We start from the raw sequence: 57,671 nt of genomic DNA, 5'->3' as shown, positions 1-57,671 counted from the left end.
TATCTGACTTTAGGTCAGTTTCACGTTTGATTAATTCAACCCATTCATAGCCGCGCATAGCATTCACCTCCAGTTCGATGTTCGATTCTGCTTTACATTTCTGTTTTTGTCCATGTAGCATCCGTTCGTACAGTGTAAACGGATCGTACAGGCTCTGGCATGACAAATAAAAAAAGGTTCCTTGATCTCTTCTTTTTCGTTTTAGCGCCGTCACTGGTCTATTTTGCACCCGTATCAATCGCCTCTCAGATCACTATCGTGATAATCATCACGTTATCGCTACTCTGGCTAGTACTTCGCGTCGCAGATTTCCATGATCGCCCTCGCCAGATTGGATCTATTGGTGAGGATCTCAAGTAATGGCCCGCCCGTACTGGCTCGATGAGCAAGGACGCCCAGTAGACGAGGGAATCCCTTTCTCTCAACACGTTCGGGATTACCATTTTTGGGTCAGCCTTGAGCGGATGCGTTCATTTCGCGCCGAATTGCACCATCACCAATGCCCCAAAGCCGCCAAACTGTGTCTTAGCTACGGCGGCTGCATTGCCCCCTGCGACCATTTCCGGAATGACTACCTTTCGCGTGTCGATGAGCTGGCAGCAATCAGCCAGCAATCTGATCGCGTCTTTAGCGAAATGCGGCAGCGTTTCGCAGTGGCGGCCCCTGTAACACCGCCACTTAGTCCCATGGGTGGGACTCACACCCAAAAAACCATTAAAAACGCCGCTGCTAATTGGTTGCAAAATCATGCTTCTTGATTGGGTCACTTGCCGCGTTCCCCTCGACCTTTGCAGCGACGAAGTACGCACCGCCGCACAGCTTTTGGGTGACCGTATTGCAAGATACAACCCCGTCACTGGTGAAATTCGCTATGAGACCCAAGCATGGGATTCAATCCGGTCTGATTCACATCAAATTTCGGTTCGCTGTTCCACCGACCTATGGATACAAGGCAGTCCAGCACGAATTATGGGCGATGGCTGCGCTGTCTTCGGCGCTGGCGCTTCTCACGCCTTAGACCTCATGGGCTGTGTTAAACGAATGATTGCGTTTGTCACGGATTATTTAGGCGCTGGCAGCTTGCCATCAGCAGAGCTATTTAAAGTCACTCGCGTTGATGTCACTGGAAATTTGCGCCTAGGCTCTCATGCTGAGGTCATTCAAGGGCTTTCAATTCTTCGCAACTGTGAAGGTGGTCGTTACCGTGTTTCTCAACAAAAAGGCGATACGGTCTATTGGTCGCACGGCTCAAAACTGAGAAGCGGCAAAGCCTATGCAAAAGGCCCGCACCTTCAACACATGATGAAAAAGCCGGAATACACCGGCAGGTATTACACCCCTGATGAAATTCAAAAAGCCATGCACTTACTTCGGCTTGAACTCTCTTTAAAGCGGGAATTCTTCTCTCGCAATGACTGGCGATTACTAACGCCTAAACAACTTACTGCTGAATGGGCAGATTACTTTGAACGAATGATAGGGGGCGCTGAAATGGCGAATGACTCCAGCTTACAAGCAAATATTTTAAATGCCGCGCCTACAGAAGGGCAGGGAAAAGCCGCCTATGGCTGCTGGGCAATGATTCAAAGCCAAGGCTGGGAAAAAGCCCGAGATTGTTACACCAAAACAACTTGGTATAGAAATTTAAAAATTTTGCGTTCTGCCGGTTTGGGTGACGCAGATATCAGCGCTGGCAAAGTTGTCGCGCTTCGTCAACGGATTATGGAAGCCCAAGCGGTTTCTACATGGTCCGAATTACTAGCAGCCTAAAGGGTAAATTTTATGAAACAGAAAATGTTAATTGCTGGCGTTTCCCGTCGCCAAGGTGTGAGCAAAAAAACCGGCAATCAATACGACGTTGCCATCGTAAATACGCTACAGCCACAAATCGGCACTGACGCAAATTACATCGCGTCCGGTTTTAAAGTTGTAGAAATGCAAGCGCCAGCTGCGCTAGTGGTACAAGCAATGAGCCAAAATTTTCCGTGCACATTTGATGTAGAAATGGGTATTCGTGGCGATGGCAAACTTGAAATACTCGCGATGAGCGCCGAACAAAAACCGGCAGCTCTCGTTAAGTAACCTAAACGTGTTGGTCTTCATTCAAAAGTGCCGCGCAGGCGACTTCGCCGCCGCAGGGGGTGGAGTCGCCGAAGGGGTGCGCATTCAATGTTAGAAGTAACCACAAACACAGATATTTTTAACCTGATCTATTACGGATTCTTATTCGTTGCTTGCGCGGCGGGTATGAGTAAAGGGGGCCAGCGATGACAGAAAGCGATTTTGCTTACTTCGCCGCGCAGATGTTCGGCGCCTATATGATCGGCTGGGGAACCGGCTTTTTGTGGAAATTTTTCCACCAACTTTCGGAGAAAATCTAATGAAAAAACTGAAATCGTTGTTCGCAAAAATGAGTAAATCGGTCTTATTGTCCGTTGCTCTTGTTGTCGGACTTGCTAGCACTGCACATGCCGAACTTCCTGCGGCTGCTACCGCTGGCTTAGCGTCGATTAACACTGGCATTGGTGATGCGGCTGACGCTGCTTGGCCGTTAATCACCGCTGCTCTCGTAGCTGGCGTATTGATCAAGCTCGTAAAACGCTTCACCAACAAAGTCTAATTTGTTCACGGAGCCGGCCCCTCCGGGGGCCAAACTTATGAAAAAACTGCTAATCATTTTTGTTCTTACCTTTTCTAATTTTTCCTTTGCTACTGATGGTTGGCTAGGCTCTAGGCCCGCAGCTGGTCCGGATACAGCTTGCATTTCATCAAAGTCGCTAGCGTGTGATTCGTGGCTATCCTTTAGCGGTACAGACAGGGGCGTTTGGTCAGGTGGTACTGATTCGTGCAAACTCGGAAGCGTTGCTAGCGGCAGTGCTTACGGCGGGTCAGCAAGGGTAACAATGCTTACCTGTACTCTTCCAGATCCTCCATCGTGCAGTGACCTACAAGGCCAGCTTGTTCCGGATCTTATAGTTCGCGCAGAGGGTGACGAGGGAGCAAATTCAAACGACTGCTATTACTCGTGCAAAGGTCACTATGATTTAGAAGGTGTATTTGGGTATCAATGCACCTATAGCGGCTTACCTGTTCTCGAAGATACCGAAGGTGATGACCCGTTACCTAACGAAGATACAGAAGCTCCAGAATACTGTAATAACAGCACGTACGACGGAACGCCTGAAGGCACGTGTATAGATTATGATCATCCAGACAATGAAGGTGGTTGCGGGCAGCACGGTAAACATTTCGGCACATTTGGCACTGAATTCGGAAGTATAACCGGATGTTTCGGCGGGGGAACAACTGGCTACGAACCCGACGGTGACGTAGACGGTGACGGAATCCCAAACGAGGGTGACGATGATATAGACGGTGACGGAATACTTAACGACGACGATCCCGACGAAAACGGCGATGGCATAAACGAGAAGAAAGACACAGACGGAGACGGCATACCAGATAGTAAAGATTCGGATATTGACGGCGACGGAATTCCCAACGGTGTTGATAATGATAAAGACGGCGATGGCATAGATAACGAAGATGACGCAACGCCTGACGGTGACGGAAAATCAGAAGGTCAAGCAAGTACATGCGGTAGAAAGCCTAACAGTCAAGGTGATGCGCAGCTCGCGGCTATTCATATGCAACTTTGGCTAAATCAATGCCAAGGCAATAAAAATCCCAATAAGGAAGTAGTCGATAAGCTCGATGAAATAAAAGACGAATTCGAAAATTTAACCGAAGAAGTCGAAAATGTAGACGCCGATAAATTTGGCTCTGATCTAGAAGACGAAGCAATCGGAGAAATGGATGGAATTCTCGATGATTATATCTCTGACATTGACGGTCAAAGTTCTGGCGGCGGGCCTATGGACGGTATCGCAAGTGGAAGTGGAATTGATGACGCTTTAACATCTTTTTTGCCTTCTGCTTCCGCCTGCACACCACTGCAATTAACGTTTGCAAGTAAATTTTCCGTCCCTATTCCGTGTGAGAAATTCATAGCGTTTAAGGAATGGTTCGGTTGGGCGCTATCGTATTACACGATATACGCAATCATTATGCTGGCACTCGCGCCGGTCCCAAGTAAGGTCTAAAACATGCCTATTCCAGTGCTCGCCGGTATACCTTGGCTTGCTGCCGTACTCGGCGGCATTTTCTCAAGCTTGTTCGCCTACTTTGCTAATTTTTTAACAAAGAGGCTTGCAATAACGGCTGCTGTTGTTGCTGTTATCGTCGCAGTCACCACGGCTTTTTTCGCAGCAATTTCGGCTCTAGTCGGGGGGATCTCCGCTGCTGCACCGCCAGAGGTCTCAATTGCAGCCGGTCTAGTGATTCCTAGCAATGCCACATTTTGCATATCGTCTTATATGTCTGCACTGCTGTTGCGCTGGGTTTATCAATGGCAAGTTAGAATTATTCAATACAAGCTATTCTAAAATGTCTGTCTACATCGTCACGGGAAAATTAGGCAATGGTAAAACACTGGTTAGCGTCGGTCGGCTTTACGACGCACTTGCAGCTGGTCGAAGAGTTGCTACAAATTTAGATCTAAATTTGGTTGCGATGGCTGGGCCAAACAATAAAAAAGTCGACGTAATACGCTTACCTGATAAACCCAATGTTGATGATCTAAACGCGCTCGGCCCTGCATACGAAGGCCCATACGACGAAAGCAAATTCGGTACTTTAGTTCTCGATGAATGTGGCACATGGTTCAACTCAAGAAATTGGCAAGACAAAAGCCGAAAAGCCGTTAATGATTGGTTTCTACACGCTCGCAAACTTCGCTGGGACGTCTATTTAATAATTCAGGACGTAAATATTCTTGATTCACAAGCTAGGGACGCACTCGCAGAATATACCGTTTTTTGCCGTCGCTTAGACAATATCCGCGTTCCGCTCCTCGGCCCAATATTTCAAAATGTACTAGGTATTCGACTCACACTGCCGCGTGTTCATAGAGCAAAAGTTGTTTATGGCATTAGCACTCAAGATATGATTTCGGACGTCTGGACGTATCGTGGAAATCATATGTTCGATTATTATCAAACTGATCAAGTTTTCTTAAATGATTATCCTCACGGCATTTACTCGATGCTGACACCTTGGCACACAAAAGGCCGCTATATGGTCGCCAGAAATAAGGAGTTCTACATGCGAATGACAAAAATATATTTCAAACGATTTAAGGCCCCAGTAGCGTTAGCGGTTGGCTGCTTACTCGGTGTCTCTATGGCCGCAGCTGGTGTGCTGGGGTATAAGCATTCGCAATATCAAGCCAAAATGAACGAGCTTCAATCGCTGGCCGACACACTCACTAAATCAGTACAAACGGACAATGAAGAAACTGTCGATCGCTACAATAGACTCGCCGGCTTAGAAAGGTCTTCAATTGCCAACTATCTTCACATCGGGCAAAAGCAAACCGTTTCGATCATGGTTGCCGATAGTGACGGTGTAGAAAATGAACTGGATATAAGTGAGCTTTCAAGAATGGGGGTCAAAGTCAAAGCATTCGGCAAGTGCGACGTTGAGCTTACATATCAAGGTCAGAAAATATATCCGACCTGTTCTAATTACTAAAGCTACCTACTGTAGTGGCATTCGGTAAGTTTAAGATCACTGAAGCGACGCTTATCATCACGCAATTGTTCAATAGACCTATTACCTTTGCCGGTTCTGATCTCTTTTTTAACGCGATCAAGACCGGCTTTTGCGTATCTACACTTAGCACTTTCCGTACGATCATGAATGACGACATTTTTCTTATATTGAGCTGGGCTTTGTCGTACTGGTCTTTCAGGTTCAGTAATGAGTAACGGGGGTAGATCACTAGTGCGAAGTTTAAGCGCTGGTGTGTTCGATACAGGGGCCGTATCTGAGTAAACGATCTTTCCGTTGTCGTCGTAGTACTTGTAGATTTCGCCACTAATTGCGGGTGAGATAAACGAAAATAATAATATCAATCCTTTGATCATGCGTGTTCCTTGCCTGCTGAATATCAGCTAGAAGTGACGAAGATCAAAATTCTAAACCAAGATTACCCGATAAAAAAGCCAATACTGAATGCGCTCAAAATTGCGACAGCACTAAAAATAGCGATTTTCGCGTTTTTCCATGGGCTGTTTTTTGTTGGTTTCGATGTGAAATCTAGCAATAGCTGTATGTAAGCGGGTATATGAGGGATTTTTTTAGCCAATCGTTTTGCTTGGCGTGGTAGTTCTAATGCCAGTTGATAGATGTGCTCTAAAGCTAGTTCGAGCTGCTCGGTCATTTGCTTTACCCCACATGCTTTTGAGGAGCCCCCGGGAGTGTAGAGGGTGGAACCCTTTACAGCGGATTTAGCGTGAATGTTTTGAATATTTGATGTCTTCATAGCGCAGCTCCATAAATTTTATGCTTCCGTGTCACCCCAAGATCAGAAAAATGACATTACAGAGCTATTTTCAAGGTCGCGTTTTTTAGCGCTCCGTATAACCTTGAAAATAGCTCTGTAATGTCATCTGATCGGCTTTTGGGGTGCGCGGTAGCAGAAAATTTGTGGACAAGCGGCGTCAAATATTCAATTCACGCTGAACCGTGCCTTTGACGTTAGAGTAGCTTCCGGCTGCTAGCCGGTTCACCGCGAATAGCGGCCTGCGGAGCATTCCCATATTTTGAATTACATATTATTCTTCGTTGTTTTTAAGGGTATGGCGTGCATAGAAAAACATGGAATGATGCTGTTGATCGTTGGGTGCTAACGACTACACATAAGCGTGATCATTCAAAGGATCTGATTAAACTTACGTGGTTAAGCAGGTATTTATCTGGTGTTCTGCTTTCGGATATCAGCTTAGATATTATCTTCACGATTGCTCATGATAAAAAACTAGAAACGACGCCATCGACTGCAAATCGCTACCTAGCGTTGCTAAGGGCTATTTTAAGGGCTGCAAGGGATTATTGGGGGTGGATTGATCACGTACCCAAAGTCAGGCTATTTAAAGAGCCTGAACCCCGCGTTAGATGGCTTAAAAGAGCCGAGGCGGCACGGTTAATCAAAGAGCTTCCGCCTCACCTGTCAAAAATGGCTGCATTTTCGCTTTCAACGGGACTGAGGCAGCATAATGTTAGTTACCTGCGATGGTCACAAGTAGATCTAGGCCGTGCATTAGCAATTATTCCTGCGTCAGAATCGAAGAATAAACGACCGATTACTGTCCCGTTGAATGCTGACGCGATGAATATCTTGAATTCAGTTCTGACTGATCATGAGCAATATTGCTTCGTTTATAACGGCTCGCCTGTTGATAGAACGTCTACAAAAGCATGGGCTGCGGCTAAAAAACGTGCAAATATCGATAATTTTCGCTGGCACGATTTAAGACATACTTGGGCGTCTTGGCATGTGCAGAACGGGACTTCGTTGCAAGAATTACAGCTTTTGGGAGGGTGGAAGACGTTTGAAATGGTGCTTAGGTACGCACATTTAAGCGGAGATCATTTAGTCCAGGCTGCAAAAAGGATAGAAACAGGAGATCAGCTGCCGTTATTATAACAGCATTAACAAAATTTAATGTTTTAGCTTTGAAAATTGAAAATCCTCGTGTCGGCGGTTCGATTCCGTCTCTGGGCACCACTACTTTCTGCAGTTGACCACCACCGTTAACAAAACCAGAATACAGATTACTACCTCGGCGGTTTCGACCTCCGAGTGCGGGACCTCTTCGGAGGCCCCTGTTTTTTCTCATTAAACAAACAAGCCATCTCAGTGTTGTTTTTAAATTTTTGTCAGCAGTTAATCCCCAAAAGAAAATATCAAACCGCATTTACATAACCCAATAGAATAAGCTCTTTGCCGGTACAAGCATCTATAGCTTACTTATAAAAACTTTAGTAAGGTTGATATACGCAGAGGCAGTGCTACGGAAGATTTAAAACATGAAAAAAACGCCGAGTTCACAAAATACATTTCAGGCAGCCTACTCTATTAGAGGTAAAGGCGTGGGCCATCTTGAGCTTGAAAAAGCACTCCAGTCTAAAGAATTCACTGACGCCACCAAAAAATTAGCCAAACAAATCAAAGCCGCTTACGGCGTAAAAACAGTAAGCCTTTAACCACAAAGTGAGGCGAGCAGGATGCTCGATGTCATAGCTCTTCTCCTAGTAATGGGAGCATCTGCTGGTTTTATACTGTGCGACCAACTCCTAACACTAAAATATAAAATTCCTCGCGAAGACGGGCAACGACTTTATTTACGCTCAGTCACCTATGGCGTCCCATGCCTCTTAGCTGCAATTTTGCTGAAAGTACTATTATTTGCGATACCATCCATGATTGGTATTGAACCGCTAATTATAGTTGCTCCCGACTTAGTCCCTGTTTATACCGCGCTTAGCGCCCCCGTACTCGCTTACCTCTTTGCACTGGCTTTTAACTACGTGCTCAGTGAAGAAAAGCGGATCGATATATTCCGGCAAGCAATGCTTAAAGACGATTTCGACGCCGTATTGTGGAAGAGTATGGACACGTATCAACCCATACTCATTTCTTTAGAAAATCGAAAGGTCTACGTTGGCTTAGTCGCCGATGGCTTAGAGCCGGGATCACAGGGCAATAGCTACCTTACGATACTTCCACTTTTAAGCGGGTACAGAACAACAGAAAAAATGAACATTGAAATTTCCGCAGTTTATAATCCGGTTATCGATCTACTAGCGGAAGCCGACAACAACAGCGACTCACTTGCTCGCGCAGAATCACTTGCGGCATATTACATGGCCTTTCCCAGATCAAAAATCATTAGCCTTCACTTATTTAACGATCATCTCTATGCCGATGTGACTAAGCAAAATGAACCTACCGTAAAACGCGCGAAAAACTATAAAAAGCCAGCTTAGCGTGTAACCCACCCGGCCCTTCTAACCAGTAACCAAGCATATTCAAGACACAGCAGCGTAATTCGGGCAGAATCAAAACCGGATACAATACCAAAAATCAAACCTCTTCCGCCAAGGAAAGCCCCCACTCAATGTTTGAACAAACTTTCAAAAATATCGACGACATTCTGCACAAAGACGCCGGTTGCTCTAGCGAGCTGGATTACACCGAGCAAACCTCTTGGATGCTGTTCCTAAAATACCTCGACGATTTCGAGCAGGAACGGGCCATGGAAGCCGAGATGATGGGCGAGGACTACCCCTACATTATTGATGAAGCTCACCGCTGGGGCGCATGGGCTGCACCGAAAGATGCCAACGGCAATTTTGACCACAACAACGCCTTAAGCGGCGACGATTTAATGGACTATGTCGACGGCGAGTTATTCCCCTACCTCAAGGGCTTTAAGCAGCGCGCCACCGGCCCCGACACCATTGAATACAAAATTGGCGAGATTTTCGGCGAGATTAAAAACAAGATTCAAAGCGGCTACTCCCTGCGCGATGCGCTAGAGAAAGTCGATGAGCTGCGCTTTCGCTCCCAGCAGGAGAAACACGAGCTCAGCCACCTTTACGAAACCAAGATCAAGAATATGGGCAATGCTGGGCGCAACGGCGGTGAGTACTACACGCCACGGCCATTGATCCGCGCCATGATCGATGTGATTCAGCCGCAAATAGGCGAAACCATTTACGACGGCGCAGCCGGTTCTGCGGGCTTTTTATGCGAGGCTTACGACTACTTGCGCAAAGGCGGCCGCGAGCAAAAAGAACTATCGACCAGCGCACTAAAGACCCTGCAAGAGAAGACCTTTTACGCTAAAGAAAAGAAGTCACTAGCCTACGTTATCGCCATCATGAATATGATTCTGCATGGCATAGAGGCACCCAACGTCGTTCACACCAATACCCTTGGTGAGAACCTACAAGACATTCAGCCCAGCAACCAGCACGACATCATTCTCGCCAACCCACCGTTTGGCGGCAAAGAACGCAAAGAAGTGCAGCAGAACTTCCCCATTAAAACCGGCGAAACCGCATTTCTGTTTTTGCAGCACTTTATTAAAATGCTCAAACCCGGTGGCCGCGCCGCCATCGTTATTAAAAACACCTTTTTATCGAACACCGACAATGCCGCCGTCGCCTTGCGCCGCGAGCTGTTAGAAAACTGCAACCTTCACACCATACTCGACTGCCCCGCCAAAACCTTTTTGGGTGCTGGCGTTAAAACCGTGGTGCTGTTTTTCACCAAGGGCGAGCCAACTCAAAAAATCTGGTACTACCAACTCGAACCCGGCCGTTCCTTGGGTAAAACCAATCCGCTCAATGACACTGATATGGCAGAGTTTGTCACGCTACAAAAGACCTTCGCCGACTCTGAAAAATCTTGGACCGTATCTGTTATCGATATTACTCAAGGCACCGAAGCCGATTTGTCAGTAAAAAACCCCAATGCCAAAGAAGAAGCGGCGCTACGGGAACCGGCAGACATAATTGCTGAGATTATTGCGCTGGACAAAGAGAGTGAAGTGATTCTGGAAAGTATTCAGGAGTTGCTTTGATGAATGGCCCGATTAGAAAATTAGGCGATGTTTGTAACTTACTAAACGGCTTTGCGTTCAAATCAAAAGATTATGTTGATAGCTCTAATACATTAAATATTAGAATGAGCAATATTCGACCTGATGGTACCTTTAACCCCGATCACAACATTCGGTTCTTACCAGATGCATACGTGCACCAGTACCCCCAGTTTCTGCTAGCCGATGGTGATTTAGTAATAGCCATGACGGATATGGCTGGCGACCCTAAGATTTTGGGCTTACCTACGTTAGTAAGGAACTTAAACGGACGTCAATTTTTACTTAATCAGCGAGTAGGCAAACTATTTGACTTCACGGATGAAGTTTACATCCCATATCTTCGTCACTACCTTTCCTCACCAATTATCAAAGAGTATTACAAAACAAAGGGAGCTGGAGGACTACAGATTAACATTAGCAAGCGGGATGTCCTCTCTGCCGACATATTCCTACCCCCACTCCCCGAACAAAAACGCATAGTCGCCCTACTCGACAGCGCCTTTGCCGACATCGACAAGGCTCGCGCCAATGCTGAAAAAAACCTGAAAAATGCCCGCGAGTTGTTTGAGAGCTTTTTGTCGCAGACCTTTTCTGCTTCGGGACCAAGTGCGAAAAATACAAATCTGGGTAATGAAATAAATTTATTGACAGGGTTTGCCTTTAAAAGCCCCGAATATTCAAAATCTAAAAGCGACACCCCGCTAATTAGAGGAGACAATATTATTCAAGGCAAACTTCGATGGGACGACGCGAAGTACTGGCCGTCTGACAAAGTATCAGGCTATGAAAAGTATTTCTTAGACGAAAACGACATTGTTCTTGCAATGGATCGAACTTGGGTAAAATCCGGCATGAAATACGCAAAAATTTCACCTGCTGATTTGCCATGTTTATTAGTACAACGAGTTGCTAGGCTCCGCTGCAAAGCTGGAATTTTGCATGACTATTTGTATTATCTGATTGGAAGCAAAAAATTTGAAGCTTACGTCCTTTCAATCCAGACGGGTCTTGGCGTCCCCCACATCAGCGGGAAACAAATACAAGCATTCACATTCACTCTTCCGTCAATAGAGGTCCAAGCTGAAACCGTCGGCCAATTCAGCAATATCCATAAACTCACAACTGATTTAATAAGTATTTATGAGTCAAAAATTTCCAATCTAGAAGAACTCAAAAAATCCCTACTCCACAAAGCCTTCACTGGCCAGTTAAGCGCGAGCGCGACTAAAGCCGCCACCGACGGACAGGCTGCCTAATATGAACATTGCAAAGGAATGTGATGATGCATAATGAAATACTGATTTATCAGCAAGACGGCCATGAGGTTGAGGTGCGGCTAGATAGCCAGCAGGAAACGCTGTGGTTGAGCCAAGCGCAAATTGCCGAAATCTTTGGCACCCAGCGCCCAGCTGTTACCAAGCACCTTGGCAATATTTTTAAAAGCAATGAATTAGACAAGGATTCAGCATGTTCCATTTTGGAACATACTGCCGCTGACGGAAAAACCTATAAAACCAAACACTATAACCTGGACGCCGTGATCGCCATTGGGTATCGCGTAAATTCCAAGCGCGCCACCCAATTCCGGATTTGGGCCACTCGCACACTCCGCGAGCATTTGACCAAGGGCTACACCCTCAATCGCCAGCGCTTTGAGCAAAATGCCGAAGAGTTGCAACAGGCCTTGGCGCTGATCCAGAAAACCGCCAAGTCACCCGCGCTCTCTGCCGAGGCAGGCAGCGGCTTGGTCGACATTGTTAGCCGCTACACCCAAACCTTTTTGTGGCTACAGCAATACGACGAGGGTTTGTTAGCCGAGCCAAAGGGAGCCACTGGTGGCACCCTGCCCAGTGCCAACGAAGCCATGGCTGCGTTAACCACCTTGAAGCAAACCCTAATTACACGCGGCGAAGCCACCGAGCTATTCGCCCGCCTGCGCGACGATGGGCTGGCGTCGATTCTCGGCAACCTCGACCAAACTGTTTTTGGTGAGCCTGCTTACCCCACTATAGAGAGCAAGGCCGCCCACCTGTTGTATTTTGTGGTGAAGAATCACCCCTTCAGCGACGGCAATAAGCGCAGCGGCGCCTACTTGTTTGTGGACTTTCTGCACCGCAATAATCACCTCTACAACACCAAAGGTGAGGTCATTATTAATGATGTGGGCCTAGCCGCGCTCACCCTTTTAATTGCCGAGTCGGCTCCCGCTCAAAAAGAGGTGCTAATTCGGCTGGTGATGCATATGCTTAATAGCATGGAATGAGGGTGATATTTCTTGATTCAAAACCTTAGAAAACCACATATACGGTAGCGAAGAAAAATTTACTTAATAAATATCAAATAGTTAGCGCACAATTACTTTCTTGACTCGCTCTTGACTCAAAAGCCCAGCAATGAGGTCAAGACGAGATGACACTGGACGTTTTATGAGCAGAAATGAAGCCGATACCCGCGCCGAACTGATCGACCCGAAACTAGCCGCTATAGGCTGGGGCGTGGTGGACGACAGCTTTATTCGCCGCGAGGTCATTGCTCCCGGTCGCATTATGAGTGGCGGCAAGCGTGGCAGCAGTGTTTCTAGTGATTATGTACTGGTCTATCGCGGCCGCAAGCTCGCGGTCATTGAAGCCAAAAAAGAAAGCCTGAGTTACAGCGAGGGCGTTCGTCAAGCCAAAGACTACGCCCAACGTCTGCAATGCCGCATTGCCTACGCCAGCAACGGCCATGACATTTACATGATGGATATGCTCACCGGCCACGAGACCTTAGTGAGCGATTACTTAAGCCCTGAGGCTTTGTGGGCCTTGAGCTTTGACCAAGCCGAGCCAGACTTTGCGGCAATATGGCGCCAGCGCTTTGCGCAAATACCCTTTGAGCGCAAAGGCGATTGGTCACCCCGCTACTATCAAGAAAATGCTATCAACAACACCTTGGATGCCATCGCTCAGGGCCAGCAGCGCATCTTACTAACCCTCGCCACCGGCACCGGCAAAACCTGCATTGCCTTTCAAACCGCGTGGAAGTTGTTTAATAGCCGCTGGACGGTCAGCGCTCAGAAGACGCCCGACGAAGCCAGCCGTCGCCCGCGCATTCTGTTTTTAGCCGACCGCAATGTATTGGCCAACCAAGCCTTTAACGACTTTGGGCCATTTGGTGAAGATGCGATTGTACGGATTAGCCCCGACGAAATTAGAAAAAAAGGCGCGGCGCCTAAAAATGCGAGCGTGTTTTTTACAATATTTCAAACCTTTATGAGCGGCGGCGAAGACGATAACGGCAAGCCAACACCCTATTTTGGTGACTACCCCGCCGACTTCTTCGATCTCATTATTGTCGATGAATGCCACCGGGGCGGCGCGAACGACGAAAGTAGCTGGCGAGAAATCCTCACTCACTTCTCTCATGCAGTGCAATTGGGCCTAACCGCCACACCAAAGCGCACCGACAACGCCGACACCTATGCCTACTTTGGCGATCCGGTGTATAGCTACACCTTAAAAGAAGGTATTAACGACGGCTTTCTCACCCCGTTTAAAGTGCTGCCCATCGTCGGCACCATGGACGAGTATGTTTATACCCCCGGCGACGGTGTGGTGATTAAAGGGGAGCCCGAGGCGGGCAAGGTTTACAAGGAAGGCGACTTCAATCGCACCATCACCATTCCCGAACGTGAAAAGCGCCGGGTTCACTATTGGATGGACAGGATCGGCAGCAAGGAAAAGACCATCGTCTTCTGCGCCACCCAAGTTCACGCCGGTATGGTGCGGGACTATATAAATCAATACGCCGTGCAGAAGGGCTGGACGACGAACCCCAACTACAGCGTGCGGGTAACCGCCAATGACGGCGCGGCTGGCGAGAACGACCTGAAGATTTTTCAGGACAACGAGAAAACCATCCCCACGATTCTCACCACCTCACGCAAGCTGTCTACCGGCGTAGACGCCCGCAATGTGCGCAATATTGTGCTGATGCGGCCCTGCAATAATATGATCGAGTTCAAACAGATCATCGGACGCGGTACCCGCACCTATGAAGGCAAAGACTACTTCACCGTTTTCGACTTTGTAAAAGCCCACTATAACTTTGCCGACCCCGAGTGGGATGGCGAACCAATAGAAGGGGAAGTCTGCGCTAAGTGCGGTGAGTCACCCTGTAACTGCGAGAAAGCAGGCGCGAAAACCTGTTCAATTTGCTCACAAAAACCCTGCATATGCGAAAAGCCACCAGCAGAACCCTGCCCCGACTGCGGTGAACGGCCCTGCCAATGTGAGAATAAGATTGAAATCACCCTGTCTGACGGTAAAGCTCGACAGATCAAACACATCTCCTCGGTGATGTACTGGAGCAGCGAGGGCAAGCCAATTACCGCCCGCGAGTTCGTTGAGCGCATGTTCGACGACCTACCGCGCTTCTTTCAAGACGAAGACCAGCTACGCGCAATTTGGAGCGACCCAACAACTCGCGAGAAGCTGCTCGGTGACTTAGCCGAAGCCGGTTACGACGAAGAAAAACTGGAAAGCATGAAGGAATTGATCGACGCCAAAGACAGCGATGTCTACGACGTATTGGCTTACGTGGCCTATGCCGCCGAAACCCAGACCCGCGCCGACAGAGTGAAATTAGCAAAGCCTGCCATTAACCACGCCTTTGCCGACTACAAACAGCAAGCCTTCATCAACTTCGTGCTGGATAAGTATATTGAAGATGGCGTGCAGCAGCTTTCGAGCAAGAATATGAGCGGCCTAGTGAAAATTCGCTACAACACGATCAGCGATGCTGCGTCAGAGCTAGGCTCGCCAAGGGTGATCAAAGACACTTTCTTCGGATTTCAGCGGCATCTGTACCAACAAAATACAGATTAAACCCGCCTTAGCCCCACCAAAAGGGCTACCTTTTAGGGGTACATTGATTTTTACAACCGAATAAAAACATTAAATATCAATACATTAGCCTAAGGGTTACAAACTGTCTCTGCACCAATACTTTCCTGTTTAACATCATCTATCTACCACCAACCCCTACGAGACAGTGCTCGTAGCAGCCTCCTCCGCCAACTTAGGTTTATCACCCTCTGGCATAGGCGAGTAATATCTGCACGCAGGGTACGTGGAGCAAGCCAAGATTTTCTTCCCCGCATGCTCACCCTTTTTAACAGTTCGTTTAACTAAGCTCGAAGAACACTTTGGGCAGTTACGAGAATCGTCTAAATTCACCACCTGGGGCTGTATCGTCGATTCGGCTGCACCTTTTTCTGGCGCAAGCAGAAAACCAGACAACAACTCAGCTACGTCAGATATTGTGTAGGCAGATTTTGCCGGCACTTGAAGCATCGGTATTCCAGCAGCCTTACAAGCTCCAAGTAACAAGTCATCACGCTCTTGGCGGGACTTAATCTGATGCGATTTATCATCCAGTTCAATTACGCATATAACGGATAGATCACTTGGATCGCAAAGGACGAAATCAAAGTGCTTTCGATCAATTTTGTTTCGAGCGGTGCTGGACGCTCCTCGCTGCAATCCTTTTCGAGGGCTTAATACATCACCAACACGAACTTTACCAAAAACACGAGCGCGGCCAGCAACAGCCTGATCTAGCACTCCCAAAAATGAGCGTTCTGCTGGGGTAAAGAGTGGACCGGCCTGCTGGTAAGGAAATTCATCGACAGTAGCTGTGTCGCCAGTATTCGCTTTAGCGGGCAGTTTGGCTTTCAAAACGAGAATTGCGACTACAATAACCACGACGAAAAGGAACAGCCACTCCATACCAACACCTCATCCATAAAATATTGAATTCGCGATTGCGAGATGTGGAATATAGCAGCTCACCCCAATTACCTACTAGCTATTGAGATTTACTGCAAAAGGCACTACAGCCAAATGTCGATCAATTTTCACCACAGCATCTCGATAAATTGGAAGGTGATTTTTTTCTGCCTGCCAATGCTGATGAAATAGCTCGGTCGTTTCTTTAGCTACGTCGAGTACTAGCGTTTTCGGTATGCCTGCGCGCCCTGCCAAATGAATCAACTCTGCCTCGTTGAACTCATCGAACCGGCGCGTGCGACTGCATTTCAACGCCGTTTCGTTGTCGGGAATATAAGGGATGGTCGAGAGGAAGTCATAGGCTGGCGCTAGTCTAGCTACTCTCCGGTCAGGGTAATACATCGACCAATTTTTCAGGTGCATGTCGGCGTTGCCGATCAGGGTATTAAAGGTGAGACGCCGGATAAACTCACGCATGTCATCCTGGTCACTTTCAATAGCAATAACGTTCGCGATATTGGCAGCGCTCGCTTTTTTATATTTGTCTCGTGGGTAAACACCGAAGATTTGCGCGAAGTCTTCCGTATGAACCGCACTGCCATCACTCAAGCGATCAAAACGCTCAATCACGAAAGCCTTACCTGGCAGCGCTGAAACGTCTTTTGGCAGGCCGCCAATCTCATCTATATCAACAAGATCGACAGCTGGCACATTCATCCCCAGCATGCGGGCCAGGGTCATCATTGAATACTCGTTTTCGGGTACGCCCAGATACTTGTCAGACGGTAGTTTGACGATCCATGATCCACCCACCCCCTTTGCCGGAATAGTGAGGCCACCACTGGCTCCCTGCAACGCCGAAAACTTCAACTGCACTCCTGCCAACGAAAAGCGCAGTAATTTTTCTTCCCGCGCCTGCTTTTCGGCCTCATCAACAGGGTCTGACACTTCAGGCGGCCAGTCTTCTCCATCAGCTGGGCGTACCGTTACTGCTCCAGGGAGATCCCGCCCCAAAGCCCAAAGCAAAAAAAACTCGCGCTCAGGATTCACTCCAGCACGTTCAGCAAGGTAGTCCCGCATCCGCTCTTCTGGCAGCAGGTTAGAGAAAAAAGGCATGAGGCGGGTTTGATACGGCCTGAAGTCAGTGAGCAACTCACCGTAGTGATCCTTGAAGCCAAGGCTTAGGGTCGGTCGACCCGCGTCAGCGATATATTCCTCATTAAAGGCAAGCAGATTCCTGTCACCATCGACCCCAGTAAGGGTGCCGATAGGCTCACCATAAAGAAATACGTCCAGGACAGACACCTTAGGCATCATCATCTCCATCAAGCGAATAGGCCGAACGCCGACGACCTTCTAGCTCTGAGTCCCGCTGATGCACCGCTGCGTTACGCAGCCTATTCACTTCCTCAAGTACTGCCTGAAGGGACGACACTTCTGTCTTTCCAGTGATCAGTTTCTGCAACTGCTTAGCTAGCTGCTTAGCTAGCTCCTTGAGCTTGCCCTCACTTTCAGGAGGTAGAGATATTCGCGACAAGTCATTGATACGACTCCGCAATTGAGCAACGTCCCTATCGCCGGCAAGCGCTGTATTCAATTGATCCGCTGCTCGCTGCAACTTCGCCATCACGTCTAACATCGACTTTGATTGGGCCTTTGCTTGCGTGCTCCGAATGATGGAATTCACCGCCGAAAGTCCTTTTCGCGGTACCAGCTTCAACTCCATGTCCAAGGCACGAGCAATTTCAACCAAACTGGAGATGCGCAAATCCACGCCACCGGACTCAATCTTGGAGATATGACTCTGAGGTACACCAGATAAATCAGCCAGTGTGCGCTGACTCAGCCCCTTGGCTTCTCGGGCTTGTTTTAGCGACTTAGAAATGTCAATGACGGCACTCATTATGATCTACTTTAATAGATATATTTAAACCAATAATATGTCATTACATATCACACATCAACAGCACAAACAGGAAACCGATCTATCAAAACAGATAAAATAGATCAATGATCTACAATAATGCATCAAAAAATAGAGAAATACTCAAACCCACCCCCAGGCCAAATGCGTAACAGCCAACACCCCCAGCTATTCCACATACACCACTAGCTTGCCGATATTTCCGCCGCTCATTAGTTTCGCCAGTCCATCGGGGGCATTTTCCAAACCATGGATAATATGGTTCTTGTTAATCAGTTTTCCATCCAGGAGCCACTTTTCCATGGTCGCTAATACGTCATTTATTTGATGCAAATAATCCAGTATTAAAAACCCTTCCATACGCAGACGCTTAGAGGTAATTAGCGGGAAGTTTTTAACGCCGTACTGCTCTGACTTTCCATACTGAGAAACGCTGCCGGAGGCGACGATTCGTCCATTTATCGCCATATTCGGCAATACCGCGTCGAGAATTTCGCCACCCACATTATCAAAAAATACTTGGACGCCATCCGGCATCAGTTCCGCTACGGCGTGCTGTAAATTTGTCACGGCCTTGTAGTCGATGGTGCCATCCAGTTTGATCTTCTCTTCCAGGAATTGGCATTTATCTGCACCGCCGGCCAAGCCGTAAACTATGGCGCCGGCTGCTTTGGCAATTTGCGCGGCCATGATGCCAGTCGCGCCTGCAGCGCCACTGATGAGCACCTTGTCGCCCGCTTTAAGACGTCCAATTTCCATCATCCCGATATAGGCCGACCAGCCAGTAATTCCCAGCGTGCCGAGATAAGCATCTAACGGCACGTCCGGGTGGGGCTGAAACTTTAGCGTGATTTTATCACTCTGTAAGGCCTCACCATCGATCACTAGATAATCCGCCCAAGACTGCAGGCTAAGAATATATTCGCCCTCTTTAAACTCAGGATGAGCAGAGGCTTCAACACGGCCAATAATATTGCCGCGCATTAAATCGCCAATTTGTAGCTGCGGGAGATAGTCTTCTTTTTCGCTAAGCCATAATAGGTTGGAGGCATCCAATGACAGCAAACAGCTTTTGATCAATACTTGCCCTTGTTTTAAGGCCGCCACGGGACGAGATTCCCAACGCAATTCCGACCCATCGAGCTTATCTTTTAGATAATGATCAATGACCCATACATTGAAATGACCTGGTAAACCCATACCGATAACTCCTTGGAAAACAGTATCTCATTAATTTTATTTTCAACTATTTACTGCGCTTGAGATTTAGCTGCTCGCGCTGCTCTTTGCCAATGTTACATTAGCCGAGGAGATTTAATGATTATTATCCGCCCTAAATTTGTATTTCCCGACGAGCGATTTTTATGGATCTAGCAACATTAGCAAATACAATCTGGTCTGAGCTCTCACGGGCACAAGCAGATCGAGAACATCCATGGCGCACGCCGGTACTTGCCAGCGTTGACAGTGAAGGCTTACCTCAAGCGCGCAGTGTAGTGCTAAGAAAGGTTTGCAGCGACACTCAGACTTTACAGATTTATACAGATTCCCGCAGTCCGAAAGTTAAGCAATTACAGACATCCGCTCAGATTCAACTGGTATTTTGGAGTAGTTCGCTGAACTGGCAGTTGCGGGTAAGCGCTCAAGCTAAAATTTCAAGAAGGGGCCCCGATGTCGATGCCGCATGGCAACAAGTTAAGCAAAGCCCGGCCCGACAAGACTATCTCTCTCCCCTCGCGCCAGGCGACACGCTGGACACGGAATTGCATAGGGAGCCGAGCAACACTCATCATTTGGCCATTATTAGCGCGACCGTCACTAAAATGGATTGGCTGTCTCTAAGCCCGGCAGGGCATCAGCGCGCAGAAATTTCCGGGAACACCCTGCGCTGGCTAAGCCCTTGATCAATGGCTGCACAGTGACGAGTTTAAACTTACGTCTAGCTATTGGAGCGCGCGTATACTTTTCCAACCTTGAAAACTGTCAGAGGCAAACACGATCAGCAGCACCAAATATTATAATTTTGTAGCCTCTCGGCGATTAGGGACATGCAGCATCGCAGTCCGCACCCACTCGTTCGTAGCAGCGAGTCAGCGCTACATATCAGCAAGCTAGAGCATTTTCTGAACTACCTTGAGACGCCTTTGCGGTAGTGTTTTTAATAATAAATCGTCACGGTTACCGTATCGCTATAGCTACCTTGAGACGGTGTGATCTGTGGTGCTGTGCGAGCATAAATACTTTGCGCCTGGGCACTACCCGTGCCGGTATCGGCAAGCGTGTCGCTGTTGAGGGTATCACCCCAGCGCTGGCTTCGAGCGACATCTCGATATAACTCATAGCTTACATATTTGCCGGCGCCATTGTGCATACGACGGGTGCTACCGCTCGCATTCTGGCCGTTGTCTAGCCCGATCTGATACGGGGTGGTGTTGGTGCATTGCGGCGCGACAATAGCCGTGGTGTCTATATTGGCGCTGAGAACGCCTTGGGTGCCAAAGCTTATGTTTTGAACAGAAAACACCGGATTGCAGCTCGCCTCGACGGTGGCGCTAGCGACGAAGGGAAAACTGCCAGTCCCGCTAAATGTACCACCACTAGTGCAGCTAGTAGGCCATAATGGCGTACCGACCACCGCCTCATTGGCTCGAAAGGACATGAGTGCATCAACAACATTCGAAAAGTTGTTACTGTAACTCCCTGGGATAGCTGTGTTTTGAGCAGAAATGATGTCACCATAAACAGTAATGCTGCCACTTCCAGAACCGCCCAATACCGGTACCGAATACTGCAGATCAACCTCGTATTTATCCATCCCCGATATGGTATTAGGCCAAACCACTGTGCGCGCGGAATCCCGATAGAGATTGAACTGCAGCTCGTTGCCCCCACTGGTCATTCGTCTTGGCACGATGGTAACCCCTGAGCCTTGAGCGCCAACCCCAATACTGAAACAGAGCCTTACCCGCGCCGTTGCGAGCAAAGCTAAGCCGCCGGTATTGCATTGGTAATTGAGAGTCGCCGTCACACCGCCCCAACCAGTGAATGGGTCACTGGCACCAAAGCTAACATTAGTCATGCTCGCAGTGCAGCTCGTTGATGCCTGAGCAGCTGCCGGCATAGCTAAAAGCATTGTTAGCAACACTTTGCTTAAGTAACGCGTCGTCATGGTTGCTCTCGACAGATCAATGGTCCAATGGCGGAAATACCATCTATTTGCTTCGGCATGATTATGTCTACAACACAACTGTCACCCCCTTGCAGCTCTACGATAACAGGGTTGTGCGTGGGCAAAACCTCCACATATGCTTGGCCATCGTGCCCCACAATCGCGAGGGTGTTTCCGTCCTGCAGCAAACGGCTGCCAAGAGGAATTACTTGGCCATCGCTATTATGAAGGGTGAGTAAGACGGCACGTACTCGGCGCATACCGAAATCAACCCGCAGCCCCGCTCGCTCTGCTGGCACTGCTAGTACAGATTGCTTGTCGAATTGAATGTTACTTGGCAATTGCAAGGGATCTATGGAGACCTGATTGCCACGGTATGCACCCAAACCCGTCAACAAATAATAACCCTGTTTATTAGTGCGACCAATTGGGCGATTTTCTAAATTTACTGGCACGTCGGCAATGCCGTTAGTGGAGACCAATGCAAAACTGTCGCTGACCTCACGGGCGGGGAAAATACTTTGCGGCGCGTCGGCCATCCAAATGAATGAGCCACTTAGGTCACCGAAGGCTGAATCACCACTGGGTAACGAGCGAAACCCACCGCCAACCTGAGCGTAATCACCTCGGTAAAGTGCATCTGCTTGGACGTAATCAACCTCACCTGTACGTTGCATTTGCAAGCCCCAACCAGTACCGCCGTCGGCAGACACCCCGCGACGGAGATAGGCAGCCTGTTGCTTGGCGCCATCGCGATTGTGGCTGGCAGAAACACCGCCATTGACGCGACCACCGAGCGACACTGACAGGCCGGCATACAGGCTGTAACTTTCGCCGTTGTCGAGCTCGCGCGCCGCGTTAACAAACAGTGTGACGCCTCCCAAAAGGCGGCGGCTGTAGCTTGCGCCAATACTTCTAAAACGTCCTTCTTCCAAGGTATCTAGGCGGCTGTAGTTTAGCGATACTCGACCACTAGCACTGGAACCTACCCCGAGTAACAATCGTTCGGTACGCTGGGGCGGTGGGCGGCCGTCATTAGAGGCAATATCGCGGTAACTGCCAAAGCTGCGTTGCAAACTGTAATCGACGGTGACACCGAGACGACTCCAATTATATCCCAAGGTACGCTGCCAGCCGTCAGCCTGGTGGCCCACACTGCGCGCCAATGCGCCGCTAAACAGGCCCGCTTCACCCAAGGTAAATAAGGCCCCAAGACCACCAGCCACGAGCTGCTCATCAGCTTCCCCGTGTGTTTCTAGCGTGAGGGTATCGCTGAGACCATAACGCACGCTGCTACTTGCAACTGGGTGATCGCGATAACTAAACGAGTCCGTACCATATAGCTGGCGAACACTACCCGCCTCCAAAGAAAAATCACTGAGGCCGCGCTGCAATAAGCGAGGGGAACTGTAAAAAGAAAAGTCCTGCACCGTAGTGCGGCCAAGGGCATCGGTTAGCACCATTTGCGCTTGGCTCAAACCGCTAATCGTTGGCGCGCTATCAATGCGATAAGCGCCTGGTAAAACCTCCCCGCTGTATTGGCGCAGCCCCTCTACATAAAGCTCGACTTGCGATGGCAGCGCCGCTTCGCCGAAAAATGCGGGCAGCGGCTGAACAACTAAATCTGGCTGGAGGGAAAAATTACGCCGCAATTGCAAGCCACCTAGTCGCGTCGCACGGCTCCACGACAAGCCGCCACTAATAAAGTCCCCCGCGGTGACAGTGAGTAGATCGTCCTGCGACGACCAGGTCCAGTGAGTATCTAGACGAGTGTAATCGTCATCGCCATCTCGACTGTTTGTCCTTAATAAACCGGTAGTTTCAACGACCTGATTATCGACAAAGGCGCGCATTGCAGTGCTTGCCGCGAGATCGTACTCCCCCCGCTCATCTACCGTCGTGTACATATCGTAATTGAATAAAGCGCCGAGACTAGCCTGTGCATGAGGGGTGCGATTGCTATCTCTGCGATAAGCTTGCACGCTCATACTGAGTAGATGCGGCGCAGCCGTCAGGTGCAATTGCTGCTGAAGTACGTCGTAGCGGTATGTAAGATCGGGGATAGCGTCTAACGCTAGATACTGGTCATCCGACGGATTGGTCAAGACTATCCCAATTGCGACGAGGTGCAGGGGTTCTACATAAAACGCGCCATTGTGTGACATCACCTGCAGGATATATCTGGTGGGCACCATATTGAGAAACACTTCAAGATAAAGTGACTCTTGGCTACCCGGCATAACGGGGCCATCAAGAAGCATAATACTGCCATTAGTTGTCGACTCGGGAGTCGCGACAGAAGGAAAGTCAGCGTTAGCCCAAACCGATGCTAACGCACAGCTAATCAGTAAGGTCAGCTGGCGCCAGAGGGTGCCGCGTGGGCTGACCATTGACCTGCATCCTTATTTCCGTCGCTGTTGCCGCGCTACTGGGCAAATTAAAAGTCCAAATCCGCGAACTCCCCGCCAGTAAGTATCCTACTAGGCCTTTATGTTCATAGACAACGCGACCTTCGCTGCTCAATAACGCGAGGTTCGTAATCTGGGCGCGGCCGCTACCGGTATTTTCCGTCGTTAATTTCACGCCCGCCTCGGTATTTTGCAAGCGCAAATTAAGTTTGGCGGCAGTCTCACCAAAAGGGGATTCTATAAATGCTGGAACAGAAAAACGCAGTAAAAAATTAAGCCCTGGCTGCGCGCCGAGTTTACCGCCGACACCCAAATCATCGACTGACGCCGCAGGTAATTCATCTATTAAAATACGGAAACTGCGCTCACCTGAAACCGCGCCTAAGCCTGCGTCGCCGCGCTGAATAACCCGCAACACCTGTTTACCGCCCGGAGCGATATTTAAAAATGGCGGACTGGCTACCAGTGCAGTAGAAGGGGTAAGCACCTCTTTTCCATCCTGCTGTTGCCACATAAAAATACGCACCTGTGCGCGGAGCGCGGTGGTGCCGGTATTGCGCAGGGTCAAACCCTTAGCCACCTCATTGGGTGCAAACTCCAATAACGTGGGCGCAACGCCTAAACCGGCAGCAAATGCTGGAAGAATTGTCAGAGCCAGAAACAGCCCTAAGAAGTGATGTAGCCGCAACGAGGACCATAAGGCAGACAGTAAACGGCGCATAAAGTAGGGGCCACAACAATTTTTTAGAATGTAACGCTAACCGTCACTGTATCAGAATAAGCACCAGCGGGTGGCGTAGTAGCGTTGTCACCTGACTCAACGCGCCCATACACTGTTATATCCTGCTCAATGCCTGTACCGGTGCCCGCGTTTACACTGCCAAAGGTGGCACCATCGCCCCACAATGTACTGTGCCCATCATCACTGTAAAGGCGGTAACTAACAAAGTTAGTAACCCCAGCGTCGGCCATGCGACGAGTCGTGCCATCATCGTTGCCGCCTTGATCCAGCTCTAAGTCGTAAGCTGCATCGTCGGTACACGTAACAGACACCGTCGACGTCGCCGTGTAATTAGTGTTGAGCAACTGAACGGTACCAAAGCCCATGTCCGTGGCCGGAGTAGTCAGTTCACAACTGTCTTCGATGGTAATCGTGACATCAAAAGGTATGCTTGTTTGAGCGAATAAGCTACCCGACCATGTCAGCGTGGCAACCAGTAATCCATATAGGTAGTTTCGTTGAATAGTCATTTCTACATACTCTTTAATATAAAATCCTGTGGAATTTGAGTATATGCTTTCCAAGAATCACCTATAGCTAGTAATTGTACTGACCAAAGCTTCGCTTTAGCGCAGTAAAAAATCATGAAAAAACAGGTCTCAGAGGCCTTAAAAATTAACAAATACTCGCAAAATTTGAGGCCTGTCCTTAGACACCACAAATTTTATGAGGCTAAAGATCGCATTAAAAATGTTATTTAATTACTAAAAATATTTTCTCCGGACACATTTTTTATTTAGTAAAAATATGGATCGCTCGCGATTTCGTCGCGAGGTACTTTCTTAAACCTTAAAATCTGAATTGCAAAACGTACTACCACACTCAAGCTGAGCCGCCACTACAATTGCTGCTACTTTATTGTCGAAATAAAATAACCTTATTATCACAAGACATTTGGGACGAGCGCACGCTAATGCTAGCGAGTGTCGATATTCGTGGATTTCCTGAAGCTCGAACTGCAGCGCTTCGAACTGTGGATGATAAAGCACAGACTCTACAATTTTTTACCTACGCTAGAAGCCCTAAAGCATCGACAAGGGCGCTGCTTCTGGCGCGAACTTGCCGTAGGCAACACGATCTTCAGCAGAAATTTTACGCGGTAGGACGCAACACAGTTATTCGACAGAGCACATCGAATAGCTGTGTGCTGTATTATCGACTAGCATTTACGGCGACTATGTTGGATGTTTCCACGCCATCGCCGGCCGGCAAGACCGAGTCGTCACCATCTAACTTAATCAGATAGGCTAAAACATAAGCCGCGGGAAACCGAGCTACCGTATCGCGCCCAGGTTTCTTGGCTTCGAAGTACACCACTAAGCCTTTATTCATCGCCTCTTTTAATTGTTCACGACTTAAATCCGCGGTAACAATTTCGCGCTGATCGCACTTAAGAAAGGCGCTGGAGCAACGGGAAAACTTGCGTTCTTCGGCCTTGAAACGCAGTTGCTGGCCATCAGCCAGGGTCGCCGCCCGATAGTAGCGCCAGCCGCCAACGTATTGCATTTCTAGTAACACCTGGTGGCGCGTTACACCGTCGTCATCAACAATGGTGCGGAGATAGCGCTCGCTGAAGTCGTCGACCCAGCCCCTCGGAATGCGCTTAGTAATGCTCATGCCGCGCAATACCGTGTCTCTACCCGCTCCCACTTGCTCATAGCGGGTCAACTCAACCATGTCTTTCACTGTTAATACGTTTTGGTTTTCTGCCTGTGCCGACACCCCAAACCAACTAGCCAGCAATGCCATCAATAGAACTCTCATACATCCCCCTATTTACAGCCCTGAGTCGGGTTTGCGGTGTTTTTCCACAGCAACACCCCCAAAATTGACTTCGCAATCAATATCTACAGAAACCTGATAAGAACAGATCTTTTTCAGCGTATAGCAACGCACAAAGACCACCGCGCCGAAGGGCGGTGGGTTTCGGAGAGTATTCTAAAGTGGAGGGGCCGACGTCGCGCCGGCCCACGCTATGGCAAGCCCCTTATGACCAGCTCAGATCCTGCTTGCGAAACGGCGTGCTGCGCACTCGCTTACCAATCGCTTGATAGATTGCATTGCCAATAGCTGGCCCGATAGGCCCGACTGGTGCCTCGCCTATGATGGCAAAGCGATCATGGCCAGATAATGCCTCTAGATGAATATTAATTTCGGGGATATCTGCCATCTTGAGCATGGGGTAGCGGTCAAAATTGCTCTCGACTACGGCGCCATCCACGATGGTTAATCCTTCATTGAGAGACATGTTGAGCCCGAAAATAATTCCTCCCTCCAGCTGGGCAAGCACGGCATCCAAATTGACGGTACGACCGCAGTCAAAGGTAAAATCAATGCTATGCACGGTCAGCTTGCCCTCTTGGCTAACCTCGACATGAGCGACCGCACACACCGTGGCACCAGCCTGCTTTTCTCCTGAATGAGGCCAATTGCTAATGGCGATGCCGCGCCCCTGCCCTTTCGGCAAAGGCTTGCCCCAACCAGCTCGCTCCGCCGCCAACTTTAGGCAATGTGACCAAGCGGGGTCCCAATCTGCCAATAATTTCAGGCGATACTCTAGCGGATCAATACCGCCAGCCACCGCACATTCATCAATAAACGTTTCGACGGTAAAAGCATGGGCGTTGTAACAAGGAGCGCGATAAGCGCCAGTCGCGATATGCATAGGCAAATTGCTGGCCGCAAGACGCACATTGGGTATCGCGCCGCTAAACGCATACGCCATATCGGTAAAGCCGAGATTCAAGGCCATACCGCTAAAGCAGGTCTCGCCTTCCAAAGATTCGGGCATCCCTTGCTCATTGAGCCCAGCCCGGAAACGCGCAGCGAGCTGAGTTCGGTATGCGCCCTGCTGGGTTGTTTCTTCCCTCGACCAAATAACCTTAACCGGCACGTCGGGATACTGACGCGCAACAGCGACCACGGCGCGGACATCGTCGCCGATAACGCGGCGACCAAATCCGCCGCCAACCATGGTTTGATGGATAGTTACGTGATCTGGATGTATACCAGACTCGTCAACCGCAACCCAAAATGCCTGCTGCATATCCTGTGTTGAATGCCACAGCTCCAGGCTGTCTTTGGTATACAAGGCAGTGCCATTAAGCGGCTCCATGGTTGCATGTTCGCAGAACGGAGTTCGGTAGGTCGCCTCTACGGTTTTCGCCGTCTTTACCGCAGCGACATTCCCCGACTTAGTCAACGGCACGCCAGCCCAGCGCTCGAGAACCCGATCCTGACGCTCATGGATTTTCTCGTCGGAGCTCCAAAACGCGCCGAGGCCATCATCCCACTCCATCGGTAGCGCATCTAAGGCCTTCTTCGCCTGCCAGTAATGGTCTGCAATTACCGCCACACCACTGCGACACTCTGACCCTTCAAAACCAAAGGTAGGACTCGCGTCAACCGGTGAACCTGGGGTTGCGGAAGGGTCAATCACCACGACCGCGCGAACACCCGGCATAGACAGCACGGCTTCAGGATCATGGCTTTTTAGTAGGCCGCCGTGCACCGGAGATTGCCGCAAAGCCGCATAGACCATCCCCGGCCGCGTGACGTCTACACCGTATTCGGCACTGCCATTAACCACCTTGGGCAGCTGTACTTTATGGGGCTTGGTCTTACCCAGCAGCCTCCATTCACTCTGTGGCTTTAAGGAAGGTTCCGCCTCAAGTTCTACACTCCCAGCTTCCGCTGCCACTTCACCAAAACGCAATTTACGACCACTGGGCAGGTGAGTAAGGACACTGTTGCGGGCTTCAATTTCCGCTATCGGCACATCCCAACGCTTAGCCGCCGCCAGCTTAAGTCGCTCCCGTGCACTGGCACCCAACTGCATCGTGTAAGGCATACGATCATGATCGGTACTGTGGCCACCGAAAAACGGCTGCAGACCAACCGCGTAACTGCCAGGTTGCTTATACTCGCGGCTAAAAGAGGCAAACTCGACTTTGACATATTGCCAGTCACACTCAAGCTCTTCGGCAATATTCATGGCCTGCTGGGTAGATGCACCATTGCCAATTTCCGGTGTTGGTACGGTGACAATGACCGTGTCATCTGCGTGAATGGTCAACCACGGCGACAGTTCGCTGCCGCTCTTACCACCGGCTTTGCCGCTTTCGGACGCCGCCATAGAATCAATTGGGACCAGCTGCAGTGACAGCCCACCCGCCACCGTAGCGCTCGTGATTAGGAATTTTCTCCGCGACATTTTCATCTGGCTCATGCCCCCATCTCCTGCGCTGCGCGGCGGATACCTTCGCGAATACGAGGGTAGGTGCCACAGCGACAAATATTAGAGATATTGGCATCAATCTCCTCATCGCTCGGATTGGGTATGCGCTTGAGCAAATCGGCCGCCGCCATTAAGACACCAGACTGGCAATAACCGCATTGCGGCACGTTTAACTCCACCCACAATCTTTGCAATATGTGGTCGCCAGATTCAGACAAACCCTCAATGGTTGCAATGTCAGCGCCGTCCACTGCCTGCACGGGGATTAAACATGAGCGGGTAGCGTTGCCATTCAAATGAACGGTGCAGGCACCGCACATGCCAATGCCACAGCCAAACTTTGTGCCGGTCATCTGCAAATGGTCACGCAGAGTCCACAGCAACGGTGTCGTTGGGTCAATTTCGAGCGACTGGGCTTGCCCATTGACTGTAAATTTAATAGTCGTCATTTCAATCCCGCCCTCGATTTAGCCAGCGCCTCAAAATCAGCATTGATCGCTGCCAGCTTTTCATCTGTTATTGTTTTGGAATCAAACTTTTGCATGAATGCCAGCGTAAAGCCGCGGCCCTGATCTATACGCGGCTCGGTGGAAAAACCCGGTAAATATTTATCGACGATAGCCCGCGCTTCCGGGTCATCGAGTATGACCCCAACCAAGGTGGAGCTCGTGGTGTAAACAACCACGCTTGACCCTTTCAACTCAAGCAACTCAGCGTCTATTGCCGCCAGCTTTTCGGCGGTAATCATATCCGGATAAAACGGCTGAATATCAAGCAAGGTCAAAGGCCGTGCCACAGCAATTTGGCGAATCTCTGCGATCCCCGGAATATGGCGATCAAGGACTTGTTTTGCTTCGTCGTAATCCAACAGCGCGCCAATTTCAGACTCAGCAACGGAATATGAAATACCAGGAAGGGTCACCGCCGGCCCAGGCGGCGGAGGCATAACAAAAAACCAGATGGCGGCGAAAACGGCGAGTAATATCACTACACCGCCGACAATTATTTTAGATTTACGTCGGGTCATAGCCAGTGCTCTACAAACAATCAACAGCCACTATAGTACACCAGTGTTGATTATATATCTCACTTAAGCGACCACTTTTAATGACGATTTGTTAAGCTTAATTCAATCGCTACTGGCCAGGATCCCGGCCATTAATAACGCGCTCCCTCACACGCCCAGCGCTTTCCATAAACACAGGGTCGGCACTTTCCCCACATTGATAAAGGCCCCACGAAGGGGCCTTGCACAAAACATAGAAAAAACTCGGACCTAGACCCTTAGCTCTTCTAGCATTTCACTTGATATTCACAGGCTCAAAGACTATGCAAATCAATAAGCACAGATGATGATCAGCTTTTAAACTTCACTAAAAAGTTATAAAACGATGTCGCGAATTTACCGTAGGGTGGGCGCAATAATGTCATCGGCGAAAACGACGGCTGATAGTAAATTGGCCGCAATTTCGAAAACGTCACAAACCCTTCATAGCCGTGGTAATGCCCCATGCCACTTGGGCCAACTCCGCCGAAGGGAATATCGTGCTGTGCAACATGAAAAAGCGCATCGTTAACCGTCACACCACCGGACATTACGCGCTCAATATATTGATCTTGCAAAGCGCGCTTATTGGTAAATGGATAAATCGCCAAGGGACGATCATTGGCGTTGATATAGTCAATCACCTCATTTGGCTGATCGTAGCCCATCACCAACAACAAGGGGCCAAAGGTTTCTCGGCTGCGAATATTCATATCCGCGGTGGTATCGAGGATCAAATGCAGCGGCATTTTGCGCGTGGCAGGATCGCTGCCCTGCTCGCCGTGTAAATTAATTACCCGTGCACCTTTGCTGCGCGCATCTTCCAGGGTGCCTTCCAGTCGCTGCAAAGAACGGCCATCAATAATAGACGTGTAATCCTGGCTATTAATATCGGGACAGTGCTTTTTCACCCACGCCTGCGATGCGCTGACAAACTCTTCAATTTTAGATTGATGAACAAACACATAATCAACGTTGGTACAGATTTGCCCCGCATTAAACTGCTTAATAAATAGAATACGGTCTACGGCTTTTTCCAAAGGATAATCTGGATCGACAATGGCCGGCGCCTTACCACCTAGCTCCAGCACCACAGGTGTTAAATTCTTTGCGGCCGCCGCCATAACCGCGCGGCCAGTTTGACCAGAGCCGGTAAACACTAATAAATCAAAAGGCAGTGTCGAAAATTCAATCCCGACTTGTCCCGTTTCCTCAAAGAACACTAACTTCTCAGGCGGAAAATAATTCGGCACTATCGACGTTAACAAGCGAGTCAGGGCAATAGAATTTTCAGACATCTTCACCATAGCGCGGTTGCCCGCCGCAAAGGCTGCGGTGATCTGAGTCATACTAAGATTGATAGGAAAATTCCACGGAATGATGAGACCAACTACACCTAGCGGCTGGGGAATCACTCTATTTTTACCGCCGGGAAACATCATCTGATCAACGTGACGGCGCTGAACCTTCATCCAGCCCTTCATCTTTTTGATAATGCCATTGATGCCGTCAGTAACAGTGATAATTTCAGCGAACAAGCTTTCGTGGCGCGAACGATTGCCGTAATCCTCTGATATTGCAGCAATAATCGCGTCGCGGTTTTCATTGATCATACGTTTCAGGGTCAGCAGGTCTTGCTTGCGCTGCGCATAATCCGGCACCGGATCAGCTAGATAGGCCTTGCGCTGGGCATCAAAAGCCTGCTGTAAAATTGAAGCCTGTTCAGTACTATCTGCTATCTCAACACTGCTATTCATGCCCTGTTCTCCTATTCCAGATCTCAATTATGTTTATTTTAAAAGCCGGATTTACACCCAAACCGAGTAATTCCATCATACACCTCTCAATGTATTAGGTGTAACCATTCAAGTTAATAGCGTAAGCGCGCTGATTTCACACTTTTTCCTTAAACGTATTCAGAGCGGAAATAGCCGCAAGCGCAGAAGTCCAGCCCTCAACAGCCAATCACGCTATAAGTAAATACCTGAGCTCAAAATCTGCCACCGGTGTTTACCCTGCTTATGAAGCACCCAATTCGCCAGCGCGGTTTCTCCGTCACCTAATGTGACCAACAATTCGCATGCACGGGAATCAAACAAACGCCACCCAGATATCTCGCAGAATTAAAATACAAACCGCACTTTTCTTGTTGTAAATCAAATTCTGAACTCAAGATTAGTCGTCTAATAAGCAGACAAGAGAAAAGCAATTTGGAAAAATGGAGAACCGTGATGAAAATGTTAAAAGCAGCAGCCTGTGTTTTGACGGGAGCGAGCCTGTCCTTTTCCGCGCTAGCTTATGAAGCGGGAGATTGGATAGTTCGCGCAGGGGTAACACAGGTCGCCCCTGACGCCTCTAGCTCCGCTGTTAGTGTTAACGGCGACAATGGTGCGGCGCTCGGCGCCAACAGCGGTGTCGACGTAGACGACAATGAACAACTAGGCCTAAACATTCAGTACATGATAAGCAAACAGTGGGGAGTAGAATTACTTGCGGCAACCCCCTTTAAACATAAGGTAAACGGTACGGGGGATATAGCCGGGCTAGACGTTGGCGAAGGCAAACAGCTACCACCAACCTTAAGCGCGGTGTACTACGTCGATACCGGTTCGGCATTTATGCCTTACCTGGGTGCCGGTATTAACTACACCGTATTTTTTGACGCGGAACCCAGTGACTCATTAAAGTCTGGGCTTGGCGCTACTAAAATGAAAATGGACGATTCAATTGGCCTTGCTGTCCAAGTCGGTGTCGACTACAAAGTGAATAAGCAATGGCTGGTAAACGCGTCCGTACGAAAAATTGATATTGAAACAGACGCCACCATTAGTCTCAGCAATGGAGACAGAATTGACGTCAATGTTGATATTGACCCCTACGTATACACCCTATCAGTAGGTTATGTATTCTAGGAATATCAACCACAGAAGCCAAACACCTCCACAAATTGAGTAGAGGTGTTTATTTTTTTCATTCTTAGTCATAAATAACACCGCGACCTACTTTTTATTACCAGTACTTATTGGTATCGCCATTTAATTTAATGCATTAAAGACGGCCACCTATTATTTTTTCATCACGAAGATAAATGCTTATAACGGGCCAGCAGTTTTAGCGCACATCGATGATCCCGAAAACCGAATCAAATCAAAAAATCCACTCGCCTGTTTCCACGTCACCTTCAGGTATTCGCCAAGTCTCTTTAAGCTCTTCGAGCCAGACTTTAGTTATTTTATTTACCATTGACACCTGGAACTCTATCAACTCGCCAGCTTTTTAAATGCACACAATGGCCGAAAAAATCTACTGGTTTATTTATAAATGAGGAGGAATTATTAATTTAATAAAATACAGAATGGAATAAATGCGGAATTTTAAGAGGAAGTGCTTGGGTGCGGCCGCAAGGTCTTTCCCTTACGGCCACACCCAAAAGTATTACTTTATTTTTGGATTTAAACGGCCTGAGTCATATTCCATATACATGGCTTCTAAACTCATCGGTTTAATCTTAGAGGCATTACCCGCGGTACCGAAGGCTTCATAGCGAGCAACGCAAATCGCCTTCATTTCTTTAATAGTTTCTTGCAGATATTTGCGCGGATCAAATTCACTTGGGTTTTGCGCTAGGAAGCGACGAATCGCACCGGTCGATGCCAAACGCAAATCGGTATCGATATTTACTTTACGCACACCGTATTTAATACCCTCGGCAATTTGCTCAACCGGCACGCCATACGTTTCAGGAATTTTACCGCCGTACTCATTAATAATCGCCAGCCAATCCTGAGGCACACTAGAACTACCGTGCATAACCAAATGGGTATCTGGAATACGTGCGTGAATCGCTTTGATACGGTCAATTGCCAAAATATCGCCTGTAGGCGGACGGGTAAATTTGTAAGCGCCGTGGCTAGTGCCACAGGCAATTGCCAAGGCATCTACACCGGTTTTAGCAACAAAGTCTGCCGCCTCTTCTGGATCGGTCAGCATTTGGTCGTGAGACAATATACCTTCGGCGCCGACGCCATCTTCTTCGCCAGCTTGACCGGTTTCAAGCGAACCTAGGCATCCCAACTCACCTTCAACCGATACGCCGCAGGCGTGCGCCATATCAACCACTTTGCGAGTCACATCGACGTTGTAGTCATACTCAGCCGGTGTTTTACCGTCTTCTAATAAAGACCCGTCCATCATGACCGAGCTAAAGCCCAGCTGCATAGAGCGCTGACAAATTGCAGGGCTAGTGCCGTGATCCTGGTGCATAACCACCGGGATTTCAGGGAATTCTTCAATCGCCGCCAAAATCATATGGCGCAGGAAAGGGGCGCCCGCGTATTTTCGCGCGCCAGCAGAAGCCTGCATGATGACGGGACTATTGGTTTCGCGAGCCGCCTCCATAATGGCGCGGGTTTGCTCTAAATTGTTTACATTAAATGCCGGTACGCCATAACCGTATTCGGCGGCGTGATCCAACATTTGACGCAGACTGATAAGTGCCATTAGTGATTTCCTTTTAAACTCATTAATAATTCGTTTGGTCGGAGGTCAGAAGTCTGAAGTCCGACGAACAGTTCGCGTCCGACGCCAGACGTCAGACAGCCCCACCAGCCCGCTCTTCTAAGATCGCTACCGCAGGCAATACTTTACCTTCTACATATTCCAAAAATGCACCGCCGCCAGTGGAGATGTACGACACTTGATCGGCTATACCAAACTTATCGACAGCAGCTAGGGTATCACCACCACCGGCAATGGAAAATGCGCTGGATTCTGCAATAGCGCGAGCAATGTCTTCGGTGCCATCGGCAAATTGATCAAACTCAAATACGCCAACCGGGCCATTCCAGATGATAGTGCCAGCTTGTTTCAGTATTTCGGCAAGGCAGGCAGACGACACGGGGCCGATATCAAAAATCATATCGTCATCACCGACATTTTCAACCGGACGCAAGGTCGCAGGCTCTTTTGGATCGAATTTCTTACCTGTTATCACGTCCGTCGGAATCGGGATATGGCACTTTTCCATCAGGGCTTTTGCCTTGGGAATCAGATCTTCTTCATACAACGATTTGCCCACATTGTAGCCAGCCGCCGCGAGGAAGGTATTAGCGATACCGCCACCAACCACCAGCTGGTCAACTTTGTCTGACAGGGTTTCGAGCACTTCTAATTTGGTCGATACCTTTGAACCGCCGACGATGGCGACAAAGGGACGCGCGGGATTTGCCAAGGCGCGCTCTAAATTCTCTAACTCACTAGCCAGCAAAGGACCAGCGCAGGCTATCGGCGCGTATTTGGCCACGCCGTGGGTTGAGGCTTGCGCGCGATGCGCCGTGCCGAAGGCGTCCATCACAAACACATCGCACAGCGCCGCATAGGCTTTTGCCAGATCGTCGGCGTCTTTTTTCTCACCAACATTGAAACGCACGTTTTCCAGCAGAGCGAGCTGGCCATTTTCTAGCGATACGCCATTCTGCCAATCATCTAGTAAGGCTACTGGTGTGCCGAGTGCCTCACTTAAATAATCCGCAACGGGCTTGAGAGAGTACTGCGCGTCAAACTCGCCTTCTGTCGGACGGCCAAGATGAGACATCACTATCACTTTCGCGCCGGCTTCGAGCGCCAACTTCAAGGTGGGCAATGCCGCACGCAGGCGGGCATCTGAACTTACTTTGCCTTCGCTGATAGGCACATTCAGATCTTCTCGAATCAGTACGCGCTTACCGGCCAGATCCAAATCCTGCATTTTAATTACTGCCATGTTCTATTCCCTGTTCTTCGAGAGTCACTGTTCAAATAAGCCATCGCGGCTTGTTCAATATTAAATCTAATCTAGCGCAGATGATAAACCGCCATACCCTATGCAATATTTGGGCACAGTCCAAACTTTGCGCCTATTGCAGCCAGTGGGCGGTGACATCCAACATTCGGTTTGCGTAGCCCCATTCGTTGTCGAACCACGTAAACAAACTCACCAACTCGCCCGCAACACGCGTCTGCCCCGCATCCACAATCGCCGAACGCGGATCATGGTTAAAATCACAGGACGCCAGCGGTTCATCGCTATAACCCAATATACCTGCCAAGCGCCCATTGGCCGCCATTTTCAAGGCCGCGTTCACATCCTCTGCACTCACGTCGGCATCCAAGCTGACGGTTAGCTCCATCGCCGACACATTGTGGGTGGGGATACGCACCGCCCGCGCCGCAAAACGGCCGTCAAGTTCGGGAATAATGCGGCCAATGCCCGCAGCCAGGCCGGTATCGACTGGAATCATCGATAAGCCCGCCGCGCGGGTTTTTCGCAAATCGGTATGGTGATAGGCGTCCAATACCGGTTGATCATTCATGGCCGAATGAATGGTCGTGATGCAACCGGACCGCACCCCAAAGGCTTTATTCAAGACATCGATCACCGGCACAATGCCGTTGGTTGTGCACGAGGCGTTGGAAACAATGCGCTGCTCTGGATCAAGCTCTTGATGGTTTAGCCCGTACACAATGGTCGGAATACCTGGCTCACCAGGCTGCGACAATAAGACGTGACGGGCACCGCGCTCAATGTGCGCCTCTAAGTCTGCATAGCGACTGATGACGCCAGAACACTCCAGCACCACATCGACGTCGTGCCGCGTCCAGTCTACATTCGCCATATCGTCGTGATGACTAACGGCAATCACATCGTCATTAATCACCAAACTGCCATGACGATGCTCAACCGAGCCAGGAAAGCGCCCGTGGGTGCTGTCGTATCTGGTCAGGTGTGCAATGGTCGCCAGGTCCGCTGGCTCATTTATTGCGACAATCTGCATGTTTGCCCGCAAAGGCGATTCGTAAAGGGCGCGTAATACACAGCGCCCTATGCGGCCGTATCCGTTTATGGCCAGTCGTAGCATTAGGATCTGCTCACACTAATCTAAACATTCTTCAACGGCTTCAACCACCGCGTCAGTCGTGATGCCAAAATACTCAAACAAGGCATCTGCCGGCGCAGATTCGCCAAAGCTGTCCATACCCACAATGCGGCCATCGAGGCCAACGTATTTGTACCAGTAGTCGCGGTGGGCGGCTTCAACGGCAACACGGGCGGGAACGCTGCTCGGCAATACCGACTCGCGGTAGTCACCGTCCTGGCTATCGAACACGTCGGTGCTTGGCATAGATACGACCCGCACTTTTTTGCCTTTGCCGCTCAGTATTTGTTGCGCAGCCATCGCCAGCTTCACTTCTGAACCTGTCGCAATAATGATGGCCTCTGGCACGCCGTCGCAATCGCTTAAGACATAAGCACCGCGGGCAACGTTGGCCAATTGCTCAGCATCGCGCTGCTGATGTGGCAAACCTTGGCGGGTGAAAATCAGCGCGCTTGGGCCGTCGGTGCGCTCAAGTGCCGCTTTCCACGCTACCGCAGATTCGGTCATATCGCAGGGGCGCCACAGCGACATATTTGGTGTGCCGCGCAAGCTGGCGATTTGCTCGATGGGCTGATGGGTTGGGCCATCTTCGCCCAGGCCGATCGAGTCGTGGGTGTAAATATGAATTACCCGCTGCCCCATGATCGCCGCCATACGCACTGCGTTGCGGGCGTATTCCATAAATACCAGGAAGGTTGATCCGTAGTTAATAAAGCCGCCGTGCAAGGCGATACCGTTCATCATCGCCGACATGCCGAATTCACGAACGCCGTAATGCAGGTAGTTACCGCTGGCGTCTTTGGCACTGATGGCTTTGGCGCCCTTCCAAATCGTTAAGTTAGAGCCGGCCAAATCCGCTGAGCCACCAAAGAGTTCTGGCAGCATTGCACCGTAGGCATCTAAGCACAACTGAGACGCTTTGCGGGTAGCGACATCTTTCGATTCTGCTTGGCACTGCGCAATATAGGCATCGGCCTTGGCAGCAAAATCTGCGGGTAAATCACCGGCAGCGCGACGGCCAAATTCTGCCGCCAACTCTGGGTATTTAATCGCATAGCCTTCAAAGACTTCGTCCCATGCGGCTTCCAGGGCCTTGCCTTTGTCCTGGGCATTCCAGTCCTCATAGATTTCTTCAGGAATTTCAAAGGGCGGATACGGCCAGCCCAGAGCTTCGCGGGTCAGGGCAATTTCAGCATCGCCCAGCGCAGCGCCGTGGCTTTCTTCTTTACCTTGTTTGTTTGGCGAGCCTTTACCGATGATGGTTTTGCAGCAGATTAAGGTCGGCTTGCTTGTCTCTGCGCGCGCGGCTTCAATGGCGCGGGCGATCTCGGCGCTATTGTGGCCATCAACAGCGGGGATAACATGCCAGCCGTATGCTTCAAACCGCGCTGGGGTATCGTCGGTGAACCAACCTTCTACTTCACCATCAATCGAAATACCGTTGTCATCGTAGAAAGCGACCAATTTACCTAGACCCAAGGTGCCAGCCAGTGAACACACTTCGTGGGAAATACCTTCCATCATGCAGCCATCGCCAAGGAAGGTATACGTGTAGTGATCGACAATATCAAAACCGTCGCGGTTGAATTGCGCGGCCAATACTTTCTCTGCCACCGCCATGCCCACTGCGTTGGCGACACCCTGACCAAGCGGGCCAGTGGTTGTTTCTACGCCCGGCGTATAACCGTATTCCGGATGGCCCGGCGTGCGGCTGTGCAACTGGCGGAACTGCTGTAAATCTTCAATCGCTAAATCGTAACCGGTGAGATGCAGTAAGGAATAAATCAGCATCGAGCCGTGACCGTTCGAAAGCACAAAGCGGTCGCGGTTTACCCACGACGGATTGTTTGGATTGTGTTGCAAGTAATCGCGCCACAAGACTTCGGCAATATCGGCCATCCCCATGGGAGCGCCTGGGTGACCAGAGTTGGCTTTCTGAACGGCATCCATACTGAGGGCGCGAATGGCGTTAGCTAGATCACTGCGAGAGGGCATCGGTGGCTCCTGAAATTTTAGCGGGCTGCAAAGAGGCGGTATTTTCCCCTACCAGCGACCAGACAGCAAATAGCAGAAGCGTAAAAATGGCCTATTTACTTGCGTCATTTGCCATCCACAGCGAAAATCATTGCCTCTGCGAACAATTCAGGTCCAAAACCCCATGTTCAACAATATTTTGATGGTATGTATCGGCAATATTTGCCGCAGTCCATCCGCCGAATACCTGCTTAAACACAAGCTGGCTCACAAACCCAATATCACCATTCACTCCGCTGGCTTGGGCGCCTTAGTAGACAAGCCCATCGATCCCAGTGCCGGCCAACTTCTTAGCGCCAATGGCGTCGACGCCAGCGAGCACCGCGCGCGCCAGCTCACTACCGACATGCTATTAAAAGCCGACTTAATTTTGGTAATGGAACAACGGCATATAAAAGGCGTCACCGATCTTGCTCAACAGGTCAGCGGAAAAACCTTTTTGCTGGGGAAATGGTCGCAAAATCAAGCTGTTCCCGACCCCTACCGCAAAAGCATGGAAGCCTTTGAGCACGTCTACGGTCAGATAGATCAATTCACCGATGACTGGCTGAAGTATTTGTAAAAGAGTCGGACGCCAGATGTCAGGCGACTGACGCCAAAGAAACCTATATCAATATTTTTTGATATAGATAAAAAGCCCTGCTACACTGCGCGGCATGAACACTGCCCCCCAAGCCTCGAGCAACAGTACTTCGCTAGATACCGAGCTATTGCAACTTTGCAAAGCGGGCGGTGATGCGCTGCGTCTGCAGGTTTTACGGGTGCTAAGTCGCGACGCTTACTCTGTTCAGGAGCTTTGCCATATTCTGGACTGCCGCCAATCCGGCATGAGCCACCATTTAAAGACGCTGACTGTCGCTGGACTCATCACCAAGCGCCGCGAAGGCAATAGCCTATTTTATCGCCGCACTTACACGCCGAGCCTTCCGGAACTGAGCGCCTTGCATGACGCATTACTCGGCAGCGCCGATTTAATCGTCTTAGCCAGTGACCAGCAGCAGCGCTTGGAGCAGGTGTATTTAGAACGCGCCGAACGCTCGCGGGTATTTTTTGCCGAGCACGCTGGCGAATTTGGCGAACAACAGGAACAAATGGTGGCCTACGGCGTGTACGGCCAGAGCTGCCTTGAATTACTGCGCAGCAGCCAGGCCAACGGCGGAAAGCTGGCCATTGAAATAGGCCCCGGCGAAGGCGCGTTTTTAGCAGAATTGTCACCCCACTATGACAAGGTCATTGGCGTGGACAATGCCGACACCATGCTTACCCGCGCCAATGAATTTATAAACCAACAAGCCTTGAGCAACGTATCGTTCATTCTCGGCGACAGCCGCAACGCGAATCTGCAGCAAAATGCGGCGGACTGCGTAGTCAGTAATATGGTGCTGCACCACGTGCCCTCGCCGGCAGAAATATTTAAAGACGCGGCGCGGCTGCTAAAACCCGGCGGTATTTTTTGCGTCACCGATTTATGTCGCCACGATCAAAGCTGGGCGCGCGATGCCTGCGGCGATTTGTGGCTGGGCTTTGAGCCCGACGATCTAACGGAGTGGGCACAGGCCAGTGGTCTGCAGGACGGCCCCGCTGCGTACTTAGCTCAACTAAATGGATTTCGCGTACAGGTTCGGCAATTTATAAAACCCGATCATGTTCAACTTCACACCAAGAACCGCAGCGTTTAAAAAACGTCGGCAATTAAAACAGAGGACCCAGCAACATGTCTGACTACAGTATTTTTACATCAGAGTCGGTGTCGGAAGGACATCCAGACAAAATGGCCGATCAAATTTCTGACGCCGTATTGGACGCCATTATCGCCCGCGATAAATACGCCCGCGTTGCGGTAGAAACACTGGTAAAAACTGGTATGGCAATCGTCGCAGGTGAAGTCACCACCTCGTGCTATGTCGATTTAGAAGACATCATTCGCGACGTGATTACCGGCATCGGCTACAACAGCTCGGACGTCGGTTTTGACGGCGCGAGCTGCGCGGTACTCAACGCCATTGGCAAGCAATCTGTCGACATTAACCAGGGTGTCGACCGCGCCAAGCCAGAAGACCAGGGCGCTGGCGACCAAGGTTTGATGTTTGGTTACGCAACTAACGAAACGCCGTCATTAATGCCTGCGCCGCTGTTCTACTCTCACCGCCTTGTTGAGCGCCAAGCATACCTGCGTAAAGACGGGGTATTGCCGTGGTTGCGCCCAGATGCCAAAAGCCAAGTGACTCTGCGCTATGAAAATGGTGTGCCGGTTGCCGTGGACGCGGTGGTTTTATCTACCCAGCACAATCCGGAAATTTCACTGAGCGACTTACAAGAAGCCGTGCGTGAAGAGATTATTAAAAACGTATTACCTGCAGAGCTGCTGCACGCCGGCACCAAATACCACATCAACCCCACCGGCAAATTTGTCATCGGCGGCCCGGTAGGCGACTGCGGCTTAACCGGTCGTAAGATCATCGTAGACACCTACGGCGGCATGGCACGTCACGGTGGCGGCGCGTTCTCGGGTAAAGATCCATCGAAAGTTGACCGCAGCGCGGCGTATGCGGGTCGTTATGTTGCCAAGAATATCGTCGCTGCAGGCCTAGCCGATCGCTGTGAAATTCAAGTGTCATACGCAATCGGTGTTGCAGAACCAACCTCTATCTCAATCAACACCTTTGGCACCGGCAAAGTCAGCGACGATAAATTAATCGCCGCAGTACGTGAGGTATTTGACCTACGCCCCTACGGCATCACCAAAATGCTGGACTTGGCGCACCCCATGTACCAGCCGACCGCCGCATACGGTCACTTCGGTCGCGATCCCTACGAGCACACCTATACCTGGAAAGAGAACGGCGAAACCAAATCTGAAACCAGCACTGCATTTAGCTGGGAAAAAACAGATCGGGCAGAGGCGTTGAAGGCAGCATTGTAAAACTGAGTCGGGCGTCTGAAGTTGGATGCCTGACGTAAAAATGGAGAACTGCCATGGATCGGCGGAAGTATCAAAAATTATTGGTTTGGCAAGAAGCGATGAATTTAGCTCGTAGGTTGGGGTGAGGAACGAACCCCAACATAGCGGGATGCTCCACCACCGTTTGTTGGGTATCGCTAGCGCTCCACCCAACCTACAAAGTCACACGTCATTTTCAAATTGAAAGGGTACTAGAATATATAAACGAACAAGAAAATTGGCAGGTCGTAGGTTGGGGTGAGGAACGAACCCCAACATAGTGAGACGCTCTACCACCGTTTGTTGGGTATCGCTAGCGCTCCACCCAACCTACAAAGTCACACGTCATTTTCAAATTGAAAGAGTACTAGGCTATATAAACGAAAAAGAAAATTGGCAGGTCGTAGGTTGGGGTGAGGAACGAAGCCCAACATAGTGGGATGCTCCACCACCATTTGTTGGGTATCGCTAGCGCTCCACCCAACCTACAGAGTCACACGTCATTTTCAAATTGAAAGGGTACTAGAATATATAAACGAAAAAGAAAATTGGCAGCCAACCTTGGAACGCGTTTTCGCAAAACTAGCTGCACTAATTAACCGACTTAGGGCGAGTATCGGCTGATACGCATTTGCGTCTCCCATCTCCCGTCCAGCATTTAGCTTACAGAGGAATACAACATGACAACATTCACAGATTACAAAGTAGCCGACATCAGCCTAGCAGCATGGGGGCGCAAAGAACTCAGTATCGCAGAAGGCGAAATGCCAGCACTGATGGCACTGCGCAGCAAGTACGGCGCAGACAAGCCATTAGCTGGCGCTAAAATTCTCGGCTGCATTCACATGACAATTCAAACCGGCGTATTGATCGAAACTTTGATTGAACTCGGTGCCGAAGTGCGCTGGTCTTCATGTAATATTTTCTCTACCCAGGACCACGCTGCCGCTGCAATTGCCGCTGCGGGTATCCCTGTTTTCGCTTGGAAAGGCGAAACCGAAGAAGAATACGAGTGGTGTTTAGAGCAAACTATTCTTAAAGATGGCCAGCCTTGGGATGCCAATATGGTATTGGATGACGGCGGCGACTTAACCGGCCTGCTTCATCAGAAATACCCACAAATGATGGATATCATTCACGGCATTACCGAAGAGACCACCACAGGTGTTCACCGTCTTCAGGAAATGATGAAGAAGGGCGAACTAAAAGTGCCCGCGATCAACGTTAATGACTCTGTGACCAAGTCTAAAAATGACAACAAATACGGCTGTCGCCACAGCTTAAACGATGCGATCAAACGCGGCACAGACCACTTGTTATCTGGTAAGAAAGCGCTGGTTATCGGCTACGGTGATGTGGGCAAGGGTTCTGCACAATCGCTTCGCCAAGAAGGCATGATTGTTAAGATCACCGAAATCGATCCAATCTGCGCAATGCAAGCCTGCATGGATGGCTATGAAGTGGTATCACCATTCATCGACGGCATCAACGACGGCACTGAAGCCTGCATCAACACTTTGGTGCTGGGAAACACTGACTTACTGGTTACCACCACAGGCAACGTCAACGTCTGCGATTCAAATATGTTGAAGGCCCTGAAAAATGGCTGCGTAGTCTGCAATATCGGTCACTTCGACAACGAAATTGATACGGCCTTTATGCGTAAAAACTGGGAGTGGGAAGAAGTTAAACCACAGGTTCACCTCGTGTACCGTAACAAAGCAACTAACGACCATTTAATTCTGCTTTCTGAGGGTCGCTTGGTTAACTTGGGCAACGCAACAGGCCACCCAAGCCGTATCATGGATGGCTCATTCGCCAACCAAGTACTGGCGCAAATGTACCTCTACGAGCGTCGCTTTGCCGACTTGGAAGATAACTTTAAAGCGGCTGCCATTACCGTTGAAGTATTGCCTAAAAAGCTGGACGAAGAAGTGGCAGCGGACATGGTCGCTGGATTCGGTGGCGTCATCACCAAGCTCAGCACCACTCAGGCTGACTATATTGGCGTTAGCGTTGAAGGACCATTTAAGCCCGAGAGTTATAAGTACTAAGATAGTCGGAAGACTGATGTCGGACGTCCGACGCTAAGGCTAAGCGCTTTACGTCAGACGCCTGACCTCCGACGCCCGACCAAAGTCTTTCAACATCACCGGAATACATCATGTCCAACCGTTACAGCTTTGAATTCTTCCCGCCCAAAACCGAAGCCGGTCGCGAGAAGTTAAAAGACACCCGCAGCCAATTGGCCGCGCTGAATCCCGAGTTCTTTTCGGTGACTTACGGCGCTGGCGGCTCCACCCGCGACAACACCCGCGGCATTGTGCTGGAAACTAAAAAGGCAGGTTTATCAGTTGCGCCGCACTTGTCTTTTGGCGGCGATGAAGAGTCTGAGATTTTAGAATTATTAAACAGCTACAAAGATGCAGGTATTGATCGCATTGTTGCCCTGCGCGGTGACATTCCCTCTGGCATGGGTGCCACTCGCTTGGTTTATGCTCGTGAGTTGGTTGAATTTATTCGCAAACACACTGGCGATCACTTTCAACTAGAAGTAGCCGCCTACCCGGAAATTCACCCTGACGGCAAAAGCTACGATGCCGATATTGGCTTTCTAAAAGATAAACTGAACGCCGGTGCAAACAGTGCCATCACCCAGTATTTCTTCAGCGCCGATTCCTACTTCTACTTTTTAGACGCCTGTGACAAGGCCGGTATCGACAAGCCGATTTACCCCGGCATTATGCCGATAACGAACTATACCAATCTGGCGCGCTTCTCCCGCAATTGCGGCGCAGAAATTCCCCGCTGGCTGTCCAAGAAACTAGAAGGTTACGGCGACGATCAGCAAAGCATCATTGATTTCGGCACAGAGTTTGTGACCGAGCTTTGCCATATTCTGATGGAAGGCGGCGCACCAGGTATTCATTTTTACAGCATGAATCAGGTTGAGCCAATTAAGAGTATTGCTGAAGCTGTGATGCAATCACATCCATAAGCCCCACTCAGACGGCGTTTAGTGCAAACGCCGTCAGCTTTAGCAAGCTGCAGTAAAAGTCGGCGCTGACCACATTTTGGCAAAGCAGATTTCATAGTGTGTATTTGAGGCCCGATGCTGGTAAAAAGCGGGTGGCGAACATCCCGAACGCCGGTGTAATTTGCGTCCTGAAGCGTAGAGTAAGGGCGTCAAATTGACACCCTTGTTAAATTGTTTTCTTGTTCAGGATTTCCAGAAAGTCGACTATCTCTGGGTAGTTTGGCCCCTTAAGTAAATCGACATCATGCTTGCTTGCAATGAGATAACTATTTCTAGCCTTGTTTAATCTTTCAAGAAGAGGGAGAACTAGGCTATTAACTCGGTCTACAAAATCAAATAGATCTTCATAGCACCTAGGTATTTTATATCCTTTATTGCAACTTGCAATTATGACATCTTTATCTCTTAGCTTAGATATAATTGTCGACCTTATTGCCTGCTCCGTGACATTCATAAAACCGCAACTCTCAAGATGTGACAGCAAGCTTTTTGTAGATATATATTCTTTGTTTGTAGACAAACGACTCTGGAATACTAAGTGATTTAGAGCGCATAACTGTAACTTACTCTCATCATCTTGGTTGTTTCTGTTTTTCTCCAAAAACAGTTCTGCTTTTGATAACGCATGTGAGTGAATAAACTGATCGTATTCTTTGCTGGTTTGGTCAGGAGAAAAATATGTCTGAAACTTGGTAGGCCACTCCTTAATATCTAATGCTTTCTGCTGGAGCAATAATCTGTATTTTTCTTTAAGAGCAGGATTGGATTTACCTTCGTATACTTTGGCTAGCGTTCCAGCGAGAAAATCAGCAAGTTGTACCAGGGTGCTATCTTGGCTTGCCACTAAATTTATTTCAGACTCCCAGAATAAATCAGGCTTATGGTTCTTTTCAATATAATTCCGAAAGCTCTCTTTGAAATCCTCGCCGCCATGCTCATCCGCATAGACTTTTATAGCAGGGTAATTTTCAAATAATTGCCTATATAAAATACCATTTATAAATTTCAAGAATGACCTTTTGTGAGGAAAACCACCATCCTTTCTTAATGCGTCCTTTTCAACAGCAATTGCGTAGAACTTGAAATCCAATTCAAGAATACTGCTTAAAATCTTAATCCGCCTCTCATGATTATCACGATCCCTGACCTTACTTGATTTTATTTCACCAGCTTGAAAGTACTTTTTGCGCAACTCCGCTACATCTTCACTTAAAGCCTGAAAGTCGCCCTCATCAATTATCACAGCGCATACGATGAAGTACTTGGAGACATCTTTCTTTGACGTATCCAAATCTGTATTTCCTGATTCATCTATGAACGCTAGTGTTTTGATTGGTCGATTCCTTAAATTTAACGCTTCAGGCAAGGACGCCTGTTACGGCGCAGGAGGAACGAAAAATACGTCGCGGTGCTTGGCATTGTTATGCATTTACTCCTCCACCTCAAATCCTAAATCTGACAGCGTTAAAAATATAACGTTAATCCCATTTTCGTCTGCGCTCGTTTTGAAGGTCGACATACTACCTTCGCTAAGACTGTATTTAAAATTTGAAACCAAGACGACGTACATTTCAGGGATTTCTCCCGTAATTGAAAAATATTTTCTTTCTATTTCCTTCGATTTATTTTTAGCATGCCATAGCAACGAATGGATATGTTTTTCATTTCGAAGCCATTTAATTTCAAATATTTTGCTGCCTTTGCCTTTTTCACCTTGAACTAGGCCATCTAGCTCAACATGTTGAGAATCATTTTTAAATCTTACGCCTCGTTCAATTCTAGGATATTCCTTGGCCAGGTATTCAATTGCCTTTGATTCAACTTCGAACGACAATTTAATAGAGTCAGAACGACTAATGTCCTGCATTTTAGATCTGGAAATTTTGTCGCTGTTAGGACTCAAATTCTGCCCCTTCTCGTCTCCCTCTGATACTGCAATTTCATCCTTTATCGCGTCAAACTTATTACGTTCTCTATTTTCTTCGACTGATAATTCTTCTTTCTTGTATTTGAAGTAGCTTTCATTCTTTCTGATAATTGCTGCCAAATTTTGCAAAAATTCGAGTTCGGTTACTGCTGTTGCGATAATAAATATAGCTGCAAAGTATGTAGCCCAATGAGACGAATATATCGCGAGGCAAGCGACCATAATTATTGAAAATAACTTTGTTGAATGACTTCTATATAGCCCGCAGTAGCTAATAGCCATACATATTAGAGAAACACACAAAGCTGACGTGGCGACGAGATCTAAAAAGCTTTCTGGATAGATGTGTTGCAAGGTATTTCCTCACTCAAAATTATGCTTAACGAGGCTATAGAAAAACTCCAGCCAATCCATTTCTTTGAAAATTACGCGCTCCTACGTGAAATTCCCGCAAATAACGCAACTTAATCTCCCCCGATTTCAAGAAACCTGCCTATTTATAGATCAAAAATTAACCAGAACCGGGTCTTGGAAATTCCCGTTAGTAATTCTACTGCCTCAAGGCTGCAAGCAGCGGCCAAAATTCCGCTGCCTTGCCTGGCTAGCCTGCATCACGCAATGATTCCGCTATAACCTCTGGATGCTTGAAGGCGATGCCAATTAGCGCCTTAGCTGCACCGGAAGGGCTACGCCGACCTTGTTCCCATTCCTGCAAGGTGCGAGCAGAAATATGAAGGGCCTGAGCGAACTGAGACTGCGAAAGTCCCGTTTTCATACGTGCGGCGGCAACTTCATTGGGTGCGACCTGTGTTGCACGAGAGCCTTTACCCGCCTTCATTTCACGAACGGACTGCAAAAGCTTCTCACCCAGCTCTTCTCCTGTCATAGTTTGATGCTTAGTCATTCTCAATAGCCTCCCGAATTGATTTGAGTAGATGCGCGGGAATACTTCCCCGTACACTTTTTGCGTAAATCACCAACAACCACAATTCGCCACATTGCAGGCGGGTAAAATAGATAACTCTTACGCCTCCACTTTTCCCGGCGCCCTGCCTCCGCCACCGCACCTTTCGGCAACCGCCACTGCCAGGGATAACGTCGCCAGCCTCGGGGTTAGCTGCCAGCCACGCACAGAAGGCGCCCCGATCTTCTTCAGACCAAAGATCCTTGGCGCCTGCCGTAAATGTAGGGGTTTCTATGATCGTATACATGCCGCAAAAATACGTCAATGACGTATAGATGTCAATGAAGGGGTTTCGAGGTTAACTATCTAGCGCCACGCAGGCCGAAATAGGGAGCCCGCGGCTCCCGAAAAAGGGCCATTGGCGATTATCCGACGTGATTTAATGCCTTCTATGGCATGTGAGCGCCCAATAAGGACGGCTTGAAATGAGAGCCTGCTTTTGTGACTGACCAGAATTCGGCTTAGTCAACACGCCACTCATTTTTCTGGCGGCGGCTTTTTCTGATAGCGGCGCCCTGTGATTTTTTGATGCACGCCTTTGCGGAGGGAGTGAAAGCTATTTTCCAACACGTCCACCCCAACCAAAATACCGACAACCACTAGTGCAATGAGTAGCGCTGGGCCATATTTATCTAAGCCTATCATCACGCCAATTGCTGCCAGCACCCATATTGCCGCCGCAGAGGTAACACCTAAAACCATACCGTCGCGGGACAAAATCACCCCGGCACCGAGAAAGCCAATACCGGTAATTATCTGACCGATCACCCTTGAGGGATCGGTCACGCCATTCTCCACCGATACCGCCATGGCCATAAACACATAAGTGCCCAAACAAATAAGTGCGGCGGTGCGAATACCGATAGGCTTGCCTCTAATCTGCCGCTCTAAACCGATAATTGCGCCGGCCACAATGGTACTAAGCACCCCCGCCCACTTTAATGGTGCGATGGAAAGTGACGCAATCTCGATAAAATCTATAGCCATTTTTTATACCGAAAATAAATTAAAAGCCCGCCAGAAATTGCCAGCAAGATACCGATGAATATAGCAAATGCATTGCTATTATCCGCCCCCGGAATACCACCTACGTTGACACCCAACAGGCCCGTGGCAAATCCCAAGGGCAAGAATACCGCCGACACAATCGACAGCACATACATGCGGCTATTGGATTCTTCTGATATTTGGTTAACGAGCTCTTCGTGGCTGACCGCCGCACGCTCACGAATACTGTCCAGGGTCTCTATATATTGCGCCAAGCGGTCGCCAACCTCGCGCACTTGCAGGCGCTGAGCGTCACCAAACCACGACAAACGCTCACTTTGCACCCAGCTCAAGGCTTCGCGCTGTGGTGCCAAATAGCGGCGCAGGGCGATAGATTGTCGCCGCACTTGGCCAAGCTCACTGCGCAATTTTGCGCGAGCATTGCTCAACAAATTCTCTTCAAGCTCATCGACTTTATCCTCTGCATTATCTATTGGCACTGCCATGCGCCTGACCAAACGATCGCAAAGCATGGCGACAAATTCTGCACTGGATTGGGGGCCCTCTCCCTCGGAAAAGCTCTGCACAATGTCATCGACGGAGAGCAGCTTTCTTTTACGAGAGCTGATGATGCGATGTTCACTGACACACAGGCGAATAGACACCATGTCCTCTGGGTCTGCCTCGGGGTTCGTATTGACCCCGCGCAGTGCCATAAGCAGCCCACCCCCATGCGAGGTTGCCCTGGGCCGCGTATCTTCTGCCACGAGTGCGGCAACAGCAATGTCATCGAGACCACTATGATCTTCTAACCACGCCAAGGTAGCAGGTTTACTGTAGTCAAAATGCAACCACAATACCCCGTGTTCGGGTTGCCATTCAGCGAGCTCAACTGCACTAATGTCGCGAGCACCTCCCCGACCATCCAGTAATTTTGCGTAGATTATGAAGTCATCCATTCCAAGTATCTCGTTATTGCGTATTCTCATTGATAATCGCACAGCAACACGGCGATAAACCATTATGTATTAAGGCTCGCTCAAGGACCCAGTCTATTTTCTTATACCTTGGGCAAAGAATTTATGCGAATTGCCCTAAATGTAAATTGACCGCGTACACTCACTTATCTCAATAAAAAGAAAACCGCAGGATAAATTATGAAAATAGGTGTTTGCCTCCCCTATATGCCACGCAACATTAGTCGTCAGAATTTTAAAGACTGGTGCCGAATCATCGACCAAGGGCCTTTCTATAGCTTGTCCTGCGGCGAGCGCGTGACGGGCTATAGCTATGAGATGCGTAATATTCTGGCCTTTGCTGCCGCCGCCACCGAGCGCGTCCGCATTATCCCCGCGCTGTATGTATTGCCGATGCATAGCGCCGTGCAAGCGGCCAAAGAAATTGCCACCCTCGATATTTTGTCAGAAGGTCGCGTCACCTTAACCGTGGGTGTGGGTGGCCGTGAAAAAGACTATGAGGCACTTGGTGCCAGCTTTAAAAATCGCTTCCAAAGAATGGATGATCAAATCGCTATCATGAAAAAAATCTGGCGCGGCGAGTTGCTCGACGGCTTGGAGGAAATCGGGCCGACTCCCATTCAGGCAGGCGGCCCGCCGATATTAGTGGGGGCAATGGGACCAAAAAGTATTCAGCGGGTATCGAAATGGGCCGACGGTCTGTACGGCTTTGCAATGGATGGCAACCCCGACTTAATCAATCATTTTTTCAGCTCCGCCGATAAAGCCTGGCAAGAATCAGGTCGCGAGCAAAAACCCTACCGCATGGGAGGATTCTGGTATTCGCTGGCCGATAACGCCCAGTCCGCGTTGAGCGATTATGTATTCGACTACCTGAAAACCTTTGGCGAAGACGATGCCCGCAAAATTGCCAAGACCATGACGATGCACGACCCAATTGCGATCAAAGACGGGCTGGACGCCATAGAAGCGCTAGGCTGTGACGAGATTCAACTGGTGCCGGCAAGCGCCGAAGTTGCCGAGGTCGATCGTTTAGCAAATATGCTGGCAGGGCGCTAAATCGCGGCCCTGACACGCTAAACCAAGACACGGCAATTATTTTAACTTTGCGAATATCTCGAGCACGGTACTCAATTGCTTAGCCGAGATATTCGCGGTCAAATCGTCTGCGCAATGCATACAGGTGACAAGCGCGTCATTGTAAATTTCCAGCCCCGTTGGTGTCAGCTTCACCAAGCTAAAGCGCGCGTCGCGCTGATTTATCTCTTTCTCAACCAGATGCAGTCTCTGCATTGGATTTAGCTTTTTAGTGATACCCGACGCTGACAAACTCACCGCATCCGCAAGCTCTGTGCGGCTCATGGTTTGATCTAGCGCATTGCGTAGATGATGCATCACCATAAATTCCGCAAAGCTAATGCCGTGCGCACTTAGTTTTCGATCTGCGTGTTTAATGAAAGAAGAGCTCAAGGTAGCGAGCTCCGTTAATAAACTGAGAGATGCTGGCAATGTCATAAAACCCACCCATATACTTGACCAGTAAAATATTAGTTAAGTATATTCAATGCCCAGCTAAGCTTCAAGCTCCGGATCTTAGTACTCCTTCAACATGAAATTAACGGGTTCAGCGCGAAGCAGGTCGCTCCCTGCAAGACACACTGGCGCAGGCATAGTGGGCCTAAGGGCGCCCTGCCGGTCAGCCCTACGGCAGTCCATTGCTTCGTTATTTCCTCTCACCATAAGCCCAGAGCCTGCCCTTTATGCCCTGTGGGTACGCGAGATTCTATGTTCAAAGGCAAGCTTTTACGCCATTACTGGCTGATATTCTGTTTAATCTCTCATCAAGGCAAAGCTCCCTGCGGTGTATAGCCCGAGGCGGCTGGATCCTCAATCAAGTTGAGGATGACGGCGGCGGTGCGTTGAGGATGACGGCTTGGAAGGTTGGGGGTGACGGCTTGGTGGCAGGAATGGTCGGTCAGTATGATTGGGATTGCAGCTTGATACGCTGGGATTGTTAGCCGAGACGTCAACGAGGTGGGCCTGATTAATACGTACATAGACGTTTCGAAGTAGTAAAGCCGTCATCCCCGACTCCGATCGGGGATCCAGATGAGCGACAGCGAATGCCTTTACTTTTCTCGGACTACGAAACAGCGCAGAGCCCGAGGTTCATGGATCCCCGATCGGGGTCGGGGATGACACGGGTGGTAGTCCGCACTGCGAACGCAACCTCCGTCATACTCGGCCACGACCAAGTAGCCAGAAGCGCAGCGAGTGCTGTGGGTACTATGCTTTCGAGAAAACGCCTCGCACTGAACCTCCGCAGGACTGACTGTACTCGTCAATATCATGTTGAATGAGTACTTTAAAAACGACACACGCAGCAATTACCGTCATCTATATCTAATATTCTGATCAATTAACCCAGAATTTTGCACTTTTCTATTAATTTATTGTTTATATACTGGGTCACAAGAAAACAAGGGGCCATAAAGGAAGATTCGCCATGCCAATAAAGAATACTAACAGCCGCTATGGCTGGGTCAGCGTGGGAATACATTGGCTTATGGCGCTTACGGTGATTGGCATGTTCGCGCTGGGCATTTGGATGCGCCAGCTGTCATATTATGATCCCTGGTATAGAGATGGCCCAACCCTCCACAAAGGCATTGGCATTTTATTATTCATCGCGCTGCTGGCGCGCATCGTGTGGCGTAACATCAATATTCGCCCCAGTGACGATCCAGCGCTAAAAACGTGGGAGCGAGTTACCGCCCACCTTACCCACTTTGCTTTATATGGTTTGATGTTGGCGTTAATGGTTGCCGGGTATTTAATTTCAACAGCCGACGGTCGACCCATTGATGTTTTCGGTCTATTTAATGTGCCAGCGACACTACATGACCTGCCCGACCAAGAAGATATCGCCGGCGAGGTCCACGAAATCCTCGCCTGGATTCTGATTTTACTCGCCGGTGTTCATGCGCTAGCCGCATTGAAACATCACTTTATAAACCGCGACTCGACCCTGCTAAAGATGCTCGGTCGTGACGCCAACAGCACCAAGTGAACTCAACTCAAAAGGAATGTGAACTATGAAAAAGCTAATCGCTCTCGGCTTCACCGCTCTGCTAGGTTTTACTAGCGCACTACACGCAGCGGAATACAAAATTGATACCGCCGGCGCCCACGCGTTTGTGCAATTTAAAATCAAACACCTTGGCTACAGCTGGTTGTACGGGCGTTTCAATGACTTTGAAGGCCGCTTTAACTACGACCCAGCCAAACCAGAAGCATCTACTGTGGATGTCACCATTAAAACCGCCAGCGTAGACAGCAACCATGCTGAGCGTGACAAGCACTTGCGCGGCAAAGACTTTTTAGCGGTAGACAAATACCCCACCGCCACCTTTAAAAGCACCAGCTTTAAAGCGCTTGGCGATGGCAAAGCAGAGTTAAAAGGCACGCTTACATTGCACGGCGTAAGCAAGCCCGTGACGATTGCCGTAACTGAAATCGGCGGCGGCAAAGACCCTTGGGGCGGTGTTCGCCAAGGCTTCCACGGCACCACTGAAATCGCATTAAAAGACTTTGGTATCGACTACGATCTGGGCCCAGCATCGCAAATTGTGGAGCTGACTCTAGATGTAGAAGGTATTGCTCAATCAATGATGTAAACCAAATGAACTTATTCGACGTAACACTACTCGAAGTTTAGGAATTACCCTCATTCAGTCTCTATATTATTTGGCCGCTTTGCGGCCTTTTTTGTTTTCAGGCTTAGGTAAATATTTTTCCACTGCTCCATCGGCGTTAAATTGCGCATCCAATAAGGCGATCAAGGCATACACTCCCATCAGTTTGCGCATCACGTACAAAAAATCCTTGGGGGGCAAAGCGAAGTATTTACTGATAGACGCAGCTACTGCGCGCTTGGCAATACGCTGGGGCAATCCGCTGTTACGCCACCAGTAATGTCCGTCTTCGGTAACTGCCCGCGCTGGCACGTGTTCATCGATTGCCCGCAGCGGTTCCGCAATATCGACACCGATATCCACAAAGTTATCGAGCACCGACTGGGGGAAATGCGACCTCATAAAGCCCAAGCTTATTGAGTATTCCAAAAACCTAGGCTTATCGCGCTGGCAGGCAGCCAGCAACATATCGCAAAACTCGCTGGCAAAGTCCTCAGGCAATAATCGCATGGCGCCAAAATCCAGCAGAAGCAATTTATCGTCGTCACCCTCTTCGTCTATGCGCACCCGAAAATTGCCAAAATTGGGATCGGTTTGCATACGACGCCATTCGAAAAGTTCGCTGAGAAACAGTTCTAGCACCGCTTTACCCAAGCGATTTCTGCGCGGCTGAGCAAGTGCGGCAACGTCCGCAGAGTTAACTGAGGTCGCCTGCTCATAGCTCATTGTTAATACCCGACGGGTACAAAATGCGGGGTAGCTTTTGGGCACCACAAAACGGGAATCTTCACGCAGCGCATGTCTAACAAAATCCAGATCACGACGCTCCTGCTCGTAATCGACTTCTTTATGAAGCAGTAAACGGATATCACCAAACCAGTCGTCTAAATTGCGCACACTGGGCATGAGGCGCGACACTTTCAGCAATTGCATTACCGCGCTGAAATCCGCATCGATGGTGTGTTCCACCCCCGGATATTGCACCTTAATACAAAGCTGTTCGCCGGTATCACGCAACACGGCGCGATGGACCTGGCCCAGCGACGCCGCCGCCAGTGGCTGGGTATCTATCTCTAAGTGCGCCAGGGCCTCTTCGCCCAATTCATTAACTAAGACCTTGCGAATAGATTGCCAGGACATGGGCGGGGTATTGTCTTCTAGTTTATGCAGCGCCTCGGCAACCTCGGGCGGCATCATATAGTCGCTGTAGGTCGCCATTATTTGACCAATTTTGACGACACTGCCCTTTAAGCGGCCAAGCTCTTCCACGAAGAAATCGATATTCTCGGTTCGCTTGGCCAACGCCGCATCATTATCGCCGCTAAAGCGCTGCCAAATATTTTGCCGCACCGCCCGTGCACCGTAGCGAACGCCCAATTTCGACAATTCAAAGCGCCGCGAGAAAGCGCCCGTTTTAAGGCCGTGAAGTGATTTATCCTTTTCACTCATATCTTGAAATACACCTATTTCCTTTGTCCGTGTCACTACCGTAGACCACTACAGTAATCTACTATTCGTTTACCGAGGAATTTTAATCTCAGACGCCATCACCAAACCTCATCCTAACAGGACACGCAGTATGAAGCAGCTCCGCGCCCTTACACTGATCGGCCCCGGCTTCGTTGTTGCCGCCACCGGTTTAGGCGCCGGAGATTTAGTGGCCGCCGCCGTATCGGGCGCCAAGCTTGGCACACAACTACTGTGGGCCATCGCCTTCGGCGCCGTCATCAAGCTGGCGCTCAATGAAGGTCTAGCGCGTTGGCAGCTCGCCAGCGGCACAAGCTTGCTAACGGGCTGGTTACAGCATTTACCGCGCTGGATAAATTATTACTTTCTAGCGTATTTATTTATCTGGGCATTTTTAGTTGGCGCCGCATTAATGGCCGCATGTGGCTTGGCCGCCAATGCGCTATTCCCCCAGCTGTCTATCAATAGCTGGGCCTCACTGCATTCTTTACTCGCTATAGCGCTGGTGCTGTTCGGCCGCTATTCGCTGTTTGAGCAAGCGATGAAAGCGCTGATACTCCTGATGTTTGCGACGGTGATGGCCGCGCTACTGGCTAGCGATTGGTCGAGCATTGGCAGCTCCTCGACAACACTCGGTGATATCAGCGAGAATTTTAATTTAGTCATGGCGCTGATCGGCGGCGTCGGTGGCAGCGTTACCCTGCTGTGTTACGGCTATTGGATGCGGGAAAAAGGCTGGCATAACACCGACTCTCTAAAAATTGCCCGCATTGACCTCCTGGTTGCCTATTCGATCACCGCCTTGTTTGGCATGGGTATCATGATACTGGCAGCCCAATCTGCGCCGGAATCAGAATCTGGCACCCATATATTGATCGCCATGGCCGACCAACTTGGCTTATTGCTCAGCCCCGTCTTTAAAGAACTATTTTTAATTGGTGTTTGGGCCGCGGTATTCAGCTCAATGCTCGGGGTATGGCAGGGTGTTCCGTATATATTTACCGACTCGACCGCACAGTGGCGCAGCAAACTCAGCAAAATAGACTCCAGCGACAAGGGCTACCGGCTGGCCTTGCTGTATATCGCCATACCGCCCATCGCTCTACTCTATTTGGGCAAACCGGTATGGCTAATTATTTTATATTCCGTCACCGGCGCGTTATTCATGCCGTTTTTAGCACTGACACTGCTCTACTTAAACAACCGCATTATCAAGCCTAGCTTGCGATATGGCCTGATCAGCAATAGCGCGATCGTTGTGGCGCTGCTGGTGTTTTCATATATTGGAGCGCATTATTTTTTATCTTAGCAAGCGTGCTATATACCAAAATACGATGCTCTATTACTGCCACTCGTCACCGTAGTCGTGCAATAACTCTTCACCGGCGCCAATATCGCGCAGCGCGACAACACTAAGGTCATCGTAATAAATAACGTTGGCTGATTTGTGATGGTTGATGTATTTCAAACTACAGGTCACATCAATGAGCTGACCATCGGGCATGGTCAGCGTGTGTAAACCGGCCTCACTCGCTGTTCGCGTTTTACACACCCCAAGTTGGGTACCTTCGGGAATAGAAACGCGGGCGAATAGCCCCTTACCATGAATGGCACTCCTCTTTACCCGATAGCACTTGGCCATATCTCGCCTCTGTCTGCTGACTAAAAGAGCTAAAAGAACTCAAATCAGACGCCATAAAACGAAACCGGATTATGCCTCGCCCTGCTGCCTGATCGATTCAAACAAACAGAGCGAAGCAATCACTGCGCCAAGCTTACTTTGCCAGCATATCCATCAACGCCGCCCAGCTCACCTTGTCTGCATTAGCATCATATGCCAGCGGCATGTCATATTTTTTACCAAGCGCCGTTGAGCCCGGATTTGTAAAGCTGTGCACTACATTGGGAAAGCTTAACAACTCAAAGTTAGCACCAGCGTTCGTCATCTCCTCAACAAAACCTGCCACTTGCTTAGCGGGCACCATCGGATCAGCGCCACCAGTAGCCACTAACACTTTTGCTTTAATGGTGCCGGGCTCAACTTGCGTTTCAGTACCCAGAGAGCCGTGGAAGCTCGCCACCCCAGCCAAATCCAATCCACGACGCGCCTGATTTAGGACCACCGCCCCGCCAAAACAATAGCCAATGGCGAATAACTTATCGCCATCGACCGAGGACTGCTTACGCAAAATGCCCAAGGCCGCATCAAAGCGCGCATTCATTTTTTCTGGCTCAGCCAAAGCCGCATTCATAAACGCCGTCGCGTCTTTAGGGTGAGTGGTCGACTTACCGGTGCCATACATATCCACCGCAATCGCCGTGTAACCCAGCTCAGCTAATTGCTTCGCGCGCTCGCGAGCGTAATCATTCAGCCCCCACCACTCATGCACAACCACCACCGCAGGTGCCGCCTTGGTCACCGCACTATCGTGATACAGCACGGCAGTTCCCAAACCATTCGGCAACGTCAGCTTTTCTTCGACGACCGCTGCATGTAAAACCGAACTGCTCAGGACTAACGTAAGTAACATGGCAAAAAAACGCATTTCTTACTCCTCACTGTTTTGAATAAATTGATACGGAATATACTCGCTTCACGATGACAAACAACCGTGTGAGAGGCAAGAGAGGGGCATGTCGGGTGTCTGACTTCAAAAAAACACAGGCATTCGCTTTCGCTCATCTGGATCCCCGATCGGGGTCGGGGATGACGTAGTATGGTGCCGTCATTCACAACATGCACCCGACCGTAATAAGCGACGCTTCCCAGCCATCATCCTAAACGCGCCTCGCCGTCGGTAACCACCAACCCTAGCAATCGTCATCCTCAACCCCCTAACCGTCATCCTCAACTCGATTGAGGATCCATAAACCTCGGGGCT

Annotated in this window: 55 protein-coding genes (1 of these 55 running past the window's edge); 25 read left to right on the top strand and 30 right to left on the bottom strand. The window is 49.4% G+C overall.

Annotation, left to right across the window (positions count from 1 at the left end):
- Positions 1-229 carry part of the coding region annotated (locus tag AAC007_RS13635) for a hypothetical protein (protein WP_339677501.1) on the bottom strand (this coding region is incomplete at its 3' end). Its footprint begins 265 nt before the window's first position, so 229 of the 494 annotated nt are shown.
- Positions 230-359: 130 nt separating this feature from the next.
- Here AAC007_RS13635 and AAC007_RS13630 point away from each other — a divergent pair.
- The 7 genes from AAC007_RS13630 to AAC007_RS13600 all read left to right on the top strand — a co-directional run bounded on the left by AAC007_RS13630 (position 360) and on the right by AAC007_RS13600 (position 5,592).
- On the top strand, positions 360-758 hold the full coding sequence (locus tag AAC007_RS13630) for a hypothetical protein (protein WP_339677499.1): 399 nt from the start codon (positions 360-362) through the stop codon (positions 756-758).
- Positions 748-1,770, top strand: coding sequence for a phage/plasmid replication protein, II/X family (locus tag AAC007_RS13625; protein ID WP_339677497.1), 1,023 nt, complete (start codon positions 748-750; stop codon positions 1,768-1,770). Before AAC007_RS13630 ends, AAC007_RS13625 begins: the two co-directional genes overlap by 11 nt.
- Positions 1,771-1,782: 12 nt before the next feature.
- Positions 1,783-2,082, top strand: coding sequence for a hypothetical protein (locus tag AAC007_RS13620; RefSeq protein ID WP_339677495.1), 300 nt, complete (start codon positions 1,783-1,785; stop codon positions 2,080-2,082).
- Positions 2,083-2,380: 298 nt separating this feature from the next.
- Positions 2,381-2,620, top strand: coding sequence for a major coat protein (locus AAC007_RS13615; RefSeq protein WP_339677493.1), 240 nt, complete (start codon positions 2,381-2,383; stop codon positions 2,618-2,620).
- A 283-nt stretch (positions 2,621-2,903) separates the two neighbouring features.
- Positions 2,904-4,103 (top strand): hypothetical protein, encoded by a 1,200-nt coding sequence (locus tag AAC007_RS13610; RefSeq protein WP_339677491.1) that lies wholly within the window; start codon positions 2,904-2,906, stop codon positions 4,101-4,103.
- A 3-nt stretch (positions 4,104-4,106) separates the two neighbouring features.
- Positions 4,107-4,445, top strand: coding sequence for a DUF5455 family protein (locus tag AAC007_RS13605; protein ID WP_339677489.1), 339 nt, complete (start codon positions 4,107-4,109; stop codon positions 4,443-4,445).
- Position 4,446: 1 nt separating this feature from the next.
- Complete coding sequence (locus AAC007_RS13600) at positions 4,447-5,592, top strand: zonular occludens toxin domain-containing protein (RefSeq protein WP_339677487.1); 1,146 nt, start codon at positions 4,447-4,449, stop codon at positions 5,590-5,592.
- A gap of 2 nt (positions 5,593-5,594) precedes the next feature.
- Here the strand turns inward: AAC007_RS13600 and AAC007_RS13595 are convergent, their stop codons facing one another.
- Positions 5,595-5,987 (bottom strand): DUF4124 domain-containing protein, encoded by a 393-nt coding sequence (locus AAC007_RS13595; RefSeq protein ID WP_339677485.1) that lies wholly within the window; start codon positions 5,985-5,987, stop codon positions 5,595-5,597.
- Positions 5,988-6,049: 62 nt separating this feature from the next.
- Positions 6,050-6,385 carry a hypothetical protein gene (locus AAC007_RS13590; protein ID WP_339677483.1) on the bottom strand — a complete coding sequence of 112 codons (336 nt, stop codon included), beginning with the start codon at positions 6,383-6,385 and terminating at the stop codon, positions 6,050-6,052.
- 321 nt (positions 6,386-6,706) lie between these two features.
- Between AAC007_RS13590 and AAC007_RS13585 the strand changes: the two genes are divergently transcribed.
- The 7 genes from AAC007_RS13585 to AAC007_RS13555 all read left to right on the top strand — a co-directional run bounded on the left by AAC007_RS13585 (position 6,707) and on the right by AAC007_RS13555 (position 15,379).
- Positions 6,707-7,549 (top strand): site-specific integrase, encoded by an 843-nt coding sequence (locus AAC007_RS13585; protein WP_339677482.1) that lies wholly within the window; start codon positions 6,707-6,709, stop codon positions 7,547-7,549.
- A gap of 383 nt (positions 7,550-7,932) precedes the next feature.
- Positions 7,933-8,109 carry a hypothetical protein gene (locus AAC007_RS13580; protein WP_339677480.1) on the top strand — a complete coding sequence of 59 codons (177 nt, stop codon included), beginning with the start codon at positions 7,933-7,935 and terminating at the stop codon, positions 8,107-8,109.
- Between the two features lie 216 nt (positions 8,110-8,325).
- Positions 8,326-8,892: a hypothetical protein gene (locus tag AAC007_RS13575; RefSeq protein WP_339677479.1), complete on the top strand. Its 567-nt coding sequence runs from the start codon at positions 8,326-8,328 to the stop codon at positions 8,890-8,892.
- Positions 8,893-9,023: 131 nt separating this feature from the next.
- A complete protein-coding gene (locus AAC007_RS13570) occupies positions 9,024-10,493 on the top strand; it encodes an N-6 DNA methylase (protein WP_339677478.1) in 1,470 nt (489 codons plus the stop codon).
- Positions 10,493-11,770, top strand: coding sequence for a restriction endonuclease subunit S (locus tag AAC007_RS13565; RefSeq protein WP_339677477.1), 1,278 nt, complete (start codon positions 10,493-10,495; stop codon positions 11,768-11,770). The genes AAC007_RS13570 and AAC007_RS13565 overlap by 1 nt, the downstream gene beginning before the upstream one ends.
- A 26-nt stretch (positions 11,771-11,796) precedes the next feature.
- A complete protein-coding gene (locus tag AAC007_RS13560) occupies positions 11,797-12,777 on the top strand; it encodes a virulence protein RhuM/Fic/DOC family protein (protein ID WP_339677476.1) in 981 nt (326 codons plus the stop codon).
- Between the two features lie 163 nt (positions 12,778-12,940).
- Entirely contained in the window at positions 12,941-15,379 is a 2,439-nt protein-coding gene (locus tag AAC007_RS13555; RefSeq protein ID WP_339677475.1) for a DEAD/DEAH box helicase family protein, read from the top strand.
- A gap of 156 nt (positions 15,380-15,535) precedes the next feature.
- On the opposite strand, the gene AAC007_RS13550 is transcribed toward AAC007_RS13555, so the two are convergent.
- The 4 genes from AAC007_RS13550 to AAC007_RS13535 form a co-directional block, all read right to left on the bottom strand.
- The gene (locus tag AAC007_RS13550) at positions 15,536-16,282 is read right to left on the bottom strand and encodes a DUF2726 domain-containing protein (protein WP_339677474.1); all 747 of its coding nucleotides are present in this window, start codon (positions 16,280-16,282) and stop codon (positions 15,536-15,538) included.
- A 75-nt stretch (positions 16,283-16,357) separates the two neighbouring features.
- The gene (locus tag AAC007_RS13545; protein WP_339677473.1) at positions 16,358-17,596 is read right to left on the bottom strand and encodes a HipA domain-containing protein; all 1,239 of its coding nucleotides are present in this window, start codon (positions 17,594-17,596) and stop codon (positions 16,358-16,360) included.
- Positions 17,589-18,185: a helix-turn-helix transcriptional regulator gene (locus AAC007_RS13540; protein WP_339677471.1), complete on the bottom strand. Its 597-nt coding sequence runs from the start codon at positions 18,183-18,185 to the stop codon at positions 17,589-17,591. The genes AAC007_RS13545 and AAC007_RS13540 overlap by 8 nt, the downstream gene beginning before the upstream one ends.
- A 189-nt stretch (positions 18,186-18,374) precedes the next feature.
- Positions 18,375-19,406 carry an NADP-dependent oxidoreductase gene (locus AAC007_RS13535; RefSeq protein ID WP_339677469.1) on the bottom strand — a complete coding sequence of 344 codons (1,032 nt, stop codon included), beginning with the start codon at positions 19,404-19,406 and terminating at the stop codon, positions 18,375-18,377.
- A gap of 164 nt (positions 19,407-19,570) precedes the next feature.
- Between AAC007_RS13535 and AAC007_RS13530 the strand changes: the two genes are divergently transcribed.
- Entirely contained in the window at positions 19,571-20,110 is a 540-nt protein-coding gene (locus tag AAC007_RS13530) for a pyridoxamine 5'-phosphate oxidase family protein (RefSeq protein WP_295874475.1), read from the top strand.
- 254 nt (positions 20,111-20,364) lie between these two features.
- Here AAC007_RS13530 and AAC007_RS13525 read toward each other — a convergent pair whose 3' ends face one another.
- The 9 genes from AAC007_RS13525 to AAC007_RS13485 all read right to left on the bottom strand — a co-directional run bounded on the left by AAC007_RS13525 (position 20,365) and on the right by AAC007_RS13485 (position 31,603).
- Positions 20,365-21,375, bottom strand: coding sequence for a spore coat protein U domain-containing protein (locus AAC007_RS13525; protein ID WP_339677468.1), 1,011 nt, complete (start codon positions 21,373-21,375; stop codon positions 20,365-20,367).
- Positions 21,372-23,765: a fimbria/pilus outer membrane usher protein gene (locus AAC007_RS13520; protein WP_339677467.1), complete on the bottom strand. Its 2,394-nt coding sequence runs from the start codon at positions 23,763-23,765 to the stop codon at positions 21,372-21,374. The genes AAC007_RS13525 and AAC007_RS13520 overlap by 4 nt, the downstream gene beginning before the upstream one ends.
- A complete protein-coding gene (locus AAC007_RS13515; protein ID WP_339677465.1) occupies positions 23,716-24,504 on the bottom strand; it encodes a fimbria/pilus periplasmic chaperone in 789 nt (262 codons plus the stop codon). The genes AAC007_RS13520 and AAC007_RS13515 overlap by 50 nt, the downstream gene beginning before the upstream one ends.
- Before the next feature lie 23 nt (positions 24,505-24,527).
- Positions 24,528-25,034, bottom strand: coding sequence for a spore coat U domain-containing protein (locus AAC007_RS13510; protein WP_339677463.1), 507 nt, complete (start codon positions 25,032-25,034; stop codon positions 24,528-24,530).
- A 682-nt stretch (positions 25,035-25,716) separates the two neighbouring features.
- A complete protein-coding gene (locus tag AAC007_RS13505; RefSeq protein WP_339677461.1) occupies positions 25,717-26,328 on the bottom strand; it encodes a hypothetical protein in 612 nt (203 codons plus the stop codon).
- Positions 26,329-26,551: 223 nt separating this feature from the next.
- Positions 26,552-28,792, bottom strand: coding sequence for a molybdopterin cofactor-binding domain-containing protein (locus AAC007_RS13500; RefSeq protein ID WP_339677459.1), 2,241 nt, complete (start codon positions 28,790-28,792; stop codon positions 26,552-26,554).
- The gene (locus tag AAC007_RS13495) at positions 28,789-29,250 is read right to left on the bottom strand and encodes a (2Fe-2S)-binding protein (RefSeq protein WP_339677457.1); all 462 of its coding nucleotides are present in this window, start codon (positions 29,248-29,250) and stop codon (positions 28,789-28,791) included. The genes AAC007_RS13500 and AAC007_RS13495 overlap by 4 nt, the downstream gene beginning before the upstream one ends.
- Complete coding sequence (locus AAC007_RS13490; protein ID WP_295874569.1) at positions 29,247-29,828, bottom strand: hypothetical protein; 582 nt, start codon at positions 29,826-29,828, stop codon at positions 29,247-29,249. The genes AAC007_RS13495 and AAC007_RS13490 overlap by 4 nt, the downstream gene beginning before the upstream one ends.
- A gap of 329 nt (positions 29,829-30,157) precedes the next feature.
- Positions 30,158-31,603 carry a coniferyl aldehyde dehydrogenase gene (locus AAC007_RS13485; protein ID WP_339677454.1) on the bottom strand — a complete coding sequence of 482 codons (1,446 nt, stop codon included), beginning with the start codon at positions 31,601-31,603 and terminating at the stop codon, positions 30,158-30,160.
- 474 nt (positions 31,604-32,077) lie between these two features.
- Here AAC007_RS13485 and AAC007_RS13480 point away from each other — a divergent pair, with 474 nt between their 5' ends.
- On the top strand, positions 32,078-32,758 hold the full coding sequence (locus tag AAC007_RS13480) for an OmpW family outer membrane protein (RefSeq protein WP_295874575.1): 681 nt from the start codon (positions 32,078-32,080) through the stop codon (positions 32,756-32,758).
- Between the two features lie 523 nt (positions 32,759-33,281).
- On the opposite strand, the gene fba is transcribed toward AAC007_RS13480, so the two are convergent.
- From fba to tkt, 4 genes are all read right to left on the bottom strand, one after another.
- A complete protein-coding gene (gene fba / locus AAC007_RS13475) occupies positions 33,282-34,346 on the bottom strand; it encodes a class II fructose-bisphosphate aldolase (protein ID WP_295874579.1) in 1,065 nt (354 codons plus the stop codon).
- Between the two features lie 91 nt (positions 34,347-34,437).
- A complete protein-coding gene (locus tag AAC007_RS13470; protein WP_295874581.1) occupies positions 34,438-35,607 on the bottom strand; it encodes a phosphoglycerate kinase in 1,170 nt (389 codons plus the stop codon).
- Positions 35,608-35,740: 133 nt separating this feature from the next.
- A complete protein-coding gene (locus AAC007_RS13465; RefSeq protein ID WP_219042994.1) occupies positions 35,741-36,742 on the bottom strand; it encodes a glyceraldehyde 3-phosphate dehydrogenase NAD-binding domain-containing protein in 1,002 nt (333 codons plus the stop codon).
- 15 nt (positions 36,743-36,757) lie between these two features.
- Complete coding sequence (tkt, locus tag AAC007_RS13460; protein WP_296435021.1) at positions 36,758-38,755, bottom strand: transketolase; 1,998 nt, start codon at positions 38,753-38,755, stop codon at positions 36,758-36,760.
- Positions 38,756-38,918: 163 nt separating this feature from the next.
- On the opposite strand from tkt, the gene AAC007_RS13455 reads away from it, so the two are divergent.
- The 5 genes from AAC007_RS13455 to metF all read left to right on the top strand — a co-directional run bounded on the left by AAC007_RS13455 (position 38,919) and on the right by metF (position 44,733).
- Complete coding sequence (locus tag AAC007_RS13455) at positions 38,919-39,356, top strand: low molecular weight protein-tyrosine-phosphatase (protein WP_339677447.1); 438 nt, start codon at positions 38,919-38,921, stop codon at positions 39,354-39,356.
- 94 nt (positions 39,357-39,450) lie between these two features.
- Positions 39,451-40,473 carry a metalloregulator ArsR/SmtB family transcription factor gene (locus tag AAC007_RS13450; protein WP_339677445.1) on the top strand — a complete coding sequence of 341 codons (1,023 nt, stop codon included), beginning with the start codon at positions 39,451-39,453 and terminating at the stop codon, positions 40,471-40,473.
- A gap of 35 nt (positions 40,474-40,508) precedes the next feature.
- Positions 40,509-41,717, top strand: a complete 1,209-nt coding sequence (gene metK, locus AAC007_RS13445; protein WP_339677443.1) for a methionine adenosyltransferase — start codon at positions 40,509-40,511, stop codon at positions 41,715-41,717.
- A 698-nt stretch (positions 41,718-42,415) separates the two neighbouring features.
- Positions 42,416-43,789 (top strand): adenosylhomocysteinase, encoded by a 1,374-nt coding sequence (ahcY, locus tag AAC007_RS13440; RefSeq protein ID WP_219043001.1) that lies wholly within the window; start codon positions 42,416-42,418, stop codon positions 43,787-43,789.
- A 110-nt stretch (positions 43,790-43,899) separates the two neighbouring features.
- Complete coding sequence (gene metF / locus AAC007_RS13435; protein ID WP_339677439.1) at positions 43,900-44,733, top strand: methylenetetrahydrofolate reductase [NAD(P)H]; 834 nt, start codon at positions 43,900-43,902, stop codon at positions 44,731-44,733.
- A gap of 205 nt (positions 44,734-44,938) precedes the next feature.
- Here metF and AAC007_RS13430 read toward each other — a convergent pair whose 3' ends face one another.
- From AAC007_RS13430 to AAC007_RS13405, 6 genes are all read right to left on the bottom strand, one after another.
- Positions 44,939-46,138 (bottom strand): DUF3800 domain-containing protein, encoded by a 1,200-nt coding sequence (locus AAC007_RS13430; RefSeq protein WP_339677438.1) that lies wholly within the window; start codon positions 46,136-46,138, stop codon positions 44,939-44,941.
- 63 nt (positions 46,139-46,201) lie between these two features.
- Complete coding sequence (locus tag AAC007_RS13425; protein WP_339677436.1) at positions 46,202-47,053, bottom strand: hypothetical protein; 852 nt, start codon at positions 47,051-47,053, stop codon at positions 46,202-46,204.
- Between the two features lie 247 nt (positions 47,054-47,300).
- The gene (locus AAC007_RS13420; protein WP_296435000.1) at positions 47,301-47,603 is read right to left on the bottom strand and encodes a helix-turn-helix domain-containing protein; all 303 of its coding nucleotides are present in this window, start codon (positions 47,601-47,603) and stop codon (positions 47,301-47,303) included.
- The gene (locus AAC007_RS13415) at positions 47,596-47,910 is read right to left on the bottom strand and encodes a transcriptional regulator (RefSeq protein WP_339677435.1); all 315 of its coding nucleotides are present in this window, start codon (positions 47,908-47,910) and stop codon (positions 47,596-47,598) included. The genes AAC007_RS13420 and AAC007_RS13415 overlap by 8 nt, the downstream gene beginning before the upstream one ends.
- 230 nt (positions 47,911-48,140) lie before the next feature.
- Positions 48,141-48,650, bottom strand: a complete 510-nt coding sequence (locus AAC007_RS13410; protein ID WP_219043007.1) for an MgtC/SapB family protein — start codon at positions 48,648-48,650, stop codon at positions 48,141-48,143.
- The gene (locus AAC007_RS13405; RefSeq protein WP_339677433.1) at positions 48,641-49,609 is read right to left on the bottom strand and encodes a zinc transporter ZntB; all 969 of its coding nucleotides are present in this window, start codon (positions 49,607-49,609) and stop codon (positions 48,641-48,643) included. Before AAC007_RS13405 ends, AAC007_RS13410 begins: the two co-directional genes overlap by 10 nt.
- Before the next feature lie 198 nt (positions 49,610-49,807).
- Here AAC007_RS13405 and AAC007_RS13400 point away from each other — a divergent pair, with 198 nt between their 5' ends.
- The gene (locus tag AAC007_RS13400) at positions 49,808-50,686 is read left to right on the top strand and encodes an LLM class flavin-dependent oxidoreductase (RefSeq protein ID WP_339677431.1); all 879 of its coding nucleotides are present in this window, start codon (positions 49,808-49,810) and stop codon (positions 50,684-50,686) included.
- A 36-nt stretch (positions 50,687-50,722) separates the two neighbouring features.
- Here the strand turns inward: AAC007_RS13400 and AAC007_RS13395 are convergent, their stop codons facing one another.
- Positions 50,723-51,142: a MarR family transcriptional regulator gene (locus AAC007_RS13395; protein ID WP_295874628.1), complete on the bottom strand. Its 420-nt coding sequence runs from the start codon at positions 51,140-51,142 to the stop codon at positions 50,723-50,725.
- A 991-nt stretch (positions 51,143-52,133) separates the two neighbouring features.
- On the opposite strand from AAC007_RS13395, the gene AAC007_RS13390 reads away from it, so the two are divergent.
- Both AAC007_RS13390 and AAC007_RS13385 read left to right on the top strand, forming a co-directional pair.
- Entirely contained in the window at positions 52,134-52,697 is a 564-nt protein-coding gene (locus AAC007_RS13390; protein WP_339677429.1) for a cytochrome b, read from the top strand.
- 25 nt (positions 52,698-52,722) lie between these two features.
- Positions 52,723-53,304, top strand: a complete 582-nt coding sequence (locus AAC007_RS13385) for a YceI family protein (RefSeq protein ID WP_339677428.1) — start codon at positions 52,723-52,725, stop codon at positions 53,302-53,304.
- Positions 53,305-53,370: 66 nt separating this feature from the next.
- Here AAC007_RS13385 and AAC007_RS13380 read toward each other — a convergent pair whose 3' ends face one another.
- A complete protein-coding gene (locus AAC007_RS13380) occupies positions 53,371-54,771 on the bottom strand; it encodes an AarF/ABC1/UbiB kinase family protein (RefSeq protein WP_339677427.1) in 1,401 nt (466 codons plus the stop codon).
- Positions 54,772-54,901: 130 nt separating this feature from the next.
- On the opposite strand from AAC007_RS13380, the gene AAC007_RS13375 reads away from it, so the two are divergent.
- A complete protein-coding gene (locus tag AAC007_RS13375; protein ID WP_339677425.1) occupies positions 54,902-56,098 on the top strand; it encodes an Nramp family divalent metal transporter in 1,197 nt (398 codons plus the stop codon).
- A 33-nt stretch (positions 56,099-56,131) separates the two neighbouring features.
- On the opposite strand, the gene AAC007_RS13370 is transcribed toward AAC007_RS13375, so the two are convergent.
- Both AAC007_RS13370 and AAC007_RS13365 read right to left on the bottom strand, forming a co-directional pair.
- Positions 56,132-56,431 carry an SET domain-containing protein gene (locus AAC007_RS13370; RefSeq protein ID WP_339677423.1) on the bottom strand — a complete coding sequence of 100 codons (300 nt, stop codon included), beginning with the start codon at positions 56,429-56,431 and terminating at the stop codon, positions 56,132-56,134.
- Positions 56,432-56,564: 133 nt separating this feature from the next.
- Positions 56,565-57,335 (bottom strand): dienelactone hydrolase family protein, encoded by a 771-nt coding sequence (locus AAC007_RS13365; RefSeq protein WP_339677421.1) that lies wholly within the window; start codon positions 57,333-57,335, stop codon positions 56,565-56,567.
- Positions 57,336-57,671 lie beyond the last annotated feature (336 nt).

Source organism: uncultured Zhongshania sp. (assembly GCF_963975605.1).
GTDB classification, from domain to species: Bacteria; Pseudomonadota; Gammaproteobacteria; order Pseudomonadales; family Spongiibacteraceae; genus Spongiibacter; species Spongiibacter aquimaris.
The sequence above is the reverse complement of the archived record's forward strand: the minus strand, read 5'-3'. Positions and strand labels throughout refer to the sequence as shown.

Excerpts from the sequence above, each read along its gene's own strand:
- AAC007_RS13565 (WP_339677477.1), top strand. The coding sequence starts at position 10,493 with ATGAATGGCCCGATTAGAAAATTAGGCGATGTTTGTAACTTACTAAAC.
- AAC007_RS13480 (WP_295874575.1), top strand. The coding sequence starts at position 32,078 with ATGAAAATGTTAAAAGCAGCAGCCTGTGTTTTGACGGGAGCGAGCCTG.
- AAC007_RS13630 (WP_339677499.1), top strand. The coding sequence starts at position 360 with ATGGCCCGCCCGTACTGGCTCGATGAGCAAGGACGCCCAGTAGACGAG.
- AAC007_RS13610 (WP_339677491.1), top strand. The coding sequence starts at position 2,904 with ATGCTTACCTGTACTCTTCCAGATCCTCCATCGTGCAGTGACCTACAA.
- AAC007_RS13590 (WP_339677483.1), bottom strand. The coding sequence starts at position 6,385 with ATGAAGACATCAAATATTCAAAACATTCACGCTAAATCCGCTGTAAAG.
- AAC007_RS13415 (WP_339677435.1), bottom strand. The coding sequence starts at position 47,910 with ATGTATACGATCATAGAAACCCCTACATTTACGGCAGGCGCCAAGGAT.
- AAC007_RS13490 (WP_295874569.1), bottom strand. The coding sequence starts at position 29,828 with ATGACCCGACGTAAATCTAAAATAATTGTCGGCGGTGTAGTGATATTA.
- AAC007_RS13455 (WP_339677447.1), top strand. The coding sequence starts at position 38,919 with ATGTTCAACAATATTTTGATGGTATGTATCGGCAATATTTGCCGCAGT.
- AAC007_RS13500 (WP_339677459.1), bottom strand. The coding sequence starts at position 28,792 with ATGAGCCAGATGAAAATGTCGCGGAGAAAATTCCTAATCACGAGCGCT.
- tkt (WP_296435021.1), bottom strand. The coding sequence starts at position 38,755 with ATGCCCTCTCGCAGTGATCTAGCTAACGCCATTCGCGCCCTCAGTATG.
- AAC007_RS13550 (WP_339677474.1), bottom strand. The coding sequence starts at position 16,282 with ATGGAGTGGCTGTTCCTTTTCGTCGTGGTTATTGTAGTCGCAATTCTC.
- AAC007_RS13495 (WP_339677457.1), bottom strand. The coding sequence starts at position 29,250 with ATGACGACTATTAAATTTACAGTCAATGGGCAAGCCCAGTCGCTCGAA.
- AAC007_RS13570 (WP_339677478.1), top strand. The coding sequence starts at position 9,024 with ATGTTTGAACAAACTTTCAAAAATATCGACGACATTCTGCACAAAGAC.
- AAC007_RS13525 (WP_339677468.1), bottom strand. The coding sequence starts at position 21,375 with ATGACGACGCGTTACTTAAGCAAAGTGTTGCTAACAATGCTTTTAGCT.
- AAC007_RS13400 (WP_339677431.1), top strand. The coding sequence starts at position 49,808 with ATGAAAATAGGTGTTTGCCTCCCCTATATGCCACGCAACATTAGTCGT.
- AAC007_RS13535 (WP_339677469.1), bottom strand. The coding sequence starts at position 19,406 with ATGGGTTTACCAGGTCATTTCAATGTATGGGTCATTGATCATTATCTA.
- metF (WP_339677439.1), top strand. The coding sequence starts at position 43,900 with ATGTCCAACCGTTACAGCTTTGAATTCTTCCCGCCCAAAACCGAAGCC.
- AAC007_RS13515 (WP_339677465.1), bottom strand. The coding sequence starts at position 24,504 with ATGCGCCGTTTACTGTCTGCCTTATGGTCCTCGTTGCGGCTACATCAC.
- metK (WP_339677443.1), top strand. The coding sequence starts at position 40,509 with ATGTCTGACTACAGTATTTTTACATCAGAGTCGGTGTCGGAAGGACAT.
- ahcY (WP_219043001.1), top strand. The coding sequence starts at position 42,416 with ATGACAACATTCACAGATTACAAAGTAGCCGACATCAGCCTAGCAGCA.
- AAC007_RS13450 (WP_339677445.1), top strand. The coding sequence starts at position 39,451 with ATGAACACTGCCCCCCAAGCCTCGAGCAACAGTACTTCGCTAGATACC.
- AAC007_RS13410 (WP_219043007.1), bottom strand. The coding sequence starts at position 48,650 with ATGGCTATAGATTTTATCGAGATTGCGTCACTTTCCATCGCACCATTA.
- AAC007_RS13615 (WP_339677493.1), top strand. The coding sequence starts at position 2,381 with ATGAAAAAACTGAAATCGTTGTTCGCAAAAATGAGTAAATCGGTCTTA.
- AAC007_RS13390 (WP_339677429.1), top strand. The coding sequence starts at position 52,134 with ATGCCAATAAAGAATACTAACAGCCGCTATGGCTGGGTCAGCGTGGGA.
- AAC007_RS13560 (WP_339677476.1), top strand. The coding sequence starts at position 11,797 with ATGCATAATGAAATACTGATTTATCAGCAAGACGGCCATGAGGTTGAG.
- AAC007_RS13505 (WP_339677461.1), bottom strand. The coding sequence starts at position 26,328 with ATGAGAGTTCTATTGATGGCATTGCTGGCTAGTTGGTTTGGGGTGTCG.
- AAC007_RS13530 (WP_295874475.1), top strand. The coding sequence starts at position 19,571 with ATGGATCTAGCAACATTAGCAAATACAATCTGGTCTGAGCTCTCACGG.
- AAC007_RS13370 (WP_339677423.1), bottom strand. The coding sequence starts at position 56,431 with ATGGCCAAGTGCTATCGGGTAAAGAGGAGTGCCATTCATGGTAAGGGG.
- AAC007_RS13405 (WP_339677433.1), bottom strand. The coding sequence starts at position 49,609 with ATGGATGACTTCATAATCTACGCAAAATTACTGGATGGTCGGGGAGGT.
- AAC007_RS13575 (WP_339677479.1), top strand. The coding sequence starts at position 8,326 with ATGATTGGTATTGAACCGCTAATTATAGTTGCTCCCGACTTAGTCCCT.
- AAC007_RS13605 (WP_339677489.1), top strand. The coding sequence starts at position 4,107 with ATGCCTATTCCAGTGCTCGCCGGTATACCTTGGCTTGCTGCCGTACTC.
- AAC007_RS13485 (WP_339677454.1), bottom strand. The coding sequence starts at position 31,603 with ATGAATAGCAGTGTTGAGATAGCAGATAGTACTGAACAGGCTTCAATT.
- AAC007_RS13600 (WP_339677487.1), top strand. The coding sequence starts at position 4,447 with ATGTCTGTCTACATCGTCACGGGAAAATTAGGCAATGGTAAAACACTG.
- AAC007_RS13580 (WP_339677480.1), top strand. The coding sequence starts at position 7,933 with ATGAAAAAAACGCCGAGTTCACAAAATACATTTCAGGCAGCCTACTCT.
- AAC007_RS13465 (WP_219042994.1), bottom strand. The coding sequence starts at position 36,742 with ATGCTACGACTGGCCATAAACGGATACGGCCGCATAGGGCGCTGTGTA.
- AAC007_RS13620 (WP_339677495.1), top strand. The coding sequence starts at position 1,783 with ATGAAACAGAAAATGTTAATTGCTGGCGTTTCCCGTCGCCAAGGTGTG.
- fba (WP_295874579.1), bottom strand. The coding sequence starts at position 34,346 with ATGGCACTTATCAGTCTGCGTCAAATGTTGGATCACGCCGCCGAATAC.
- AAC007_RS13375 (WP_339677425.1), top strand. The coding sequence starts at position 54,902 with ATGAAGCAGCTCCGCGCCCTTACACTGATCGGCCCCGGCTTCGTTGTT.
- AAC007_RS13555 (WP_339677475.1), top strand. The coding sequence starts at position 12,941 with ATGAGCAGAAATGAAGCCGATACCCGCGCCGAACTGATCGACCCGAAA.
- AAC007_RS13545 (WP_339677473.1), bottom strand. The coding sequence starts at position 17,596 with ATGCCTAAGGTGTCTGTCCTGGACGTATTTCTTTATGGTGAGCCTATC.
- AAC007_RS13595 (WP_339677485.1), bottom strand. The coding sequence starts at position 5,987 with ATGATCAAAGGATTGATATTATTATTTTCGTTTATCTCACCCGCAATT.
- AAC007_RS13380 (WP_339677427.1), bottom strand. The coding sequence starts at position 54,771 with ATGAGTGAAAAGGATAAATCACTTCACGGCCTTAAAACGGGCGCTTTC.
- AAC007_RS13520 (WP_339677467.1), bottom strand. The coding sequence starts at position 23,765 with ATGGTCAGCCCACGCGGCACCCTCTGGCGCCAGCTGACCTTACTGATT.
- AAC007_RS13395 (WP_295874628.1), bottom strand. The coding sequence starts at position 51,142 with ATGACATTGCCAGCATCTCTCAGTTTATTAACGGAGCTCGCTACCTTG.
- AAC007_RS13470 (WP_295874581.1), bottom strand. The coding sequence starts at position 35,607 with ATGGCAGTAATTAAAATGCAGGATTTGGATCTGGCCGGTAAGCGCGTA.
- AAC007_RS13540 (WP_339677471.1), bottom strand. The coding sequence starts at position 18,185 with ATGAGTGCCGTCATTGACATTTCTAAGTCGCTAAAACAAGCCCGAGAA.
- AAC007_RS13510 (WP_339677463.1), bottom strand. The coding sequence starts at position 25,034 with ATGACTATTCAACGAAACTACCTATATGGATTACTGGTTGCCACGCTG.
- AAC007_RS13365 (WP_339677421.1), bottom strand. The coding sequence starts at position 57,335 with ATGCGTTTTTTTGCCATGTTACTTACGTTAGTCCTGAGCAGTTCGGTT.
- AAC007_RS13625 (WP_339677497.1), top strand. The coding sequence starts at position 748 with ATGCTTCTTGATTGGGTCACTTGCCGCGTTCCCCTCGACCTTTGCAGC.
- AAC007_RS13385 (WP_339677428.1), top strand. The coding sequence starts at position 52,723 with ATGAAAAAGCTAATCGCTCTCGGCTTCACCGCTCTGCTAGGTTTTACT.
- AAC007_RS13420 (WP_296435000.1), bottom strand. The coding sequence starts at position 47,603 with ATGACTAAGCATCAAACTATGACAGGAGAAGAGCTGGGTGAGAAGCTT.